28 protein-coding genes, 2 tRNA genes and 2 pseudogenes (1 of these 32 only partly in view) are annotated in these 47202 nt (G+C 53.6%); 18 read left to right on the top strand and 14 right to left on the bottom strand.

Features of this window, described 5'->3' with window-relative positions:
- Window positions 1-303: DUF3575 domain-containing protein (locus AC1EK1_RS04960; protein WP_480306993.1), on the bottom strand; the 303-nt coding region annotated here is incomplete at its 3' end.
- Between the two features lie 397 nt (window positions 304-700).
- Here AC1EK1_RS04960 and AC1EK1_RS04955 point away from each other — a divergent pair.
- From AC1EK1_RS04955 to AC1EK1_RS04930, 6 genes and pseudogenes are all read left to right on the top strand, one after another.
- Window positions 701-2155 (top strand): annotated as a pseudogene (locus AC1EK1_RS04955) (MFS transporter).
- A gap of 53 nt (window positions 2156-2208) precedes the next feature.
- On the top strand, window positions 2209-3360 hold the full coding sequence (locus AC1EK1_RS04950; protein ID WP_480307256.1) for a M20 aminoacylase family protein: 1152 nt from the start codon (window positions 2209-2211) through the stop codon (window positions 3358-3360).
- A gap of 279 nt (window positions 3361-3639) precedes the next feature.
- Window positions 3640-4141 (top strand): annotated as a pseudogene (locus tag AC1EK1_RS04945) (transposase).
- 761 nt (window positions 4142-4902) lie between these two features.
- Window positions 4903-5280, top strand: a complete 378-nt coding sequence (locus AC1EK1_RS04940) for a GtrA family protein (RefSeq protein WP_480306694.1) — start codon at window positions 4903-4905, stop codon at window positions 5278-5280.
- A 15-nt stretch (window positions 5281-5295) separates the two neighbouring features.
- Entirely contained in the window at window positions 5296-6270 is a 975-nt protein-coding gene (locus tag AC1EK1_RS04935; protein ID WP_480306692.1) for a glycosyltransferase family 2 protein, read from the top strand.
- A gap of 35 nt (window positions 6271-6305) precedes the next feature.
- Window positions 6306-7724, top strand: a complete 1419-nt coding sequence (locus AC1EK1_RS04930) for a CCA tRNA nucleotidyltransferase (protein WP_480306700.1) — start codon at window positions 6306-6308, stop codon at window positions 7722-7724.
- A gap of 33 nt (window positions 7725-7757) precedes the next feature.
- On the opposite strand, the gene AC1EK1_RS04925 is transcribed toward AC1EK1_RS04930, so the two are convergent.
- Window positions 7758-8228 carry a hypothetical protein gene (locus AC1EK1_RS04925; protein WP_480306690.1) on the bottom strand — a complete coding sequence of 157 codons (471 nt, stop codon included), beginning with the start codon at window positions 8226-8228 and terminating at the stop codon, window positions 7758-7760.
- A 48-nt stretch (window positions 8229-8276) separates the two neighbouring features.
- Window positions 8277-9149, bottom strand: coding sequence for a carboxylating nicotinate-nucleotide diphosphorylase (nadC, locus tag AC1EK1_RS04920; RefSeq protein WP_480306688.1), 873 nt, complete (start codon window positions 9147-9149; stop codon window positions 8277-8279).
- 631 nt (window positions 9150-9780) lie between these two features.
- Here nadC and AC1EK1_RS04915 point away from each other — a divergent pair.
- From AC1EK1_RS04915 to AC1EK1_RS04860, 12 genes are all read left to right on the top strand, one after another.
- Window positions 9781-10953 (top strand): porin, encoded by a 1173-nt coding sequence (locus AC1EK1_RS04915; protein ID WP_480306686.1) that lies wholly within the window; start codon window positions 9781-9783, stop codon window positions 10951-10953.
- Window positions 10954-11432: 479 nt separating this feature from the next.
- Window positions 11433-14609 (top strand): SusC/RagA family TonB-linked outer membrane protein, encoded by a 3177-nt coding sequence (locus AC1EK1_RS04910; RefSeq protein ID WP_480306684.1) that lies wholly within the window; start codon window positions 11433-11435, stop codon window positions 14607-14609.
- A gap of 7 nt (window positions 14610-14616) precedes the next feature.
- On the top strand, window positions 14617-16239 hold the full coding sequence (locus AC1EK1_RS04905) for a RagB/SusD family nutrient uptake outer membrane protein (RefSeq protein ID WP_480306682.1): 1623 nt from the start codon (window positions 14617-14619) through the stop codon (window positions 16237-16239).
- Between the two features lie 14 nt (window positions 16240-16253).
- Window positions 16254-17942 (top strand): DUF5018 domain-containing protein, encoded by a 1689-nt coding sequence (locus AC1EK1_RS04900; protein ID WP_480306681.1) that lies wholly within the window; start codon window positions 16254-16256, stop codon window positions 17940-17942.
- Window positions 17943-18748: 806 nt separating this feature from the next.
- Window positions 18749-20293 carry an Mfa1 family fimbria major subunit gene (locus AC1EK1_RS04895; protein WP_480306679.1) on the top strand — a complete coding sequence of 515 codons (1545 nt, stop codon included), beginning with the start codon at window positions 18749-18751 and terminating at the stop codon, window positions 20291-20293.
- A 115-nt stretch (window positions 20294-20408) separates the two neighbouring features.
- Window positions 20409-23336 carry a fimbria major subunit gene (locus tag AC1EK1_RS04890; protein ID WP_480306678.1) on the top strand — a complete coding sequence of 976 codons (2928 nt, stop codon included), beginning with the start codon at window positions 20409-20411 and terminating at the stop codon, window positions 23334-23336.
- A gap of 9 nt (window positions 23337-23345) precedes the next feature.
- Window positions 23346-26084, top strand: coding sequence for a fimbria major subunit (locus AC1EK1_RS04885; RefSeq protein WP_480306676.1), 2739 nt, complete (start codon window positions 23346-23348; stop codon window positions 26082-26084).
- Window positions 26085-26096: 12 nt separating this feature from the next.
- On the top strand, window positions 26097-27089 hold the full coding sequence (locus AC1EK1_RS04880) for a FimB/Mfa2 family fimbrial subunit (RefSeq protein WP_480306675.1): 993 nt from the start codon (window positions 26097-26099) through the stop codon (window positions 27087-27089).
- Window positions 27090-27095: 6 nt separating this feature from the next.
- Window positions 27096-28214: a hypothetical protein gene (locus tag AC1EK1_RS04875; protein WP_480306673.1), complete on the top strand. Its 1119-nt coding sequence runs from the start codon at window positions 27096-27098 to the stop codon at window positions 28212-28214.
- A gap of 1499 nt (window positions 28215-29713) precedes the next feature.
- A complete protein-coding gene (locus tag AC1EK1_RS04870; RefSeq protein ID WP_480306672.1) occupies window positions 29714-32140 on the top strand; it encodes a family 20 glycosylhydrolase in 2427 nt (808 codons plus the stop codon).
- 211 nt (window positions 32141-32351) lie between these two features.
- Window positions 32352-32426: transfer RNA gene (locus tag AC1EK1_RS04865), tRNA-Pro, on the top strand.
- 181 nt (window positions 32427-32607) lie between these two features.
- Window positions 32608-32690, top strand: a tRNA-Leu gene (locus AC1EK1_RS04860).
- A gap of 219 nt (window positions 32691-32909) precedes the next feature.
- Here the strand turns inward: AC1EK1_RS04860 and metK are convergent.
- From metK to AC1EK1_RS04805, 11 genes are all read right to left on the bottom strand, one after another.
- Window positions 32910-34211 (bottom strand): methionine adenosyltransferase, encoded by a 1302-nt coding sequence (gene metK / locus AC1EK1_RS04855; protein ID WP_480306670.1) that lies wholly within the window; start codon window positions 34209-34211, stop codon window positions 32910-32912.
- A 422-nt stretch (window positions 34212-34633) separates the two neighbouring features.
- On the bottom strand, window positions 34634-36073 hold the full coding sequence (locus AC1EK1_RS04850; protein WP_480306669.1) for a C69 family dipeptidase: 1440 nt from the start codon (window positions 36071-36073) through the stop codon (window positions 34634-34636).
- Window positions 36074-36213: 140 nt separating this feature from the next.
- Window positions 36214-36834 (bottom strand): GNAT family N-acetyltransferase, encoded by a 621-nt coding sequence (locus AC1EK1_RS04845; protein WP_480306667.1) that lies wholly within the window; start codon window positions 36832-36834, stop codon window positions 36214-36216.
- A complete protein-coding gene (locus AC1EK1_RS04840; RefSeq protein ID WP_480306666.1) occupies window positions 36827-37741 on the bottom strand; it encodes a DUF2156 domain-containing protein in 915 nt (304 codons plus the stop codon). Before AC1EK1_RS04840 ends, AC1EK1_RS04845 begins: the two co-directional genes overlap by 8 nt.
- A gap of 119 nt (window positions 37742-37860) precedes the next feature.
- The gene (locus tag AC1EK1_RS04835) at window positions 37861-39063 is read right to left on the bottom strand and encodes a hypothetical protein (RefSeq protein ID WP_480306665.1); all 1203 of its coding nucleotides are present in this window, start codon (window positions 39061-39063) and stop codon (window positions 37861-37863) included.
- Window positions 38976-40007, bottom strand: coding sequence for a DNA cytosine methyltransferase (locus tag AC1EK1_RS04830; protein ID WP_480306664.1), 1032 nt, complete (start codon window positions 40005-40007; stop codon window positions 38976-38978). Before AC1EK1_RS04830 ends, AC1EK1_RS04835 begins: the two co-directional genes overlap by 88 nt.
- 437 nt (window positions 40008-40444) lie before the next feature.
- On the bottom strand, window positions 40445-42679 hold the full coding sequence (locus tag AC1EK1_RS04825; protein ID WP_480306662.1) for a hypothetical protein: 2235 nt from the start codon (window positions 42677-42679) through the stop codon (window positions 40445-40447).
- A gap of 19 nt (window positions 42680-42698) precedes the next feature.
- Window positions 42699-44093, bottom strand: coding sequence for a BT_3987 domain-containing protein (locus AC1EK1_RS04820; protein ID WP_480306660.1), 1395 nt, complete (start codon window positions 44091-44093; stop codon window positions 42699-42701).
- Between the two features lie 13 nt (window positions 44094-44106).
- Window positions 44107-45276 (bottom strand): DUF1735 and LamG domain-containing protein, encoded by a 1170-nt coding sequence (locus AC1EK1_RS04815; RefSeq protein ID WP_480306659.1) that lies wholly within the window; start codon window positions 45274-45276, stop codon window positions 44107-44109.
- Window positions 45277-45283: 7 nt separating this feature from the next.
- The gene (locus tag AC1EK1_RS04810) at window positions 45284-46327 is read right to left on the bottom strand and encodes a glycoside hydrolase family 18 (protein ID WP_480306657.1); all 1044 of its coding nucleotides are present in this window, start codon (window positions 46325-46327) and stop codon (window positions 45284-45286) included.
- Window position 46328: 1 nt separating this feature from the next.
- Window positions 46329-47202, bottom strand: the 3' portion of a protein-coding gene (locus AC1EK1_RS04805; RefSeq protein WP_480306656.1) for a SusD/RagB family nutrient-binding outer membrane lipoprotein. 725 nt of this gene lie beyond the right edge of the window; the window shows 874 of its 1599 coding nt (coding positions 726-1599); its start codon lies beyond the right edge, outside the window; the stop codon is at window positions 46329-46331.

Below are 47202 nucleotides of genomic sequence, written 5' to 3'. Positions count from 1 at the left end.
GCCATAGTGCCCGTGCAGACCGATGAAAGTGCCGTTGAACACCTCACAAAACCAGTAGCGCAGCTCCGGCTGTACCAGCCAGTGACGCACCTCGAGAGGCTTCTCGTACTTCCATAGGTTGCCACCACCGTACAGGTCCAGAGTCAACTTGGGACCCATCGCCACCTCGAGAGAGGCATTTGGCGATCCCATGACCCCCCAATGCAGGGCGTTTGTCTTCAGCGCAACACGCTGACCTTGAGCGCAGACCACAGTCACCAGTACCAGCGACAGTGCCAAGGCTATTCTTTTCAATTCTTTCATATTTTATATGCCTGTTTTTTTCGTATTCCAACATAGCACCTAAATAGATACCGATGACAAAGGTAGCATAAATTTGTAATATCAAACAAATGATAAATAGGGAGGTGTGTGAGAATAAATAAAATTGAGCTTGCACAACGGCCGATGAAATCGGGCTTCTGGGGGTTGTGGGCTATTTTGGTTAATTAAGAAATTGTGTACAAAAAGTGTGGTTGTGCGTTGCTTTTCTATTGCGGTTTGAAAAAAGTTCGCTCCATATATATAATGAGACTGTTGCGCTTAAGTCTGCGCCACATCCCGCAACTCTCCCATTGAGCTCTTATTGGGTAAATCGGAGAAAAAGCGTACTTTAGCCATCAGAAAGCGAGCTAATGCGCTTTCTCCTATTATATATAGTATGCAACAGACTTCCCCTACAACCTACCACGGCAACGACCGAGTCCTCTTTGGATTCATCTTTGGCTTGCTCTCCTTCTGGCTCTTTGCCATGACGCTCCTCAATATTCATGTGGATATGAATAAGGAGCTGGGACTATCCATCTCAACGCTTAGCTTTGCCGTGTCGGTCACCTCACTGGTGAGTGGACTCTTCATCGTGGTCTTCGGAGGCTTGGCGGACCGTCTCGGACGTGTCAAGCTCATTCGCTGGGGCTTCTACGCAGCTATCCTAGGAGCTCTACTGATTGCGCTGACGCCTGCTCAGAGCGTCCTGACAGCACCTATCCTTATCGTAGGTAGAGCCTTGCAAGGCGTCTCAGGAGCCTGCATCATGCCTGCCTCGCTAGCACTTCTCAACGTCTATTGGTCTGGCAAGGGGCGACAGCGTGCAGTCAGTCTCTAGAGTATGGGATCCTGGGGAGGCTCGAGCTTTGCGGCACTCTTCGGAGGCTTTATGATTAGCACCTTGGGATGGCGCGCCATCTTCTACGTTTGCGCCTTATTTGCGCTAGCAGGCCTACTGCTCATCAAGGGACTTCCCGAGAGCCGTGCCGAGCAACAAGAGTCAAAGCGATTTGACATCTTCGGCTTCGTCGCCTTCTTCATAGGTATCTTGTCGTTACAGCTATTCATCGCCAATGCGCCTATCTGGGGCTGGCTCAGTGTATCCTCCCTTGCTACCATCTCGGTATCGGTCATTGCGATCGTTGTCTTCATCAAGGTTGAGCTGGGACGTGAGGGAGCCTTTATGAACCTTGCCCTCTTTCGCAATAAGACCTTCACAGGAGCGACCATCTCAAACCTGATTCTCAACGCCACTGCGGGCGTTCTCGTCGTGTCGCTCAGCGTACTACAGCAAGGCGGTCTCATTGATTCCGCCACGGCTGGCTACCTGACCATCGGCTACGCTGTCTCCATCCTGCTCTTCATCCGTGTGGGGGAGAAGCTCCTCCAGCGCTTTGGTCCTCGCAAGCCGATGATCTGGGGCTGTATGCTGATCATCGTCTCAGTCCTCCTAATGTCTCAGACACAGCTCATCACAGGCATCTATATGATCCTGACAGGTGTGGCGTACGTCCTCTTTGGCACGGGGCTAGCTTTCTATGCGACACCCTCTACCGATGCAGCGCTCTCGAGCTTGCAACGAGACCTCTCGGGACAAGGCTCCGGCATCTACAAGATGGCCTCGTCTCTTGGCGCAGCCTTCGGACTAGCCATCTCACAAGCCATCTACAATGGCATCCAAGTATCGGGACAGCCTATCGAACTCCTGGGCAATTTCATCAACTTCGTGGGCCAGCAGGGCAATCTCAACTTCCGTCATGCAGCAATGGTGACGATGACCTTCAATATCGTCCTGCTCCTCCTCGCTATCCTCTCCATCGCCTTGACAATACCTAAGCAAAAGAAGTAGCCTAAGGCGTAGAGACAACTAATATATAGACACATATATAGACACACATGACTATGAAATCTAAGATAAGTGAAGCCATCTGCCGAGATATGGAGCAGTGGTTTGAGAGCTTTCACCAAGCTCCTGAGACAGCAATGCAAGAGTACGACACCTCCCGCATCATCGCCGAGAGGCTACGAGACTTTGGATACGAAGTGACTGAGGGTATCGGTAAGCTCGGCATCGTAGCTACGATGCAGCGTGGCGAGGGGACACGCTCCCTGGGGATCCGCGCAGAGTTTGATGCACTAGCTATACAGGAGAAAAACGACCTACCCTACCGCAGTCGCATCCCAGGGCACGCACACCTCTGTGGACACGATGGACATACGACGATGCTCCTCGGCGCTGCCAAGCAATTGGCCGAGAGTGGTCACTTCAATGGCAAACTTACGCTCATCTTCCAGCCCGGCGAAGAGACCATGCAGGGCGGTGCAGCGATGGTCGCCGATGGGCTCTTCGAGCGCTTCCCCGTAGACGCTGTCTATGCGATGCACAATCTGCCTGGTCTACCCCTCGGCACGCTACACTTCTGCGCAGGCGAGATGATGTCTGCCGTGGATAACTGGGAGATCAAGCTCATGGGACGTGGCTCTCACGGCTCAATGCCCGAGCTTAGTATCGACCCCGTCGTCGCAGGCGCCTCGCTCGTCTTAGCTCTGCAAAGCATCGTCTCACGCAATGTCTCCCCCTGGCATCACAGCGTAGTGACTATCGGTGCCTTCCTCGCTGGGGATACGGGAAATACGATCCCCGACAGTGCTACCCTCAGGCTCTCTATACGCAATATGGAGCCTAAGACACGCGTCCAGGTACTGGAGCGGATCCGCACCATCACACAGCACCAAGCCGAGAGCTATGGCTGTGCCTATGAGATCACTGAGGGGCAGCCTGGAGCTGTCCTGATCAATAGTGAGGAGGAGACACGCTACGCCGCCGAGGTGGCCCGCAAGACCTTTGGCGAGGAGCGAGTCGTCTACCCCAGCGCACGCTATATGAGTAGTGAGGACTTTGCTTTCATGCTTCAGAAGCAGCGGGGTTGCTACCTAATGATAGGTAATGGCGAAACCCCGATGGTGCACAACCCTAAGTTTATCTTCAACAAGCAACTTCTCCCGATCGGAGCCTCCTATTGGGTCGCCTTAGCCGAAGACTACCTCCGCTAGTAGTGCTCACTCAAAGGACAGAACTGGCGCATCGTTCCGATGAGGTCATCGACGGCACTATCAAGGAAATTGAGCAATTTCCTCGGGAGAAATTGAGATCAACGGAGATGTAAGAGTAGCTACAGAGCGAGCTATGACGCTGTATAACAATACTCTAACAGCATATTCCTCGACAGTTGTCAAATGCGACTGTTGCACGTCTAATCGGACTAATGTGTTGCATATCTCGCTGATTATTAGTGTCTTTGTGTTATATTAGACAGTCTTCTAGTTATCTCTATGAGCAAGATGAAACAGACCAAAGCCCCCTCCTTTGCTGACATTGCTGTTATTGATAGACGCAACAAGATGAGAAATCCCTTTTTGAGTCAAATCAATCAGCTGGTTGACTGGCGTCCCATCTCCAACTTGCTCAACAAACATTGCCTCAAGCAGGCGACCACACCGATGGGCGCTCCCAGCTATCCACCTCTCTTACTCTTCAATACTTCTAGAAACATGGTATGGGCTTTCCGACAGAGAGGTCGAAGAGCGCATCAACGACTCCATCTCGTGGAGTGACTTCCTAGAGCTAGACCTCACAAAAGCTGCTCCAGACCATAGTACGATATTTGCTTCTCTTCTGCGTAGGGAGTCCTTTTTTGATCTGCTTTGCGACCCCTGGCGGGGTCGTGGAAAGAGGGGCGGTGATTGCAGCCCCGGGGTCATCGGGGCTTTGCCCCTCGACACCCGGGCTATGAAGGAGGCACCCCTTGCGGGGTGCTGCGGTCCAAAACATTGACCCATTGGAGGACTCAATAAAATGAGACAAATGGTGAATCCCAAAACGAAAAATAGGTGCGATAAAAAGGGTCTGCCGACCCCGCCAGGGGTCGTGCTTTCATAGCCGGGTGGTCGAGGAGGGGCAAAGCCCCGACGATGACCCCCGGGAAAGGCGAATTTTCCCCAATCCTACGACCCCGCCGGGGGTCGCAAAACAGATCGGTAAAACCGGGTGAAAAAGAGGCGGTTTTTGGGCCAGAAAAGACCTTTTGGGGGACATTGATAATCAGGTGCTTATAAGGAGCGTTGAGTTTCACGGATAGACGCGAAACTTTTCACGGATAGAAGCGAAAGTTTTCACGGATAGAAGAAATGCCTTAGACGGATAGAAGAAAATTTGATCCCGTATTGCCGTCCCGATTTGGTCGATCTGTTTTGCGACCCTTGGCGGGGTCGGGGGAAGAGGGGGTCGGAGATTGGTGACCCGGGATCATCGGGGCTCCGCCCCTCGATACCCGGGCTATGAAGGAGGCACCCCTTGCGGGGTGCTGCAGACCTGACTTTGCCGTCCCGACTTTACCGACCCTAGCTTTGGCACCCCGACTTTGCCGACCTGGCTTTGGCAACTCTTTGGGTCTATCTGCTTGGCGACCCACGGGAGGGGCCATTGTGCACACGGGCTTGCCCTTATTCAGTTTGGGTAGCGTGATAAGAATAGGTAAGTTTGCGTACCTCTATGGATCCCTAAAGGCCCTTCGGCCGGATGACCGACAGATATAAATGTATTCGACCCCGACACAGCTCATAAAGTACGGTGCCGTGGGTGTCCTAAACACCCTCCTTACGGCAGTGACCATCTATATATGCCAGCAGTTGCTCCGCATGGATCCGATCCTGAGTAATATTATTGGCTACGCTGTGGGCTTGCTCAATAGCTTTGCACTCAATAGCCGGTGGACTTTTCGTACCACTATTGGGTGGCGTCGATTGCCCGGTTTTTTGCTCACCTTTGGGGTCTGCTACGCTCTCCAGCTGGTCGCACTGTTGATCATGCGTCGCCACAGCACCATCCCGCCCTATCCACAGCAATTGGTGGCAATGGCCCTCTATACGGGGCTCAATTTCCTGATGAATAAATACCTTGTCTTCCGGAAATAAACCATCGCACCGCCCATGTCCACGCTCACTGTCATCCTACCCTGCTACAACGAAGCACCCGTCCTCGGTGCGACGTACCACCGTCTGCGCACTGTCCTAGAGACCATGCATCGTGACGAGGGAGTGGAGGGGTACCTGCTCTTTGTCAACGACGGTAGTACAGATGAGACGGCAGGTCTCCTGAACCGTCTTTCCCGGCAAGACTCTACCACCCAAGTCCTACACCTGAGCCGCAACTTTGGTCATCAGGCCGCCCTCTCCGCCGGAATAGCTGTCTGCCGTACCGACTACGCCGTCGTGATGGATGCCGACCTCCAAGATCCTCCCGAGGTGATCCCCGATATGTGGCGACTCATGCAACAACATGGGGTGGATGTCGTGTATGGGGTCCGAAAGGAGCGAAAGGGGGACTCGGTTTTCAAAAAAGCGACCGCCAAACTCTTTTACCGGCTACTCCGCCGGCTCAGCGACTACCCCATCCCCACGGATACCGGTGACTTTAGGCTCATGCACCGCCGAGTCTTGGAAGCTTTTCATCAACTGCCGGAGCGCAACAAGTATATACGAGGGCTCATCAGTTGGATGGGATTCACGCAGATGCCCTACCACTACACCCGCTGCCCGCGTGAGGCCGGCACGACCAAGTACAGTCTCACTCGGATGGTCACCCTGGCACTCACGGCCATGCAGTACTTTTCGCACAAACCTCTGCGACTGGCTATGTCGCTTGGCTACAGCTCCGTACTTTTGGCAATGCTCTTGGGCTTGTGGGTCTTTTTGGGAAAGATCTTGGGCTTCACACATCCCGAGGCGGGATGGTCCTCCATCATCATCGTGATCACCTTTTTTGCCGGCATACAGCTCATCTGCCTGGGTGTCCTCAGTAGCTACGTCGCCGCTATATTCGACGAGGCCAAGCAACGCCCCGAGTACATCATAGCCCAGGCCATCAATATCGACGAAAACAAAGACAAAACGCAACAACAGTGACTGACCAAGAGATACTACAACCCCAGGTGGCCCTGATGCTCGAGCAGGCACTGGGTACCCACCTCCTACAGACCATCGCAGAGGCCGCAGACGGGCTCGGGCAGGAAGTCCGCATCGTTGGTGGCACCGTGCGAGACCTCATCCTCAATCGTCCTCTCGGTGACTACGACTTTGTCACCCGGGGGAGTGGCCCCGATCTTGCGGCCGCTATTGCTGAAAAACTAGGCAAGCGTGCTCACCTCACCATCTTCCGAAACTTTGGCACCGCCAGCATACACTACAATGGTGTGGAGCTGGAGTTTGTGGGAGCACGGCGCGAAAGCTACCACCCCGACAGCCGTAAGCCGATCGTGGAGGATGGTACCTTTGCCGAAGACGAAGCACGCCGAGACTTTACCATCAACGCCCTCTCCATCACCCTCAATGGCCCTATGGTCGGCACACTGCACGACCCATTTGGCGGGATTGAGGACCTGAACGAACGAATCATCCGAACTCCACTCGACCCCGACATCACCTTCTCCGACGACCCTCTGCGGATGATGCGTGCCGTGAGGTTTGCCGCTCAGCTGGACTTCCGGATAGCCGACGAAACCAAAGAGTCGATCCGCCGAAATGCCCACCGACTCTCCATTGTCAGCATGGAGCGGATCAGTGTCGAATTCACCAAGATCATCGATGCCCCGCTCCCCTCCATCGGGCTCGCACTCATGGACGAGTGCCGGCTGATGGACCAATACCTACCCGAGCTGTCCGCACTCAAGCAGACCGAAACAAAGGAGGGTATCGGGCACAAAAACAACTTTGTCCACACGATTATAGTAGTCGACAACGTCGCCAAACGATCCACCAAGACCGAACTAAGACTGGCGGCACTCTTTCACGACATCGGCAAGCCCATCACCAAGCAATTTACCAAGGGCGCCGGCTGGAGCTTTCACAACCACGACTACGTCGGCTACAAGCTCCTGCCCAAGATCTTTAGGCGAATCAAACTACCGCTTGACGAACGTCTCACCTACATACGCAAGCTCGTGCGTCTCCACATGCGCCCTGCACAACTGGCGGACGAAGGGGTCACCGACTCCGCTATACGACGGTTGCTCTTTGAGGCCGGTGACGATATTGATGACCTGATGCTCCTCTGCGAGAGTGACCTGACCAGCAAAAACCCACAGAAGGTCCGAAAGTACTTGGACAACTTTGCACTCGTGAGGCAGAAGCTGAAGGAGATCGAAGAAAAGGACCGCATCCGAAACTTCCAGCCCCCCATCAACGGTGATGAGATCATGCAGATCTACGCCCTAAAGCCTTGTGCGGCAGTGGGAGAGATCAAGGAGGCTATCAAGGACGCTATACTCGATGGCGCAATCCCCAACGAACGGGAGGCCGCCTACGATTACATGCTCGCTTGGGCAAAAGAGCACTTTGGCTTTAGCCCCCAATCGGAGTAAACCCCTCCATCGGGGTGGGGTATGCCGAGTGGCTTAGTGGTGGGTGGTGCGTGAAAACTGCAGGTGCCACTCCGCCTGCTGTCGACCGGTGGCCGGACCACTCTCGGAGCCGAAGCGGAGGTAGAGTGGGCAGAGCTGTTGGATCCTGAAAGTCTGCTTGTTGGAGCCGAAGAGAGGTGCGCCTGCACTCGGGGTGATCTCAAGCCGATCCTTGGAGAGGGTGTAGGTACCTATCGTGGTGGCTCGGGTACCGGATTGGTCGGCGGCAGCGGTGACACGATGGTCTCGGGTGAAAGTCCAGTAGGAGAGTCCGGCGGATTGGATCTCGCTAGCGGTGTACACTTTGGGGCTCCCATCCGGTGCCGGTCCCTGTAGTTTGTCGAGTACCCAGGTGTCCACGATGGAGGCATTGGCTCCGGGTTTGTTGCAGTCGCTGACCCCACTGACGCAGGCGGAAAGGAGTAGGGCGAGTGGGAGGAGTAGGTGTGCTGTGGCGTGTCTCATGTTTTTTTTGAGGAAAAAGTGGTTGGGGAAAATTCGGGCGGCTGAGGCTTACCTTTTGTCCTCTTTGTGCCCGATATTCATGCTCATGTCGAGTGCTGTGACCGAGTGGGTGAGTGCGCCTACGCTGATGTAGTCGATGCCACATGCGACCAAGGAGCGGATCCGGTCGGGGGTGATGTTGCCGGAGGCCTCGGTGCGTGCCCGCCCGGCGATGAGGCGGACTGCCTCTGCTACCTCGTTGTCGGGCATATTGTCCAGCATGATGAGGTCTGCCCCGGCACCGACTGCCTCTCGGACTTGGTCCAGGTTCTCCGTCTCGACCTCTATCTTGATCGACAAGGGGAGGTGACGGCGTGCCGCCTCCACTGCCGGGGTGATGCCACCGGCCATCCGGATGTGGTTGTCCTTGATGAGGCACATGTCGTAGAGCCCGTGGCGGTGGTTGGATCCCCCTCCGTGACGCACGGCGAGTTTGTCCGTGAAGCGGTGGCCGGGGGCGGTCTTTCGGGTGTCGAGTATCTTGGTGTGGGAGCCGACGCATAGGGTCACCAGTCGGTGTGTGGCGGTGGCGATGCCGCTCATCCTTTGGAGGAAGTTGAGCATCGTCCGTTCGGCGGCCAGCAGGATGCGGTATGGGCCGGTGATGGTGATGAGGTCTTGCCCTCGGGTGATGGGTGCTCCCTCATCGGCGAGTGGGACAAAGGTGCAGTCGCCCTCTGTGTCGATGGCCTCTAGGACCATGCGTGCCACCTCTGTGCCGGATAGGATGCCGTCTGCTTTGGCGGTAATGTAGGCTGTACAGGTGGCTTGTGCCGGTATGATAGCGCAGGTGGTGAGGTCTCTGTCCACACCGTCCTCCTCCAGTGCCAGGTGGATCAGGTCGCAGAGGAGCTTTTGGTCGTGGTGTGTCGGGTTGGTCATGTTGGTCCTGTTGATTATGGTGCGATCCGGGAGCGACAGAGTGTTCGGCTGTCGTCTCCTCGGCACAAAGTTAGTTTTTTGCACGCTATCCCCCAACTCAGCTTTCGACGTTGATTCGTTGTCCTTGGGGAGAGTAGGGGAGGGTATGTTGGCCCAAGGCTCCTCCTTCTCCTTGTCCTTTTGTCCTGTCGGGTGTGTGTCTCTCGCTTGGAGAGTGGTCTAAATCTCCTCAGCATAGGGGGAAAAGTCCTCTCTCTGTACTTCCAAACTATTTTTCCTGGTCGAAAAACAATAAACCACACAGTGATTTATTCAAATCACACAGTGGTTTGTTCAAATCACTTAGTGATTTATTGAAATCACATAGTGATTTTATCTTTTTCTTGGGAGATGAGCATCTTTTTCTCCGATCTGGCTGTTTTTTTCTTCCCCAAAAAGATGTTTATCAAAACTCTTGAAGCCACTAAGAAGTACCCGACCCGACCCCAATAGCTCCCCACGGGAAGAGGAGAGGATCGGGGAAAAGAGGGGGTAATGGGCGAATTTGGTACCTTTGTCGCTTTAGAATCGGCCCCCTCGGTTTTTTAGGGGCAGGACAAGCACACCTTATTTATATTAGGAATACAAGACAATGAATACAACCAAGCTCAGTCTAATGTTGGTTTTGGCATGGATGGCATCCGGTCTTTTGGCTCAGGCGCAAAAGGAGGAGACGCGACTCTTTGGGCGGCTCCTTGTGGATGGTGCCTTTTGGGATCGTGGTGCCGATGGCATGGCGCAGGGGGAGGTGTCACATGGTGTGCTGCTCCGAGATGTGCGACTGGGTGCCACCTCTGCCCATGGTCCGTGGAGGGCCAAGGTGGAGGCCGCTTTGACACACAATCGGCTGTCGCTTACGGATGTCTTTGTCTCCTACGATTTTGCCAAAAACCACAGTCTGAGGTTTGGCAATGCTTTGGTCCCATTTGGCCTACTCTCGATGTATGGGACACTGAACAAGGACTACATGGAGGATCCGCTCCCCAATGTCTTCCAACCCTATAGGCGCATCGGTATCACACACACGTACCACACCTCAGCTCTGTGGCTGCAGTATGGGCTCTTTGCGGATCGCATGGCTCTGCGTGGACCGGCGACGGGAGGCGTGGAGCCGGGCTGGATGGCCGGTGGTCGCCTGGTATGGCGCCCGATCGTGAGTGATGGCCTGAGTCTGCACGGTGGCGTGAGTGGGCTCTACGTCCGCCCGGAGTTGACCCCCGATCGCAATGCCCGGCAAGTAGCCTACCACAGTACCTACCTGACTGCTGTGGACGGTCGGAAAGCTCTCTCGCTCCTCCTGCCGGATGCTCAGCACGAGGCCAAGGGAACGGCCGAAGCACTCGTCCTGTACAAAAACCTTAAGCTCACCTCGCAGCTCTACTACTCAAATGTCTGGCGAAAAGACCACAAGTGCTACGCCACACACGGACTGTACGTCATAGGTGCGGCGCAGATCTTCAATCCCGGAAACTACGTCTACAACCGTGCCAAGTCCGGGGCAAACCTCCCCGGACCCAACAGTCTGGAGCTGACACTCGGGTATGGGTACCTCAATCTGCGTGACAAAAGGGGGCAAGAGTCGCCCCTTGTGGGTATGGAGCAGGTCGGAGTCATGCAGGACTTCACACTGGGGCTGAGCTACTACTGCACCAAGCAAGTCGCCATACGGGCCAACTACCACCACTTCCTGATCGACGCCGGAGCCACTGCCACCGCTCTCCGTCACCAAAATGTCCTACAAGCCCGGCTCCAGTACAGGTTCTAGTCCTCACGGGGAAGGCATTTCACCCGATCCCCTCCCCGACAAAAAGAAAGACCGGCACACCTCCGATACCGCAGGATCCACCTCGGTGTAGGCATGGCGACCTCTCGACCGACGACAGACCTCTCGGCGAGAGAGGCCTGCCGGTACACTCGATCGGCCTCGGTAGATAATCAAGCATAGTGACATAGGTAATGCTTTATTAGAAAATATGTGTTAGTGAAACCCCTGCTTTGTATGCTGTTTCGTGTAAATAGTCGTGATGTGTATGCCATTCAGTAAAATAATACCGAACTATCGGGGTAAATAATATATAATATTTTGTATATTTACCACCGATACAGCATGGGACCACCACTCTACCGGTCGATAGGCGACAGTGGCACAATCTCCGATAGGGGTGTGGTGGCACCGTGGGTGTTTTAGGTACAGACCGCACTAATGAGATCACATTTACTTTTATCTATTCGCAAAACAACAGTATGGAAGACAACAAACCCCGGAAAAGATCTTTTTTGTCCAAGAGGTACACGGCGCTACTGGCAGGGTTCTGTCTTTGGTTCGCCTGTCTCTGCACCACGTATGGTCAGGTACGAGTGACGGGCCTGGTGACCGATGGTTCGACCCGGGAGCCGCTGGCAGGGGTGACCGTACAGGTGGTAGGGACGAAGCAGGGCGCCATCACCGACATGGATGGTCGCTACGCGGTAGAGGTCCCCACACCGGATGGGGTCCTAAACTTTTCGTTCATCGGTTTTAGGAGCCAAAAGATCCGACTCAACGGTCGCCAAGTGCTGAACGTACAGATGACCGAAGACAATGCCCTCCTGAGCGAAGTGGTGGTGGTCGGCTACGGCACCCAAAAGCGAGCCAGCATCACCGGCGCTGTCTCCTCCATCAAGAGTGACGAGCTGATGAAAGCACCACAGGTGGGGCTGTCGAATGTGCTCGCCGGACGTGTCTCCGGTGTCACCATGCTGCAACGATCGGGGCGACCGGGCGGTGATGACGCCCATCTGCTGGTGCGCGGAGAGGGAGCCAAAGTGATTGTCGATGGGATCGAGCGGTCGTTCAACGAGATTGACCCCAACGAGATCGCCTCCATCTCAATCCTCAAGGATGCCACTTCGGCATCTATATATGGACTAAACGCCTCGGCGGTCATCCTGGTGACGACCAAAAAAGGACAAGAGGGAAAGCTCAATATCAGCTACAATGGCAGCTACGGCATCAGTCAAAACGCCAACAAGATTGCCTGGCTGGATGGACCGAGCTATGCCAAGTACCATAACCTCGCCACCGAACTGGATGGAGGGACCCCTATCTTTTCGGAAAAGATGATCTACAAGATGAGGAAAGGACTGGATGGCTGGGGCAACACCGACTGGTACGGAAAGGTGTTTGGCCTCGGACAAAACATGACCCACAACATCAATGCCTCCGGTGGGACCGACAAGATACAGTACTTTGCCTCACTGGGTGTTTTTGACCAAAAAGGAAATGTGGAGGGATTCAACTACAACCGGTACAACCTCCGGAGCAATGTCACCTCCCAGATCACAGATCGCCTCTCCCTGCAGCTCAATATCGCCGGACGACTGGACCAGCACTCCGCACCCAAATACTCGGCCAACCCCGGTGACAAGCTAAACATCCCAAAGCAAGCCGTCTGGGCGGTACCCTACCTGCCGATGCGGATGACGGATCCCACAGACGGACAGGAGTACTATGTCAGCACCCCCACTGCCTCGACACCGGTCTCACCTTTTGCGTCGATACGGGACTCGGGCTATACCACCTCTAGGATTGCCTCCTTTCAGAGCAACTTTATGCTCAAGTATGAGCTCCCCTGGATCGAGGGGCTGGCGGTCAAGTTCAGTGGCGCATACGACCGCTACTTCGGGTTCAACAAATCACTCCAAACACCCATAAAGACCCTTTTGGCCACGATCCCCAAGCCGGGTGCCGAGGCCATCAAGTACACACCACACTTGGACGCATCAGGCAATACCACACTCTCCGAGAGTGGTTCCGAGTCCGTTCGCTTCATCACTCAGACCGAGATCAACTACCGCCAAAGTTTTGGCAAGCACCATGTGACTGCCCTGGGACTCTTGGAGACAAGAGACAACACCAATCATTGGCTGGCAAATAGTGGGACGGGGCTGGACTTTCCGGAGCTGGACGAGCTGAACAAGGTGACCAACACGACCGGAAAGGGCGAAAAAGCCGAGCCCTACATCGGTGGCACGAGCGGACACCAGAGGATGATGGGCCTCGTGGCGAGGGTCAACTACGACTACGACAACCGCTACCTGCTCGAGCTCTCCTTGCGTCGCGATGGTAGCTACCTTTTTGCCAACTCAGGCAAGACTCGCTGGATCAACCTCCCCGCTGTGTCGGCCGGCTGGCGGATCGACCGCGAGAGCTGGTTCGACTGCCCCGCGATCAACCTACTCAAGCTACGCGGTGGTATCGGAAAGATAGCCACCTCCAATGTACGGGCCTTCTCGTACCTGAACCTCATGAATCTCTCCCCCAAGTCTGTGGTCATAGGCGACACGCCCAAAAGCTCCATGCGGGCCGGTACTTTGGGTAACCCCAACCTCAGCTGGGCCAAGACCATTACCTACAACGCCGGTGTGGAACTCAATGCCTGGGATGGACTTTTGGGGCTGGAGCTGGACCTCTTTTACAAGTACCAGTATGACCTGATCGGTAGTGTGAACGGTGCCTATCCTCCCTCAATGGGCGGTTACATGCACGAGCTGGCCAACCTCAACAAGGTGGACTACCGCGGTATGGACTTCACCCTGTCGCACAACAATAAGGTCGGTGACTTCCGATACGGTGTCAAGCTGATCGGGACACTCGCACTGAGGCGATGGCTCTACTATGCGGGCGAGCCCGACAACACCCCTGCGTACAAGAGGATCACCGGCTCCGAAGTCGGTGCCAGACTTGGGTTTACCTCGCTCGGGCTTTTCCAGAACCCCAGAGAGATCGCCCATTCAGCCACGATACCGGGCAAGGCTGTCCTCCCCGGATACATCAAGTACAAGGACCTCAATGGTGATGGCAAGATCACCACTCAGCAGGATCGGAGCTTCGTCGCCAAGCCCGAGTATCCGAGGTTCCAAGGCTCGGTCAACCTCTATGCAGAGTGGAGAGGACTCGACTTTGACCTACTGCTTCTTGGTGCTTTCGGACGATCTGTGGCACTTGCCGGGATGGCAGATGGCGGAGCCTTGCCGGACAACTACCTAGGCTACCACACCTCCTACACACAGCCATTCAGCCATGGCGGAAACTCTCCGCGCTTCTTGGTGGAAAACTCCTGGACCCCGGAAAACCGCAACGCCGACTTCCCGAGGCTGACAGTCACCCCCATCAGCACCAACAACGCCTATGCCTCCGACTACTGGTACCGAAACGGTGACTATGTCCGCATCAAGTCCTGTCAGATCGGCTACGCCATACCGACAGACCTGACCAACCTGCTGGGGATCAAAAAGCTGAGAATCTATCTGGATGGATCCAATCTTTTCACCTTTAGCCAGCTGATGAAATACAACATCGATCCCGAGCAGCCCGCAGTCAACAACGGCTACTATCCTCAGCAACGCACCATTTCACTAGGCCTTAACCTTTCGCTCTAAACAAGATATGAAACAGTCATCAACTACCACAATAGCACTCCTACTGGGGCTTTTCCTAGGGCTCTCCGCCTGCTCAGGTTGGATGGATCTCACCCCGTCGGACAACCCCACCGACAAGATGGTGTGGACCAAGGCTGAGTACGTGGATCTGTATGTCAATGGCTTTTACCCCTACATTCACGACTACGGGCAGTTTGGATCGGCTCAGTTTGCCGGCAATCTCACCGAAAGCCTGACCGACACCTACAAGTACGGCTCCTCTGCCATCAACCCCAAGGCCGGGCAAGCCAATATCTACGTCACCAATCCCTCCGCCATCACCTCGGCCGGTGCCCTCTATGGCATTTGGGACAACGCCTACCTGAGGATCCGAGAGCTCAATCAATTCTTGGCCTCCATGCGGCAGTACTCCGCCTTCCCCGCTGAGCGCAATGCCCTGTGGGAGGCACAGGTCCGCTTCTTCAGAGCCTTTATCTACGACCAGCTGGCCAGGCGGTACGGTGGAGTCATCCTCTATACCTCACTGGATCAGATGAAAAAAGAGACCCCACGTGCCACCGAAAAAGAGGTATGGGATCTGGTCGAGGCCGATCTGGACTTTGCGATCCAAAACCTACCCGAGGAGTGGCCCTCCGCTCAGGACAAAGGGCGGATCACCAAGACCATGGCGGCCGCCTACAAGTCTCGAGCCATGCTTTTTGCCCAGAGATGGCAGTCTGCATACGATGCGGCAGACTACGTCATTGCCTCCGGCAAGTATGGCCTCATGGATAGCTATGCCGATGCTTGGAGAGGCGCAAACAAGGAGGCCATCCTCGAGTACAGGTACGACCTAAACGGCCCCACTCACCTATTTGACCAAGACCACGCACCCAAGTGCGATGGCTATGAGCTGGGAGCACTGGGCACCCCCACTCAGGAGATGGTGGAGGAGTACGAGCTCGCAGATGGCTCTCGCATGGACTGGACCCCCTACCACAAAGCCAATGCCAACCGCCCCCCCTACGAAAAACTCGAACCACGATTCCACGCCACGGTCATCTATCCCGGATCCACCTGGAAAGGCAAAAAGATGGACAACTCCGTAGGTGGACAAAACGGTAGCTACATCGAGTACAAGTCTCGACCATTCAGCTACGGAGAGACGACCACAGGCTACTTCCTGAAAAAACTGGTCAACGAAAAACACCTGGACCTCAACGGTGTCAAGAGCACACAGCCATGGGTGGAGATCCGCTACGCCGAAGTCCTGCTCAACAAAGCTGAGGCCGCCATACACCTCTCCAGAGCCTCCGAAGCACGAGCACTCATCAACCAAGTCCGAGCCAGGGTACAGCTCCCACCCATCACCTCCTCCGACCGCCAGCTCCTCGAGGACTACCGACACGAGCGCAAAGTAGAGCTCGCCTACGAGGGACACCTCTTCTGGGATATGCGCCGATGGAGACTGGCGCACATCAAGTACGACCACTACCGCTGCCACGGATTCAGGATCGAGGGCGACCGATACACCTATGTGGATGTCGACCAGGCGGACCGAAAGTTCCCCGAGCGCCTATACCTCCTACCTATACCTAGCAGTGAGCTAAAAAGGAACGACCTCGTCAAGCAAAACCCTCTCTGGAACTAATGAAGACACAGCACATGATGAATACATACCAATCCACAGTCTCTGCCCTGCTCCTCGCACTCACCCTCTTCACAGCGGGGTGCAAACAGCCGGAGGCAACCACACCCACAGGCGAGAAGTACGGCATCACCTCACTGTCGGCCACCTTCCCCGGTGACGACAGCTCCGAAAACCTATTCGCCGCCGAGATCGATCACGAAAAAGGTACTATAGCAGTTGTCTTTCCCTACAACTACCCACGCAACACCTACCAAGTGCTGCCCCAGTCTGCCCTCTCCAAAGTAAAAGTGGCAGCCGAGCTAGACAACAACGCTACCATAGCCCCCGCACTCGGCATAATGGACCTCACCAAAGAGCAGACCCTGACCGTCACCAACGCATTCAACGAAAAAAAGCAGTACACCATCATCGGTGTCATCCGCAAGAGCAGTGAGGCAGAGATCAAGGAGTTTGCCATCACCGAGCCGGCACTCACCGGGATCATCGATGCAGGGACCAAGACGATTACCCTGATCCACAGTGGCACAATCGGCAAGGCAAAGGCGACCGTCACCGTCTCCCACGGTGCCACCCTGAGCCCCGACCCCAACACCACACCCATAGACTTTGACTCCGATCCGGAAATAACCGTCACCGCCCAAAACGGGGTCGACAAAACCGTCTACAAGGTAACCAAGTGCCTACCCAAAAAGGTAAAAGCAGGCATCCGACAAGGCAGTGCCAAGCTACTCTGGACCAAAAAGCTCAAGGACGACTTGGGCATCAATGTGTTTGACCTCACCGGAGGTATCGCCTACTCAGGAGGCAAGCTGATCCTCAATACCCGCAACCAACCAAGCCTCATCCTCAATGCCCGCACCGGTGACAAGGAGGGAGCCATCGAGACCATGGCCACAATCACAGGAGGGGTGACCAACTTCTACACCACCTCCGACGACTCCGGACATATCCTCATCTGCAACCTCTCCCCCAATGCCGGCACATTCAAGATCTGGATGCTAAAAAACAGCACCGACACACCGCGGCTCCTGATCGACTGGGGCGGAAGTGGCACCAACAAGCTGGGACGAAAGTTTTCGGTCATAGGCGATATTACGAAAGACGCTGTCATTACGGCACCCGTCTACGAGAGCGACTGCAAGTTCCAGCGCTGGCAGATCAAGGATGGGCGATTGCTCTCCACCACCCCCACGGAGGTCATGGTCAGTGCCGTCACATCCCAGTGGCGCTTCAATTGCGACATCATAGCCTCCGATCCTGCCAACCCCACCTCCGACTACTTCGTTGCCGCCTACTCATTCACCGATCCCGTCAAGCTACTTTGGATCGATGGTGCGACCCACGCAATCAAGGCGGCAGGCCCCGTCATTGGCAAGCCCAATATTATTGTCAATGCAGTGGACTGCACGATGTTCAATGGCAAGAGGTACGTCACCACCAGCTCCATCACCAGTGGCGCACTATCCGAGACACAGGACGACATTGTCTACCTGCACGATGCCACCACGGTCGATGGCTTCACCGGCCCTATCTGGAGAAGTGATGCCGGAAAATATGGAGGCAAGGACAACACGCAAAACAACGCTAACGGCACAGGAGATGTGTTGCTACAGCCATCAGAGGACGGCTACTACCTCTACCTCTTCTTCATGTTCACCAATGGCCAAGTAGGTTGTGTACAGTTTGACTGCATAGACCTATAGACCACACACCGATCAACCCGAGAGGGGGGCAAAAGTCACTTTTGCCCCCCTCTCTTTTTTTGCTTTTTCAGGCCCGATTGCGGGCTGATCGTTTTCTTCTGTCCGTCTAAGTGATTGCTTCTATCCGTGAAAAGGGTTGCTTCTATCCGTGAAAAGTTTCGCTTCTATCCGTGAAACTCAATGCTCTTTATAAGTGTTTGATTATCAACGCCCCCACGAGGAGTCTTTTTGGGACCCGATTTGCCGATCTGTTTTGTGACCCCTAGCGGGGTCGTAGGGTGGTGGGGGCCGTCTTTTTCCGGGGGTCATCGTCGGGGCTTTCGCCCCTCCTCGACCGCCCGGCTATGAAAGCGCGACCCCTAGCGGGGTCGGCAGCCCCGGACTGTCTTCCCTGATTTTGCCGCCCCCTTTTGTGACCCCTAGCGGGGTCGTGAGGTGGGGCATTTCCAACCGGTGTCCGCCCATTGAACGGGAAACATCGGGTCCAGCACCCCGCTAGGGGTGCCTCCTTCATAGCCCGGGTGTCGAGGGGCGTAGCCCCGAAGACCCCGGGACCGCAGTCGCCCCGAAAAAACACGACCCCGCCAGGGGTCGCAAAACCGATCGGCAAAACCGATCAACAATATCGCCTTGGCAAAATGGCAGGGAAAATCCGGCATCGGCATCGGATTTTTCATGATTTTCCACCGAAACGAACAACTACTATTTCAAAACATGTAAAATTTTTGTTACCTTTGCCCCGATAAGGGTGCATTGTGATACATACTGAATAATATCTTTTTTTACAATTAAATCAACTAACAGTGATGACAAAAAAACTAACTCGCGCATTGCTAGCTTTTGCCCTCGTAGGAGGTCTGTCAGCGTGCAATAAAGAAAATGTCAATGGGACCCCTGAGGTTGTCCCATCTACCGGCAACACCTATATGTCTGTTGCTGTATCTACTGCCCTACCCGCTGAGGGTCCCCTGAAGGCAGAGGATACTAACCACAACCCTATGGGTGAGTACGGCGGTCGTGACCAGATCAACGACCTCACCGTCTATGTGGTCTCTGTCTCCAACGGTAAGGTGGAGAAGCAGGAGTTTACGGGCCTCACCCCGGTTTCAGGGAAACCCAACGTGTACCTCACCAAGGCATGGAAGGTGGATGCCGGTATGAAGGAGGTCTATGTCCTCGCCAACCTCAACGGCACACCCATCAAGACCGCTCTCGACAATGCGGCCGCTATCGGTAAGACTGCCTTTGAGACTGCTTATGCCGACTCCTACGACATGACCGATGCCAGTGGTGTCCTCGGTACCTATGCCAAACTCGATGGTGGCAAAGATATCATCGGAATGAACGGCAAGACTGCCGCTCAGGTGGAGGTCAAGGGTGGTGTGGATCAGGCTACGGCAGAGGCCGGTACTAAAAACTGCGCCAAGATCAACGTCCGTCGTCTCGTCGCTCAGGCGGTTGTGACCAAGGATGCGGCCAACGACCTGACCATCAAGGGTACCCGCAACGGTGCCACGGTCACCATCGCCACTCTCTCTGACCTGAAGTGGGATGTGATGCAGTTTGAGAAAAAGACCTACCTCGATCCTATGACATCTGAGAACGGTCAGGAAGCTACCAAGGTGAAGTACTGCAAGACTCCTTCTTTCGAATTCATCCCCGCTAGCCTCAATGCATTCACTACTGATGCCGCCGGCAAATACTTCTATCGCGCCATGACCGGTATCGCGCTGGGAGACTTCACTCGCAATGCAAGCAATCCCGATAATGTCACGAGCATCGTGGGCAATACGATGAAGTTCATCACCGAGACCACCCACCAGTACGGTGGTAAGCCGGTTGCCGAGGGTGGTGTGGCTCCTGAGACCGGCTACCGCAAGGGCAATACCGCCTATGCCATCATCTCTGCCCAGATCACTCCTAGCAACGACACATGGGCTACCGGTCAGGAGACCGGATACGCTGCCGGAAGCGACCTCTTTTATGGTCTGAACGACGGTAAGTTCTACAAAGACAAGGCTGCTGCCAAGGCTGCCAACCTGAACAACGACAAGAACGTCCTCACCTACAAGGGTGGCCTCTGCTACTACGTGACTTGGCTCAACCCCAACGAGGTCGCAAAGCCACTCACCTCTCCGGTGCTCCGCAACAACATCTACCACGTGAATATCAAGGCCTTCAAGAAAGTGGGCTACACCGGCAACCCCCTCACACCGGGTACCGAAAACCCAAAAGACCCGAACGACAATACTCCTGACCCCTCCGAGCTGCTCTCTGTATCTGAGACCTATATGGCTGTAGAGGCTACGGTGGTAAACTGGGGCGTACACTCGGTAGACCTAGAGCTCTAAAGCTGACCAAGACAAAGTCCCAGGGGTGCTTTTGAATCAAAACCCCGAAGGCAGGAGGTGCTTGACCGCACCTCCTGTCACTAGTATAAATAGAGATCAATAGAAGAAATAAGATATGACCATCAATGACCGATTGATCAAGCGTCTCTCCGTCGTACTCCTACTGTCGGGGCTGCTCCTCCCGCTTGCGGGCTGCAAAAAGGAGTTGCCGGTCCCGGAGGATACCGGTCGGAGTGGCTACACTATAGAGCAGGAGGGGACCACCTATATGTCACTCTCTCTGAGGGCTACCTCTGCGGCCACCACCTCTGATCTGCCGGAGGTGGACAAGAGTGCCGGCAACTACACCGCCACTTGGCAGGGAGATGATGTTATCGAGAACTTTGCCATCTACATTGTTTCCGAGGGCGACAATACGGTGCAGTGCATCTCTGGTCGCCCGGATGATACCAATATCGTGAGGCGTTGGGATCCCGAAAAGCAGGAGCTACTGCTCACGCCCTTCAAGACCAAACCACTGAGCAAGAAGATCTTTGCCTTTTTCAACATCCCCGAGCAGTACCGCCGGTACCTAGAGGAAAAGAAGACGGATAAGCGAGCTTTCCTAGAGCGGATCGCCGAGCCGATCCCCTACATGGGAGAGCCGGGCATCACCTACGATGGGGATGCCCCCCGGCTGGAAGCGTTCCGCCCCGACAGCCATATCGCCACGAAGAAGATAGCAACCGACACTATCCCTAACCTGGAATCATTTTCCGATAAAGGAAGGTCGGGGTATCCGGAGAGTAAGGTGCCACGACGCTACCTTGACTTCCCCAATGCATTCTTTGATACTGAAAGAATGTCCTCGATTAAGCCTGGCCCTCTCCCATTTATCAAGCGCAAGGATCGGATCCTCTCCTCCGGTGTGCGGGACAATTACCTGCCGGAGGACTATGTCACGGCCGACGAGGTGATGAGTGATGAGCGCAACGTGGTGAAGATCTACACCCGCCGGGCCTTGGCACAAGCTGTGGTGACAGCCGAGGCGGCACTCGTGAATGAGCCTATCCACGAGCTGGAGGGCATGGTGATCAAGGGAGTGAGCTTTCAGGTCTTCAACTTTGAGCCTACCTTTTTCCCCATCGCCAAGACGGAGAAAGAGGGCGACCTACCGGGCAATCGCAACACCCGCACCCCCCTCTATGACCAAACCAATAATAGCTCGCTGATCAACTTCTCCACCTACCGACCAACGCTATGGGATGAGACGTTTAGTATGGATGCACTGGTACGGGATCGCTTCTTCCGCTCAGCACACTTTGTCTATGGAGAGGGGCCTGCCGAGCTCGATCCCTCCGATAAGGACTATGCTCAGAAAATCTTGCGGGAGATAGAGTATAGCGACAAACGAGAAATTGATGGGACGTTACCAGTTGACGAGCGGAGTAGACCCATTCCCCTCACGCACACCACCACATTCTGGGGCAGCTGCTACGTGACCGAGAGTACCCACGCATGGGCCGAGGATGGCTCCAGTGGCTACAACACCTCCAATACTCCATTCTTTGCGGTCGTCGCCTCCTTTGATATGCGGAGCCTCCCCTGGGCGTCCAAATCGGAAGGGATTGTGGCTGAGAAAAACAATAATAAGCAGGCTGACTTTGAAAAACTGGTAAAGGATCTCAAAGATCAATTGCAAAAAGCCAAGGACGATCTAGCTGCCATACCCGAGGCCGGTGGCGGTGGTATGAGTGAGGCGGACGCCGATGCTGTTTTCGAGGCCTATGTGCAGTGGTGGAAGAACCATCTCCGTAATCCAAATGGGGCGAAGCGCTTTTTTAACAGCATCTCAAAGCAAAGGGATGCGTTTGTTAAGACAAAGGCGCTAGACGAGGCGGGATATCTGAATAAGATTAAGCGAGATAGGAGCACACTACGCACACAGGATTTTAAGGGCGGTCTAGAATTAGCTGACAAAGGCTACCGCAACAAAAAGTATCCCGAAAACAAGAGAGTCGGCAGCCCAACAGAACTAGATGCTACGGATCTAGATGTTGAGCAAAAAGAATTTAAGAAGACGCTCGAAGCGGATAGGAAGCTGAGAGCGGGTGACCCCAATGCCGATAAGCGCGCTCAGCTATCGAATCTGATAAAGGATCTTGAGAAGCAAATTGAGAAAGAAAAGAAAGAATTCTTTAGATCCGATGGGTGGTACCCCAGTGAAAGTAATAGTAGAGAGCTCTTCACCCCCTCTATGTATGAGCAGGGGATCACTCGCATCTACTACTCTCAGGTAAATAAGAAGTTCTACCTCAATTACCACGAGATACCTGTGGACAAACGTGATGGCAATGCGACACACACCCTCAGTGCCAATGATTCTTGGGTACGTGAGCTGAAGGCCAAGCTGCCCAACGGCAAGGACTTCCCAACCCATGCCAATGGCGTCTCACTAACTAACGCTGTACTGGCACCGGACACCCCGGGCTTGATGGAGAAGCTGAGCAAGCTACTCAATGGGCAACTCAAGGAGACCGACCTCTCTATTGCAGAGCGGCACTCGATGGACTTTTACCTCTACGGTCGTATCGCTCCGGGACTGAAGGAGTACTTCTATGGAGCCAATTTTAACCGCACCGATCCGGTAGATATCCACAGTGGCTATGTGGAGTGGTACACCGCCCAAAAGAGAGACAAAGTGGTGAGCTACCCCTGCTACATCCGCAACCGCGTAGAGGACCAAAATTCCATCCGTGGTGCGCGCCTGATGATGGTCTACTACGCTTGGCTCAACCCCAATACCAAGAGCGCTGATACCTGGTGTGCCTCACCTGTCTTACGAAATAACATCTACCATATGCATATTGCCGGCTTCACCAAGATGGGGCTGTCGGCTATCCCCTTTGTGCCGAGGGAGGATAAGCTCTTCCACACCCCCTTTGACCCCGATGAGGAGGTGCCACTCGAAGGTATGCCCCTGAACTCGGCCACTGCAACCGGCTCAGCCCGCAACGCCAGCCTGATGGGCACCGGCTCGTCCAGCTTTAGGATGACATTCTGATCAGAGATAATGATGATGACTAAGATATACAGATCCAAAATATTCAGCCTATTGATGGTGTCCCTGCTCCTCGTAGGTGCCGGTGGCTGTCGGAAGGAGACGTTCGTGACGGTTACCCCCGATCCGGCACAGAGCGGTGTGACCCCCTCATACGGTACCACCTACATGTCCCTGAGCCTACGTATGGGAGGCAATACCGGTGATGTGGAGGATAGCTCGGGCGAAAACTACCTCAGCAATTGGTCCGGTGATGACGACTTCACCACCTTTGCCGTCTACGTCCTCTCCGATGACCGTGACGAGGTACACTACATTGGTGGCGATATTGCAGGCAGTGCCGATATCCTCGACTTTAATAATGGAAAGTTGATGCTGAAGCCTTGGAGGACCTCTCCCGGGGAAAAGACCATTTATGCTTTCCTTAATCCCCCCGATCAGTATGTCACTTGGCTAGGTGAAAAACTCAGCAATAAGAGTGACTTCTTGGAGCGCATTGCGGAGCCTATTCCCTTCCAGGGGGAAAGCGGTATCACCTATACTACTCAGCCGGAGATGTATGCCTTCCGCCCTGATCCCAATATCGCCAGGAAAGTGCTCGCTCAGCCCCACAAAGAAGTGGCTCCGGTGCCTTCATTCAAAACGTATCCGGCCGAGTTGTATAAAAATGAAGATACGCCACTGAGCGTGTACCTTGATAATGTTAAGCCGGATGAAAAGGTACCTCCCTTTCTTAACTACCGTGACCATATGATGTGCTCCGGTCTTAGTAAAGAGAATACGGTAGAGGCCAATGTCACTGAGACACAGGTGACGAATTCGCGGACCAATCTCGTCACCATGAGTGTCCGCCGTGTATTAGCCCAGGCAGTGGTAACAGCAGACAACAGCATACTGAATACCGGGATAAAGGGCGACCCGGAGAAGTCGCAAATGAAGCTGAGAGGGCTCTACTATCAGGTGCTCAACTTTGAGCCTACCTTCTACCCCGTTGCCCAGACAACGGACGACAACTGGTACGGCAACAAAAATACCAAGACCCCTTCATCAGGCAATTTGAACCCCGATAACTTCATTAACTTCTCTACCTACGAGACGAAAACACGTAATTACCCCGACTTCTCAGCAAGCACTCTGATAAGTGATAACTACTTCAGATCGATGCTCTTCCCCAAGAAAGAAGAGATCATGAAGGAAAATAAGTTGATGATACCGGAGCTATTGCGCCGTCTGGAACTGGTCGAAGGAGGTTTTGAAGATTATATCGTTACAGATTTCACATATAATAAGCCGTATCCTACCACACTATGGGGTAGCTGCTACGTGACCGAGACCACCCACAAGTGGGGCGATAGTACCGATAGCGAATACCGCAAGGGCAATACCCCCTTCTTTGCCATCATTGCCGCCTTTGATATCGCAAGCCTTCCTTGGTCCAACGCCACCTCTGACGGCATCGCATCTGACATAGCCAAGAGACAGCTTCTTTATGACCAGACCGTCGCTCAGTGGAATGCAGAGATCGCACAAAAGAAGCAGCAGCTCAAGACTGTTCAAGAAACGCTGAAACCACTACAAGAGGAAGTGGAAAAGTTGGAGAATGAATGGGTAGTTCTCGTTACACCATACTTGAATAATCAAAAGCCTCGAATAGACAGACTTAATAGGATCTTAAAGTGTCGCGAACAGTACAAAAATGGCGAACTCGATAGCAAGAAGTTCGAGGGTCGTGTTGCAAGTGATCTAAATACGATATCCAGATATATTAGCAAAGACAAGACGAACGAGCAGAGAAAGAAGGCAGAAGCTAAATGGGCTGAACTAAGAGAGGCTGATAAAAAAGTCGATGCAAACGAGAACAAAAAGGAAGCCGGTAGAATCAACAAAGAGATTAAAGAGCTAGAAAAAAACGTCAAGGACACCTATAACAGGTTATTGGGGAAGAAGAGTTGGTTCAAAGATAACTACACTCAAAAGCTTTATGAGCTGGGCGCCAACCGTATCTACTACTCACTCGATGAGCAGAAGTTCTACCTCGACTACCACGTCATCCCGGTGCGGTATCGTGGCGGTGGGCACAACCTACAGATGAGTGATGCGTGGCTTACCCCACTAATAGAGAAAAGAAATCAAGCTATTCGTAAAGGCGCAACCGCCACCGATCTACCGGAGCCAACGCAGGAGTTGCTTGCTCTATTTAACGATGTACTGAATGGCACCAAGCAGGCGGAGACACTTACGCAGGAGCAGCAAAACGCAATGAACTACTACCTGTATGGCAGGGTCAAGCCGGAGCTGGCCAGATCTTTCGGAGCTGCTGATGAAAATCAAGCTCTAGACCTCCACCTCGGCTATGTCACATGGTACACTGCGACGAATAGGGATAAGGTGGTTAACTACGAGGTACTGATCAGAAAAAGGAAGGACAAATCTATAGAAGATGGACGTCTGCTGATGGTGTACTACGCTTGGGTGAACCCCAGTACCAAAAACAGGACCACCTGGTACTCAGCCCCCGTGTTGCGCAACAATATCTACCACGTACACATCACCGGCTTTGTGCGGATGGGGCTCTCGGGGATTCCTTTTGTGAAGACCCCCACTGACGCCCGCTACTCCTACCTCCATCACCTGGATCCGGACGAAAAAGTGCCGAGTAATGATGAGCACCTACCGGTAAAGGATACCTCCATGACCATCCAAGTGAACAACGTAGGGTGGGGCATACATAGCTACGAACATAAGTTCTAATAAACATTAGATATGACTAAGAGAATACTAAATACAGCACTGACCCTCCTTCCGCTCCTCTTGATGGGAGGGTGTCACTCATCGGTATATGAGCAACTAGATGGTTGTGCACGAGATCTGGAGGTCTCCCTCTACAGCCAGACAGAGTGTGCCACTCAACGCAGCTACCCGGCTGAGATCAAGTCCGTCCTCCTTGTCGCCTACAACGAAAAGGGGGAGGTAGTGGCCACCCAGACATACGAGGGTGCCCTCTCGGAACAGACCAAAGTAAAGATGAGGATCCCATCCTCTGAGTCGATCCGTGTGGCGGCATGGTCGGGGCTGGACAAGGATTGCTTTGAGGTGACCCCCATGGTACCGGCCAAGGAGCTATTTGCGAAGCTACGCACCGACATCAACCTCAAGGGGCGTGTCGTCTACCGTGGTGTGAGCCAGCAGGTGCCCCTGAAGCCCCTCAACCGTCTGGGCACTCCGGAGGTGACCCCCGTGGAGGTCAATATGACCGAACTGACCAACAGAGTCACGGTACACATCACCGGCCTGGAGGAGCCCGAGAAGGTTTCGCTCACCGTCTCTTCCGCCAATGACCGATACAGTGGCGATGGCAGGATGCTCACCACTGCACAGGACAACCCCTACAAGTACGTAGCGGAGATTGTCCGCAAGCCCAATACCTACGTTGGCCCTCCCGAGCCGGGCTGTGAGGCAGAGCATAATGGAGAGCTGATCGCCACCTTTACCACCCTAGGCCTGGAGAGCGGTCACAATAGCTTTGTCACCATCTCCAAGGAGGGTGCGCAGCAACCCCTCCAACAAAACCTCATCGCCCTCATCCTCTCGGCTGCTCGCAAGGGTGCGGACATCAATATGCGATGCGACCGCGACTTCACAGTCGACCTGAAGGTGAAGCGTTGCCCCAACTGCGACGAGGGCTACCAGGTGGCTTGGATCAAGGTCAACAACTGGCTGGTGCATAGCGTGGACACTGACCTAAATCTACTCTGATACTCAATGAGCGCAGAGAGATTGTCGTACCCAAGGGATAACGAGGATCTGACCAAAAGGTCCTACGTGCGACACCCTCTGTGGCAATACTATAGGGCAAGCCTTTGGTTTTGCCTCCTCTCTCTCCTCTCCGTGGGATGTAGAGACCGTCTATACAGCGACCCCTATCCTGACCCCGGTCAGGGTAAGGTCGCTGTCGTTTTTGAGCACCCCCACCTTGCCCTGCCGGAGGGTACCGAGCGGTACTTTGGTGGGCTCTCCTCCTTGCGTTTGGTGGCGGTCGACCTCCGAGGCAAGGTGGTCTACAATCGTCTCCTCCGCTACGAGGGCGCAGACCGAGAGCTACACCCCGACCGTCTCACTTGTACCGACCCGGTCATTTTCGATGAGGGAACGTATGAGTTTTTCTTCATCGCCAATGAACGATACATAGGACTTGACACGCATGCGCTGTCGCAGATCTCCGGCAAGCGTGCCCTCCTACGACTGACCCACCTTCTCTCCCCGACGCGCCAGTCGGACCGGCCTCTCCGTATCCCCTTGGTGGGGCGTCTCCTGCGACAACTACCCCGAGCGAGGGAGTCGCACAAGCTCATCCTCATCACCCCCGAGCTTATCCCCACCACCTCCCTGCTGGAGATCCACACCCTGCCAAGTGATGATGGAGAGACCCCCTGGGTGCGATCCGTGGAGATTGCCTACCCCGTCGATCGACTTGAGGCCGGCCTTTTTGGCTACCCCTACTCAAGGGAGGCAGACCGTCGGCGAGAGCTACACTACTACCCCCTCACACCCCTTGACAAATTGGGGCAACTCTACTGCGTCGGACTGCCCGAGGTGAGGAGCTATGCTCCGGAGAATAGTCGCTGGACCGGTCCGGAGGGCAGTGGCATCGTCCACCTACGCATACAGCTTGTCACGGGTGAGACCAAGTATCTCCCCCTGATGATCGTGCCACCTAACCGCCAGCCAAGCAGCTATGCCGACTACCTCCGTCTGGCAGGTGAGAAGGCCCCCCTCGGTCCCGGTGGGCTGGTGGAGCGTTTTAGCATCCCGCGCGGCAGACTCTACAGGTACGAATTGACCAAAGACGCCACCCTGAGAGCCATCGTTACCGAAAAGTGACCCCCAGAGAGGGGTCGGTAGCCCCAGACCGCCTGACCGAATTTACCGACCCTTTTTGCGACCTCTAGCGGGGTCGTAGTGTGGCTGGTGGCTACCTTTTTCCGGGGGACATCGTCGGGGCCTTGCCCCTCCTCGACCACCCGGCTCTGAAAGCGCGACCCCTTGCGGGGTCGACATACCCGGACTGTCTACTCGGCTTTTGCCGACCCCTTTTGCCGATCTGTTTTGCGACCCCTGGCGGGGTCGTGAGGTGGCGAGTGATCCTCGTTTCCGGGGGTCATCGTCGGGGCTTTCGCCCCTCCTCGACCGCCCAGCTATGAAAGAGCGACCCCTTGCGGGGTCGGCAGATCCGGACATCTGCCCCATCACTTGGACAAACCAAGGGTCGCAAAACAGGTCAGCCGGTTTGGGTCGGTAGCACCCCGCCAGGGGTGCCTCCTTCATAGCCCGGGTGTCGAGGGGCGGAGCCCCGAAGACCCCGGGTCTGCAAGCTCCGAAATAAAAAACGACCCCGCCAGGGGTCGCAAAGCAGGTCGGCAAAAGGGGTCGCCAAAAACGGGATTGTTTTTTCCCTACTATCCGTCTAAGCGATTTCTTCTATCCGTGAAAAGGTTCGCTTCTATCCGTGAAAAAGATTGCTTCTATCCGTGAAACTCAAGGGTCTTTGTAACTATCTGACTATCAGAACCACCAAAGGTAGCCTTTTTTGATCCGAAAAATCACCCCTTTTGCCGACCCCTTTTGCCGATCTGTTTTGCGACCCCTGGCGGGGTCGTGAGGTGGCGGGTGACCGTCTTTTCCCGGGGGTCATTGTCGGGGCTTTCGCCCCTCCTCAACCACCCGGCTATGAAAGCGCGACCCCTTGCGGGGTCGACATACCCGGACTGTCTACTCGGCTTTTGCCGATCTCTTTTGTCGATCTGTTTTGCGACCCCTTGCGGGGTCGTGAGGTGGTGGGGGTGACTGCTTTTTCCAGGGGTCATCGTCGGGGCTTTCGCCCCTCCTCGACCACCCGGCTATGAAAGAGCGACCCCTTTCGGGGTCGGCATACCCGGACATCTGCCCCGTCACTTGGACAAACTAAGGGTCGCAAGGTGGGTCGGCAAAATTGGGTCGCAAAATCAATCGCCAATATCGCCTTGGCAAAAACAGGTCAGCGAAGTTGGGTCGTCAGCACCCCGCTAGGGGTGCCTCTTTCATAGCCCGGGTGTCGAGGGGCAAAGCCCCGAAGACCCCGGGACCGCAAGCCCCGCCCCCTTCCCTACGACCCCGCCAGGGGTCGCAAGGCAGATCGGCCAAATTTTTGGGGGAGACAAGGCTTATTTTGGCACCTGAATATTGCGATGGCAGCCTCCCACAAAAAAACATAGTTGCTTTTCTTCTTCTTCTGACAAGCTACCGTTTGGTCATCATTGCGGGTGAATCTTTTGTCTAGATTATATTGAGTATCTTTGTGGTAGGATATTTTATTACACATTTATTATCTCATAACAAATAGCATGAACTTCCTGAAGACATCTACCCTCGTCCTCAGCCTTATGGTTGTGGCACTGACGGGCTGTGCTCAGCATGCCGCTGAGCCGAAGCCGTACAACGAAGGCATCAACGTGGTGCCCCAGCCGGTCGAGCTCCAACAGACCCAAGAGGGCAAGCTCTCCCTTACCAAAAAGACGGTCATCGTCGGTGCCGGTGAGGAACTGCAGAGTATTGCTCGCTTTTTTGCCAACAAACTCAATACCTCTACCGGTCTCGGTATCTCTGTGGCTGAGCAGGCTGAGCCCTCCAAGGAGGTCATTTCGCTGACCCTCGTGGGTACGGACGTGGTGCCACAGGAGGAGGGGTATACTCTGGATGTGACTCCTGATCGTGGGGTGCAGATCCAGGCGAGCACACCCCGAGGTGCTTTTTGGGCGATGCAGACCCTCATGCAGCTCTTGCCTGCAGAGGTGGAGAGCCCCAAGGTGGTGCCCGGTATGGACTGGAGTCTCCCCTTTGTCTCGATCAAGGACTACCCAAGGTTTGCCTATCGTGGACAGCATATCGATGTGGGTCGTCACTTCATGGATGTGAATGAGATCAAAAAGACCATCGACCTGCTCTCTATGCTGAAGATCAATAAGCTCCACTTTCACCTCGTGGAGGATCAGGGCTGGAGAATCGAGATCAAGAAGTACCCCAAGCTGACCGCAGAGGGTGCCACTCGTGTCGAGGGTGATGGCTCTACGTATGGCCCCTACTTCTACACGCAAGAGGAGATCAAGGACATTGTGGCGTATGCCGATGAGCGCTATGTAGAGGTGATCCCAGAGATCGAGCTGCCCGGCCACTCCGATGCCGCTGTCACCGCCTATCCCGAGCTGGGTTGCCACGGTGCTGAGTACCCCTATGAGGTGCGCAATATATGGGGAATCTCTACCGAGATTTACTGCGCCGGCAATGATGAGGTCTTTACGTTCCTGAAGGATGTGATCGATGAGGTCCTGCCGCTATTTCACACTGACTACTTCCACATCGGAGGTGATGAGGCGTGGAAGGCGAACTGGAAGGCCTGTCCTAAGTGCCAAAAGCGCATGAAGGACAACAACCTCAAGAGTGAGGAAGAGCTCCAGAGCTGGTTCATCCACCAGATCGAGGAGTACCTAGTATCCAAGGGCAAAAAGATGATTGGCTGGGAGGAGATCCTACAAGGTGGTCTGGCTCCATCAGCTATCGTGATGTCTTGGACCGGAGAGGATGGCGGTATCAAGTCTGCCAATATGGGTCACGATGTGATCATGACCCCCTCCTGGCGAGGAATGTACCTCGATCACTACCAAGGTGACCCCAATGTGGAGCCACTGGCTATCGGAGGCTATGCCCCTCTGAGCAAGGTCTATGCCTACGACCCGATCCCCGAGGCAATTGATGCCGACAAGCGTCACCATGTACTGGGTGTGCAGGTCAACCTGTGGTCCGAGTACTTCTACACAGCAGAGCAGTACGAGTATATGTCTCAGCCACGTGTGGCCGCACTCTCCGAGATCGCATGGACCCCGCTGGAGCGCAAGGACTATGACGACTTTTTGCGTAGGCTCAACAACCTCCGCGTCCGCTACGACCTACACGACTACATCTACTATATCCCTCAACCTGAGCAGGGAGACAACAAGAGTATCGACCATGTGGCGTTTGTAGGGGATTCTGTAGTGATCCCATTCAGCACGGTTGATCCGGTCTACAAGATCATCTATACCACCGATGGCAGTGAACCAACCCTCAAGGCGGCCAACGAATACAGCGAGCCCCTTGTTTTCAAGGAGGATGCGACCCTGAAGATTCGCTCCGTACTGATCAGTGGCAAGATGAGTCCTGTACGTGAGATCAAGGTCCTCAAGCAGGAGTATGCTCCTGCTGTGGCAGAGGAGAGTGACGAGCTGGAGAGTGGTGTCAAGGTCTTGAGAGCGGATCGCAAATTCGCAGACTCTGATGAGCTGTTGGCTACTCCCGAGACTGACTTCATGGTCTCCAAGGTGTCCGGTGGATCTGATCTCCAAAACTCCGCAATCGCCGCTACCAAGCCCCCTATGTATGTCAAGCAAACTCAGGATCACCTGATGGACAACATCCTGTGGTCCGGCCTGATCTACAGTGGCTATATCAATATCCCGGAGGATGGTGTCTACCGCTTTAGCACCACCAACAATCGCCTCTGGATCGATGATCAACTGCTGATCGACAATGAGGGCGCGATCAAGAAATGGCCTACCCGCCAAGACAAGACTATTGCACTCGCCAAGGGCCTTCACAAGATACAGTGGACCTATATCGTAGAGGTGCACGAGGGCTGGCCAAGTGCCTGGAGTGATGTCCGCATACAGTGGGCACGCTTTGACAAGGGTGAGGGCCTCTCCTATGTCCCCGACAGTGCTTTCTTTACGCAGAAGTAACCGGTGTAGATACTAGGCGACTGCTCGCCTAGGCACAAAATATTGAGCACCTCCGAGGAAGACAAGGTCTCCCTCGGGGGTGCTTGCTTTTACCGGATCCGGGCTGAGATCGTCGGGGGGCACCCGTGTTGAGAGGAAAGTTGGTGGAGAAGAAAAAATTGCGTACCTTTGCACCACGTTAGGCGTAAGTAATGATGCCAAACGATACGCTCGGGGTGTAGCGCAGTCCGGTTAGCGCACCTGCTTTGGGAGCAGGGGGTCCCAGGTTCGAATCCTGGTACCCCGACGAAGATGACAAATGGCTGACGATAGCAGAGCTTATAGAGGTGCTATCACAGCCATTTGTCTTTTATTTGCCGGTCTGCATGGGGGTGTGGAGGGGCTCCTTGGTGAAATGGAGAGTGGTGTTTGGTTGGGACGACTATTTTTTGTACCTTTGCGGTGCATTTCCCGAGATGGGATGAATCGCGACTGTGGCGTAATTGGTAGCCGCGCTAGACTTAGGATCTAGTGGTTAATAGCCGTAAGGGTTCGAGTCCCTTCAGTCGCACACACGTTTTGTGTTCATAGATTGTAAGTTTTTGGTTTTTGGCGCTCTAAGTCTCAGATTAGTTGACTTAGGGCGTATTTTTTTGTGCCAATCGCAAGGCTTTTTCCCTGCTGCAAGGGCACCTACTTTTGGAGCTGAGTGCTAAAAGCTCAGGCAGGAGTGGCGATCGTTTGGTCATCACTCCTGCCCGGTCTTTATTCGTCGGATAGGGAAAGTCCCTTATAGGCCAAAGTAGGATCGTATGCGGTCCACCAAGGTCAATTCCTCCCAGGTGAATAGATCAACATTCAGCGTGATCGGATCAATGTATCTATCGGAGAAGTGCTTTTGTAGCGTCCTTGGGGTGCGTCCCATGTGACCGTAGGCTGAGGTCTCTTGGTAGATAGGGTTTTTCAGTCTGAGGGAGCTGATGATGTTGTAGGGAGTGAGGCTGTAGATCTCGGATATGGCCTTGGCGATTTCGCTATCGCTGAGGGGGATATTGCTTCGTCCGTAGGTGTTGACGAATACACTTACAGGCTCGGCAACACCGATGGCGTAGGCCACCTGGATCAAGAGCTCATCGGCCACGCCTGCTGCTACCATATTTTTGGCGACATAGCGTGCGGCGTATGCGGCGGATCGATCTACTTTGCTCGGATCCTTGCCACTGAATGCCCCGCCACCGTGGCTAGCACGTCCTCCGTAGGTGTCGACGATGATTTTGCGACCGGTTAGACCAGTGTCGCCGGCTGGCCCGCCGATCACAAATTTCCCAGTGGGGTTGGTCAGCAACATCGGAGTTGTATCAAAAAGGGCTTGTACCTCCGGCGAGTATTTTTCGATTGCTCTTGGTAGGACAATCTCTTGGAGGTCTCGGTGTATTTTTTCTTGCATCATCCGATCTGCTTCGTCCTGTGAGCGTCCATTGGTTGGTCGGACAAAGTCGTCGTGCTGTACGCTCAGCACGATGGTGTGTACCCGCTTTGGGGTCCGGTCTGCATTGTACTCCAGGGTCACTTGGCTCTTGGCATCCGGTCGGAGGTAGGGCATCAGCTCCGGCTCCTCTTTCCGGATCTGGGAGATGACTTGGAGTAGTGTGTGCGACAGCTCTACGGGCAGTGGCATGTAGTTGTCGCTCTCTGCTGTGGCGTAACCAAACATCATGCCTTGGTCTCCGGCACCTTGTTCGCGTGCCTCTTTGCGCACCACACCGCGATTGATATCCGGGCTTTGCTCGTGGATGGCGGACAGGACACCGCACGACTGTGCGTCAAATAAGTATTCACTTTTGTTGTAGCCGATGTCCTGGATCACCTGTCGTGCCACGTCCGGTATGTCCACGTATGCCGTGGAGTTTACTTCACCTGCCACGACCACTTGTCCGGTGGTTACGAGTGTCTCACAGGCTACTTTTGCCTCCGGGTCTTGTGCCAAAAAGTGATCTAGGATCGCATCTGATATCTGATCAGCCACCTTGTCCGGATGCCCATCGCTTACGGACTCAGAGGTAAAGAGATAGCTCTTGTCGTAGGTATTCATGGTTCAAAAAAAATGGTTTGTACCACCTTGGCTCGACGTCATGAGTGTGCAAAAAAAACACCACTCATAGGACGCAATACGTGCCTTGAGCAGTGACTGTCGAATGTTGAATCAAATGTAGCCTCCTTGTTTCCCCTATCCGCCAAGCGATGTGTGGATCTGAGTGGGGAGGCGCAGTTTTAGCATTCTTTTTTGTCGTGGTTGCAAGCGGGCACAAATCTATCCACGTCACCTCGGTGGGAGGTTGGTTTGTATGTTACTGCAAAGGTACCTATATTTCTTTGGCTTGCAAAACGTGTCTCTTTTTTATACGGCCCACAGTAGTTGCCACGATCCGCATAATGGGTCTTTTTTTCCCCCTATACTCCACAAAAAAAGCTCACCGGATAGTGAGCTTTTTTTGTGTATACGGGTGACGAAGATCATGCACCGTGAAAGAGATACTCTTGCTCCGTGTCGATTGTCAGTTGTGTAAAAAGGTCCTCGATGAGTTGGTCGGTCACCTCGAGTGCATGGTGGAGCACATCGTCCGAAAACTCCTGCAACACTCGATCGGTGGCGAAGTGTTGGTCGTCGCAGAGTTGTAGGTAGAGTCGTTCCATCTCCCTTTGCCGTTGGTCGATTTCCGCTTCCAGTTTTGCGTAGCGCTTTTGGATGATCGGGGCATACTTGTTGTAGTTGATCATGCCGAGTGCCTGCACCTTCCTAAACTTCCAGTATGCCGAGTCGTTTGCCGAGTGGCTGCCACCCTTTTGGTAGGCTTCGGGCACGCTTTTGATTCCCTGATACATGGGCAAAAAGACACCTAGTGCGGCCATCCCAAAGCAGAAATAGTTCACGCAACCGATAGCCATCGGTAGCTCGGGGCGTACATTGAGGATGTGAGTCTGTGTGGTACGAAATATGGATACCGGTCGATAGGGCTCGTGTGGATTGCTGTGGAGATAGGGGTCGTGCTCCGTGCCGTTGTAGTGAAAGCGAAAGAGACGACGCATCATAGGGAGATCGATCTTTGCTTCGGCTTGGGCAAATACGGGGAAGTCATTTTTGGTGACTACTTGCTTGGTATGGGGGTTGAGGATTCCCTGCAAGCCCCATACACGTGGGTAGTTGTAGGTAGTGTCCAGCTTTTCGTCACGGATGTATGCCTTGTGAAAGTCAAAGTCACCCGTCGTCGGATCCCATAGTCCGTGTTGCTTGGCAAAGTCCATTAGGTCTTCCGAGGCCAGGTAGTTCTCCTTGTCCTTGGGGTCGTACTGCCGGTATCGGCTTTGGTTGCCCGTGACGAAGTAGCTGTCCTCCGGCAGTCGGCAGGCGAGCCAGCGGTGTCCGGAGGCCGTCTCCAGATACCACACCTCATCCTCATCCACAAATCCTACGCCAAATCCCTCGGACACCCCATACTCACCGATCAGTTGTCCCAGACGCTCCACCCCCTCACGTGCAGAGGAGATAAAGGGCAGGACGATGTTGAAGACACTGTTTTCGGCGATACGGTCGGGCTCCATCGGGTCTGCTTGGAGTGCTTGTGCGTTACTGAATATACTCTCTGTGGCACTCATTCCCACCCCTTGGGTATTAAATCCTGCGCTACCCCATGTGCCGGGCATGCTGTGTGGTGCCAGGGCAAAGTAGCCATGTGCCTGCTCGGGCAGAGGACAGCCAAAGTGGCTGTCGATGGCTCGGAAAGTATTGCCGGGAAAGGTGCCGGCTCGGTGGATCTCTATGTTTTTGGCCTCGAGCGATGTCCAGTCTTCCGACCGTGCGACGAAGCGGGAGCCATCGGCACTCATCTCGCTACCGACGAGTATGGTGGTGCACTCAGAGTTGGGACGTGTGGGGAGTTGTTTTTTCTGTGTCATGATTGATACCTGTTGCTTTATGGAGACCTCTTGAGAAAGGTCTCTCTTTGTGGATAAGCATTACTTTTTCTGACCCAAGGTACCCAAAAAGTACCAAAAGGGGAATAGATAAAAGTAGGTATTTTTGGAAAAAAACGGGCCTAGGTCAGCGGTTGGACGAGTGCCGGTGTCTGTGTCCTGTGGATGAGGGGGTAGAGCATCCAGCCGGCAGGAGGGGAGAGTAGGGTATTGCCATACGAGTCCGTATGGGTAGGGTAGTCGGGGTTAGCCGGGGGCAAGGACTCCAAGTACCCTTTGGCCACCTGGCCCGGGCAGAGGAGCGGGAGGGCAGAGCCGACCGGCTCGTGGGTGTAGATGGGGGTCTCTGCCGGCCCAAACCCCACTCCGGCATAGTAGCCCTTTAGTGCCACAGAGGAGGGGATGAGTGTCAGTCCACAGTACCCCATTTGGCGCAGTTGGTCGGCCTCGTACCTGAGTAGTCCCCCCATGATCCCCTCGCCTCGCCTACTCTCCAGCGTGCAGACGCAGTAGAGGTAGGCATATAGGTCCTCAGAGCTGATCTCCAAGTAGTCTGCCACAAGGAGGTAGGCCAGCAGGGTACTTCCCTCCTCGTCCAAGCAAAGGCGCATGGCCTCTGGTGCTTGAGCCCCCCAGTGGTCGACTTGGAGCTCGTAGTAGGCCAGGTACTCGGCCCCAAAGGCTTGAGACAAAAGCGAGAGCAATGGCCTGCGCCACTCCTCGCTGTAGGGGATACTAGTCATTGTACGACAGGACCACCGTATGCTTGGTCAGGATCTCCACCGGCTTGTACGACAGCTTGGCTTGGCGCAGACCATCGATCCCCAGATCCTCCTCGCGGTTGACGTAGCGATACTGCTCCGGTATCCGGCGGGCAAACTCCCGATTGATCATCGCAAAGGCCCCATCGTAGTCCACATCTGCCTTCTCGATACAGACATCGTAGGTGTCGGCATTGATCTCCATACCTAGCGAAAAAGCAATCACCTCTCCATCCACACGTAGGCACCCCCCCATCATCCCGATACGGTCGTACTCCGACAATGCCCGATAGACCATCCGCTTCTCGTCCACCACATCCTGACCTTGCTCACTTTGTCCGAACCAGACCTTCTCCAAGCTCAGGCACTCCTCCACATTGCTACTGTCGATCTCCTCGTATTGCCAAGAAGGGTAGGCCCGCTCAAACTTATTGACATGATTGCGCTTGCTCTGCAGTTTTTTGCCCGAGAGGGTGCAGAGTTTTTCCCGAAGGTAGATGTAGTCGGAGTAGTCGCGCGATGATAGGACATGCAGTTGGTCCGGGTAGGTATGGTGCAGGAGCTCCAAGCCATCATCCACCACCCCCATGATCGTGAGCGAGTGCCCATACGACTTTTGCATATCTTCGTCCATATCCTGCAGAGTCGCCATCAGATCCCCCCCACCGATCGGCATCAGGTAAGCAGTGCGCGCCGCCTCAGGGCTCCTAAAGCGGACAATCATCATCCCTCTGTGGTAGGCGATCTCCGTACAGTAGTAGGGGCTCCAATTGTATAGGTTGGCAAAAGAATAGTCACAGTTGCGATAAGGGTTGATAGCCGCATACTGCTTGATGCGTTCCCGGTCATCCGGAGACACGGGGTGAAAGTCTATGGGGTGCGTCAACATCGGGTCAAAATCATGCGATAGGCCGTCATTCTTGCGATCAGCCTATTGATAGTCGTAGTGTTTCTTGCACAAAGGTACCAAATTCGCCCCTTACCCTCCTTTTCCCCTGCAATGTGTTCTTATTGTTTCTTGATAAATGCCTCGTAGCTTTCGTAGCCATCCGATTGGAAACTGAGGGAGTACACTGGAGTATTGCTATCGGTCTTTCCCCCATCCAAAGACAAGCGACGTATCATCACACTGTCTATACCATATTTATTGAGCATCTCCATCGTCACAAGCTCACCCTCTTTTAAGCAGAGCATATCGCGGAGCAACCACTTACCCAAGTCTTGGTTAGGATTTGACATGAGTGCCTTATCGTTTTGTTGACAAACTTTGGCACTTAGAGTCTGTCCCGTAGGTAGTTTTAGCAAAAATGGGGTCTGTCTATTAGGAAAAAAATTGGGGTAAGCATAGTGTACAGCTATTGGAATAGGAATATATACCTCATTTGGATCACGAGGTCTCCCCTTGGCATTCCATTGGTTCAATCCACTTCTGGGGGGTACATACTTACTATCCCCCTTTTGAGAGTAGAGAGGTAGGATTACGTAGTCAATCCCTCGCCTCTGTGGCCTGTCTACTTGGGCATCCCTATTCTTAGTTTCATCGGTCTCAAGCAATAATTGTTCTAGCAAGGCAAAAGGATCCTCCAAAATATCAACAGACAGGGTGACACAATCTTCGGGAATAACAAACTTCATCATTAGTACCGACTTACTGCTGTTGAACGAATACTCATTCAGTCCGTCTGAGAAGGTCAGACCGCTACGTGTACTCCTCACAGCCCCTATCTCGTCTATAAGAATAGGATCATACGGACAGTTGAATAATTCTAGTCTTCCGTCATGGCGTCCGACAATATGATAGATACTTTCGGTGAGATTATAGTTGCGTTTGGAAAAACTGATCCGATCGTTTCGAAACTCCGCTAATTTTTTTGCAAGGGTTACTCCACTACACTTGTCAAGCTCTCGTTTTAGCTTGTTAAACTCCGCTATCTTTTCTATCTTATACTTTCCGTTGAGAATGAAAGTCTTGATGCCTATCCCGATGTCGCCTATCCTTGCATCATAGGCAGTACAAAGGCGTGCATCATTGATAGCTTGGTAGTACTTGCAGAATAAGTTTTCCACAAGTCGGTAATCTATATAGGGAGTTGAACTGAGAGAGAAAAGTCTGGAGAGTTTGCTTACAACCGTAAGCATTTGGAGGTACTTGCTGTTCTCCCTCCACTTCTGGATGAAGTCTCCTTCAAAAGAGATGCTATTGATTGACATATCCTAGTCACTAAAGGAACAACCACTGAGTTACCGGCCTGTTTGTACTTAGCCGCCATTGATAGATCATTAGGAAATTGGAATTCGTGAGGAAAACCCTGAAAATTGAGGCACTCCTTGGGAGATAGCTTGCGAATGCCCTTGTCCGTCAGCATAAGGGGAACATTATGGCCCCCTGTTCCCATATTTGCAGTAAGTGTGGGGCAAACATTTTTCTTGTTCTCCCTTACATATTTGCGACGCCACTGATACAGTGTGTTCCTAGATGTGATATCATCTTTCAACACCTCATAGTGCTTCATCCTCTCTGCTGTATAGTAGAGGTTGTCTGTCGCTGTTCCCTCATCAATACAGTCGTGTATGGTAGATACTAGTTCGATCTTATCAGGGAAAGCGAAGTCGGCATGATTGGGTAACTGAGAGGGGTCTATAGCCACTATGAATATGCGCTCTCTATTCTGAGGCACATTGGCATACTCCATGGCATTGAGTACCTTTGAATATACAGTATAGCCCAATTCATTTAGTGTCCTCCGTATTATATCAAAGGTTCTGCCTTTGTCATGCGATTGGAGGTTTTTTACATTTTCCAAAAGTAGGACTTTGGGCTTGTGGACTTTTGCAATCTCTGCCACATCAAAAAACAAGGTCCCACGAGTGTCATCAAACCCCCTTTGATATCCAGCAACAGAAAAGGCTTGGCATGGAAAACCAGCACATAGTACATCAAAGTGCTTCGGAATACTTGCTTTGGTAGTCTCCTTAGTGATGTCTCCATGAGGTAAATCTCCAAAGTTGTGGTAATAGGTCCTCCTCGCATCATTGTCCCACTCGCTGGAAAACACACAACGACCACCGACAGTCTCCATGGCTAATCTAAAGCCTCCAATGCCAGCAAATAAATCAATGAATGTAAAGTGGGTATCCGCCCTTGGTGAAAACATGTGTTATTAAACTAGAGACAAGCAAACACTTCCTTTTATCCACAAAAGTAGATATAAAAATTGACTTTTGAACACCAAGATATGCCCTCCACAGAGGAAAGGGGGAAAAATTATTCGTATCAGAGCAAACAAGAAGAGGGGCACAGATAGTACTTTTCTCCGTGTCCTTTGCTTGTATGTTTGGCCTAACTTATTGCCGTTCATCGCAAATGCCTAGGCGATTTTGAGGTCAAAAAAAACACTTTTTGGGAGGTGTTGATAATCAGATACTTATGTGGACCCTTGAGTTTCACGGATAGAAGCGATCTTTTTCACGGATAGAAGGGATTGCTTAGACGGATAGAAGGAAAATAGGTGGTCCGTATCGGGAGCAAAAAAGGAGTGGAGCACCATCGGTACTCCACTCCTTTTTGCTTCGTGTGGATGTGTAGTCTGACTTATTGCAGTTTGTCGCAGATGAAGAGGGTGACCGTGGCGTTGCTCTTGGTCCCATAGCTCAGCTTGATCCATACGTTTGTCCCATCATTTTTGAGAACTTCGAGTGAGCGAACGGGGTACTGTTGCATCATGGACTCTTTGTTCCAAACACCGAGGACTGTGATCCGTACATTTTGTTTGACTCCCACCGTCCGGTCGGTGAATCCAAAAAGGCTCACCTGGATCTTTGGTCTGGAAAATATGCGGAAGCCAAACTGTGTTGAAGACTTCAGGAAGCTAGCTCTGCTAAGGTCAAGTGGTCGCTCGCCTTGGTAGAAGTAGCGCACTGTGTTGTCTGCCAGGAAGTCGGCGTATTCGCCACCGGCTGAGGCACCCGGCTGTACGGTCACGTTGATCGCTAGCTCTTGATTCTTGCTGTCCGTCAGGATGATATTGGCGACGTGCTGGTTGTCATCCGGTGTGGCGCTGATGCGGATCTTGTCTCCTACAAGGGTCGCTGTGACGCTTGGGTCACTGGATGTTACTCTGTAGCCACCTGCTCCGGAGAGGATGGTTACCTCCTCCTCTACTTTGGTTCCTTTTTGACCGGACAGGGTCACTCGGCTCTTGGAGACTTTCAGCTCGGAGCGGACCACCTCTTTGGCACGCTTGACGTTGACGTAGATTCGGCTGTTTTGGTCGTAGCGGTCTTCTACGGTGACGATGGCGGTGTAGTCTTGTGCTCCGGACTTGGCCACTATGGAGATGGTGTTGCCGGTCAGAGTGGCAGTCACTTTGTCGGGTGTGTCGGACTCGACAGTGTAGCCTCCGCCTCCGCTGAGGATCTTCACTGTCTTCGTGATCTCTTCGCCTTCGTTCTCGCCTTGAATGTTGAGGTTTTGTTCACTGATCTCCAGTGGCTTCAAGAACCCTTCGACGGTGATGTTGACGATCATCTTTTGGTCATTGGCATCGGTGACAATGATGTTGGCATCGTACCTCTGAGGGATGGTCGTGGCGGTTACCTGGATATCTCCCTCTACCTCCTTGACTTGTATGGTCTCTCTGGAGGAGACGAAGGTAAATGGTCCTTTCCCGGAGTTGACCTTGATAGTCTCCTTGATGGTCTCCGGCTCATCCTTTGTCGGGGTGAAGGTGAGGGAGGTTTTTGCCAGCTCGAGAGACTCAGGCATGGCGCTGAGGTCTTTGTCGACGATATACCCGTAGTTGATCTTTCCGGTGCTGTCCGTGTATTTGTAGACGATGTATGCTGTGGTGCCGTCTGCCTTTAGGATCTCCAGGTCAACATCGGTCTCGATATTTCGTCCGGATCTGGTCCTTAGGACGAGCTTACCTTTTGTCTTGGTACCTGTGGTGTGGTCTCCTGAGAAGGAGAGGGTGTAGGCATCGCCCCACTGGTTGCCACCGTAGAGGTAGCTGTTGCGACCGTGTTTGTTGTTGTTGCCCCAAAAGTTGATTTGCTCTCCATTGTAGGAGTAGTAGCGTGGGGTCTGCTTGAGGATCTCCTCTACGACATCCGGTGTGAAGGGGTTGTCGGTAATTTCGCCCTTGACTTTGAGGACTGTGACTTTGTCGGACTGGTCCTTGACGGTGATGTTGGCCGTAAAGTCGGCTTGGTCGTAGTTGAGACTCAGGATGACCTTTTTCCCGGTTGGGTCCATCGCCACGATCACTCGATCGTTGTCGCTTTCGCAGCTGTATCCTCCGTTGCCATCGAGGACCTCTACCTCGATACGCTTTTTGGACTTGGGTAGGCCGGGTAGGTTGAGCTCGTGAGTGCTGAGCTTGATCTCATCGACGCGGTAGACGGTGACCGGGACCTTGATGTACTTCCCGCTCTTGTCGGAGAGGATGACGTCGGTGCGTCCGAGGCGTAGTCCCTCCAGCATTATCTTCCTGTTGACACGTTGAGGTTGCCTCGCAGCTCGAGTCGAGCTCCCTCCCTCCGGCATTGTCTTCTTGTCGACTAGCTTGACACGGACTACTGTGGTGTCCACTGCAAAGGCGCTGTACTCGCCTGCTCCTTTGGCAATGTTGAGCTCCTGGATGGAGCTCTCGCCAATCTTGACGGAGATTAGCTTTTCGGTGGTAGCCAGGTCGGAGGGCTTCCACTCGTTTATTTCCGGTTCGGATGGGGTGTTGCCGGTACTACCGGACTTGCCACAGGCTACGGTGAGTAGGGCTATTGTGGCGACTATCCCGATCCGAGTCATTATGCTATTTGTTGGTTTCATTTTGGTATGTGTGCTAGGGTTACCAGTCTTTTTTGTACCTCGTGCCGTCGTAGACCAATTCGTCGTTGAAGAGGTAGCGTGCGATGTCTCGCATGGCCATGATTTGTCGTCCGGCATTGTGTCTATTGGGGTCCATCGCAAAGATCATGTGTGCGCCACAGCCTTTTTGGAGGATCTGCCTGAGCTCTCCGGAGGAGGCGTAGTATCCGCGGTTGAACTCCTGCGAGTAGAGTCCCCATCCTTTTCGAGACAGTCCGGGATAATAGCCGTCCAAGTCTGCCCCTCTATTGTAATCGTGGAGTGCGTAGTCGATGTACTCACCGGGTTGCTTGCCGTCGATGCTGATGAGCGGTGCCATACGCCCATAGACGTAGGCGACGACCATCTTTTGGGGCATTGCTTGCTTGAGCTCGTAGCAGAGTCGAGAAGCGGCTGCACTGGATGGGTAGACAAAGCCCGGGGTATTGGTGGCGGCACCGTAGTTGGAGTACTCGTCGTCGAGGAAGACTCCGTCCAGGCTGTAGGCGTCGCAGAGTGCGCTCACCTCTTGTGCAAAGTCTCTGGCCGCTTCGTTACCGAGGTTGGCCACACCGGCGCGGTCGTGGTTTCCGAGGATGCCGAGGATCACCTTGATCCCTCTGTCCTGAAGGGGCTTGAGGTACTTCTCTCTGTGATCGAGCAGTGCTTGTACGTTTTCGTTGTTGTAGACGTAGGCTCTTCCGGTGGCTTCGTTGTAGTTGATATTTGCCGAGAATAGGATGACCGCATCGATCAGTTGCTTGCCACAGTTTTTGAGCGTGAATGGGAGGTTGTTGAGGGGGTTGGTGTCATTGACCTCCATGCAGCTGAAGATCTTGACCCCGGTGGGCTTATTTGTCCCCGGATAGCCCGACAGGTCTCTCACAAAGACGGGGATAAACTGTGTCTGCCCCTTTTGCTCCTTGTAGGTCAGTGGCACGACATAGATTGTCTCGACGAGCAATCCCTCGACATGTGTGAGGCTGACGTGGTGTGACAGCTCGGCCTCGGTGGCCCGAGTACCCTCCGATGCGAGGATGGTCACCCCCTCAGAGGGAAATGCGGCGTAGTCGGTCCCGTGCTTTTGGTTGTAGTCGCTCAGTGCTTGTGCGTCATAGGTGAGGGAGCCAAGTGTGGCGGTCGTACCCTGTTGAGTGGTCTTGAATGTGAGGGTCAGCTCACTTTTTTGGCTGAGCTCAAGTGGTGTCTCCGGGCGATTGCCTCGGAAGGGCTCTGGGCTATAGGTGGGTAGCTTTTCCAGGTCGGATGAGGTCGGTACTTGGTACCTGCTCTCATCGATAGCCGGCAGGTTGATCTCCTCTCTGGCGCAACCGGTGGTAAGTGCCAGAGGAATAAGTGCCAGTAGGGATAGCGTATAGTATAGGTTGTGTTTCATGACTTGTTGTGGATTACTTGGTGGGTAGCTCAACTGCTTTCCAGACAATCGGATTCATCGCCTGTAGGTCATTGCCATTGGCGGTGTGGTCCTTGACAATTTTGCCCTCTGCCTCATCAAACTTCCAATAAGCTATGAGGCCGTCTGCGTCGGGAGCGACGGAGTAGAAGTGGTTTTTGGCATTGATCTCCTCGGGGGTGAGTACACGATTCCATACACGTGCCTCGGAGATTTCGCCCTCTAGATATCGCCCATCGTCGTACGACTTGCCGATGAAGAAGTCATAGGTATTGCCCCAGTCAAACCTATTGGCATTGATTTCTTGGTCGCCTACGCCCTTGTCTACACCATTGATGTAAACTCGGACGGACCCGGACCCAAATTCATCAGTCTTGGTGAATGTCAGCGCAATGTGTGTCCACTCTCCGGTAGGTACCACCCAGTCTCTATTGGTGGCGTTGTTTCGAGGTCCGGCGAATTGGATCTGATTGTCGGGTAGCCCGGCATCTCCGATACGGATCAGGCCACCACCCTCAACACCCATGATGGTGCTGATGAGCTTGCCAAACTTGTCTACCCGCACAAGTGCCTCAGCTGTGAAGTCACCCCCTAGCTCAAGGGCACTGAGCTTGCCTTTGCCGACATGTTGGAGGTAGTTTTTGTTGATGTTTCCAACGGTGTTGATCAGTGCGGCTCCGCGGAAGACGAAGTATCTGCTGGATCGGCTCTTGAGTACCTTGATCGTACTCTCGGCGATAGATAGGGGCAGTACATATACTTGGTCTAGGTCTAGCTCGGAGAGGTTTTGGAAAGTGACGAACACGTCACTGCCGGTTACACTGCCGATGGGGATGACGGACTTGGGGTTCTCGATCTGGTAATACTTCTCCTCCAGCAACAGTGCTCCGGGCTCATTGGCTTCTTCCTTGAAGGTGGCTAATAGCTCCGGGTTTGCCACGTAGCTGACTGAGACAACTTCCGAGGCGGGTTGTGCCATGGCTGTCTTGATGACTCCCACCTTTTCGTTTTCTCCCCGTAGAAAGATCTGGTCTATGGGGTTTTGCGAAGAGAAGGTTTTGTTTTCAAAAGTCTCAAAGTCTACCGAGGTGCACGATACGAAGAGTGCCGACAGGAGGCTGAGAGTCGGGGCGATGATCGCTCCTTTTATGGTGTGTCTTTTCATTATCGTCTTATTTGTGAGGGTTGGTTTTCTCTATCAGTGTGCGACAAATATCGTACACTCTTTCGGAGCTGTAGTAGTCCGGAGTGATGTTTTGGATCCCAACGGCTTGAGCTCGGCGCCCATTGTAGTCATAGGGGGCCCACTCCGCAAGTCCTCTGCCGGCTAGGGCTCCATTGGCGAAATAGCCTTTTTCCTTGTGCGCATCAGTGTCGTAAGTGCCGGATGCCACGATACCCACTTTGTCGCTCGGGACCCCCTGCGTGCATGCCTGATTTAGCTTGAAAGTAAAGTCGTCCTTGCTTCTGGCGGCCAGTGCCGATACGAGTACCATCTGACAACGGTCAAAGAAGGTTTTGTCGGAGACATTTTGGGGATTGCCCATGAATGCCACGTGCATTGACGAATTGCGACGCGCCCAATCAGAGACGATCCCAAAGAATAGCGACTCTTCATTGTTGTACCGCGCTAGTTCATCGGCCTGTAGGTGGATCTTTGACTTGCCCATGTATCGTACACAGATACCATCCATGTGGTACTTTTGGTTGAGACTCAGAGCATACTGCAGAGAGTCTAGCAAGAAGTCTTGGAAGGTTGTCTCGTAGGGAGCCTCCTCTGTGGCTGCTTCCTGCTTGCCTTTGTACACAGCCTTGAAGCTGTCAAAGTCAATGTCGTAGATGAATCGGGTACCCTTTTCCTCACGGACGGACTTCATCTCAGCCATCTGCCAGCCCTGTATCAGGTTGGGGTACTGCAGGCTCACGATATCCATACTGTCTGGCAACACTGTCATGTGGTGGGCTCTGGAGTAGGGTGTCACAGCACTGTTGTCGTACCATCCATAGACTAGGGTGTGGGATTCCTTTTTGTACCGGCGCAGTGACTCCAGATACTTGGCGTAGAGTCCAGGGTTTTGCGTCTGTATGGTTGGCTGATTGAGCCGCAGGGACTCCGGTGTAGTCCAGTTATTGGTACAGCCACTCATGGATAGTGCGAGTGTCGCCAATAGAGTTGGGATACCGGTGGTGTGTAGTATTTTTTGTAGTGTGTTCATATTACTTCGTCTTTGCGTCCCACCATAGTTTTGTAGTCATATTATCACTGCCCTTGAGGTAGTCGTTGACGGCTTGGTTCACGTACTTACCGTTTTCCTTCTTGTACTCCTCTTGTGGATAGGGCATGCGTCGCGGTCCAGCAAAAGAGTCAACCATGCCGTTGCTCTTGTTGCCCGTTTGGGTAGAGGGTATCCGGTGTGGGTATCCGGTCCGTCTAAAGTCCGCCCATGCCTCATTGCCAAGCATCCAGTTGGCGATCCACTTTTGGATGATGATCCTCTCTTGCTTCTTCTCCGTGGTGGCGTTTTCGTCCCACTTCACGGTGATGTCCGAGAGAGGTCTGCTGTAGCTATTGATATCAGCCGGGTCCTTGTAGGTTGCCGGGATGTTCTCATCGTTGTTGAGGTACTCCTCCACGCCGTCCACTTTGTACTGGTCGAATGAGAGACGTATACCGGTATTGTATAGGTTCTCAGGAGTGTCACCCATGTCGAAGCCAAACACCGCTGCCGCCTCGGCTCTCAAAAACGCCACCTCGCTCGCATTCATCCAAGTGATAGGATCCGTCTCCCTCACCAGGATGCCCGAGTACTTCCTGCCCGTAGAAACGAGGTTGGGGATGACGATCCCCCTTCGGAGGCCGACATACTCCTGCCCCTCCCACTCCGATGGTACGAAGTAGGCTTCTCTTCTGGGGTCTTTGTAGCCGTTCATGTAGGTCGTGATATCTGCTGCTGCATGAGAGTCTCCTCCGGTCAAGCAACCGGTAGGGGTATTGTACCTGGAGGCAATATAGTAGGGGTTTCGGATGGTTCCAAAGTACTTCCAGGTTGCGTTTTCCGAGTTGGAGGTGATCAGCCCCACCGGGGACTTC

Source organism: Porphyromonas sp. C0026D3 (assembly GCF_056590775.1).
Note: the sequence above shows the minus strand (reverse complement) of the source record. Positions and strands in the feature narration are given on the sequence as shown.

Excerpts from the sequence above, each read along its gene's own strand:
- AC1EK1_RS04950 (WP_480307256.1), top strand. The coding sequence starts at position 2,209 with ATGAAATCTAAGATAAGTGAAGCCATCTGCCGAGATATGGAGCAGTGG.
- AC1EK1_RS04940 (WP_480306694.1), top strand. The coding sequence starts at position 4,903 with ATGTATTCGACCCCGACACAGCTCATAAAGTACGGTGCCGTGGGTGTC.
- AC1EK1_RS04935 (WP_480306692.1), top strand. The coding sequence starts at position 5,296 with ATGTCCACGCTCACTGTCATCCTACCCTGCTACAACGAAGCACCCGTC.
- AC1EK1_RS04930 (WP_480306700.1), top strand. The coding sequence starts at position 6,306 with ATGCTCGAGCAGGCACTGGGTACCCACCTCCTACAGACCATCGCAGAG.
- AC1EK1_RS04925 (WP_480306690.1), bottom strand. The coding sequence starts at position 8,228 with ATGAGACACGCCACAGCACACCTACTCCTCCCACTCGCCCTACTCCTT.
- nadC (WP_480306688.1), bottom strand. The coding sequence starts at position 9,149 with ATGACCAACCCGACACACCACGACCAAAAGCTCCTCTGCGACCTGATC.
- AC1EK1_RS04915 (WP_480306686.1), top strand. The coding sequence starts at position 9,781 with ATGAATACAACCAAGCTCAGTCTAATGTTGGTTTTGGCATGGATGGCA.
- AC1EK1_RS04910 (WP_480306684.1), top strand. The coding sequence starts at position 11,433 with ATGGAAGACAACAAACCCCGGAAAAGATCTTTTTTGTCCAAGAGGTAC.
- AC1EK1_RS04905 (WP_480306682.1), top strand. The coding sequence starts at position 14,617 with ATGAAACAGTCATCAACTACCACAATAGCACTCCTACTGGGGCTTTTC.
- AC1EK1_RS04900 (WP_480306681.1), top strand. The coding sequence starts at position 16,254 with ATGATGAATACATACCAATCCACAGTCTCTGCCCTGCTCCTCGCACTC.
- AC1EK1_RS04895 (WP_480306679.1), top strand. The coding sequence starts at position 18,749 with ATGACAAAAAAACTAACTCGCGCATTGCTAGCTTTTGCCCTCGTAGGA.
- AC1EK1_RS04890 (WP_480306678.1), top strand. The coding sequence starts at position 20,409 with ATGACCATCAATGACCGATTGATCAAGCGTCTCTCCGTCGTACTCCTA.
- AC1EK1_RS04885 (WP_480306676.1), top strand. The coding sequence starts at position 23,346 with ATGATGATGACTAAGATATACAGATCCAAAATATTCAGCCTATTGATG.
- AC1EK1_RS04880 (WP_480306675.1), top strand. The coding sequence starts at position 26,097 with ATGACTAAGAGAATACTAAATACAGCACTGACCCTCCTTCCGCTCCTC.
- AC1EK1_RS04875 (WP_480306673.1), top strand. The coding sequence starts at position 27,096 with ATGAGCGCAGAGAGATTGTCGTACCCAAGGGATAACGAGGATCTGACC.
- AC1EK1_RS04870 (WP_480306672.1), top strand. The coding sequence starts at position 29,714 with ATGAACTTCCTGAAGACATCTACCCTCGTCCTCAGCCTTATGGTTGTG.
- metK (WP_480306670.1), bottom strand. The coding sequence starts at position 34,211 with ATGAATACCTACGACAAGAGCTATCTCTTTACCTCTGAGTCCGTAAGC.
- AC1EK1_RS04850 (WP_480306669.1), bottom strand. The coding sequence starts at position 36,073 with ATGACACAGAAAAAACAACTCCCCACACGTCCCAACTCTGAGTGCACC.
- AC1EK1_RS04845 (WP_480306667.1), bottom strand. The coding sequence starts at position 36,834 with ATGACTAGTATCCCCTACAGCGAGGAGTGGCGCAGGCCATTGCTCTCG.
- AC1EK1_RS04840 (WP_480306666.1), bottom strand. The coding sequence starts at position 37,741 with ATGTTGACGCACCCCATAGACTTTCACCCCGTGTCTCCGGATGACCGG.
- AC1EK1_RS04835 (WP_480306665.1), bottom strand. The coding sequence starts at position 39,063 with ATGTCAATCAATAGCATCTCTTTTGAAGGAGACTTCATCCAGAAGTGG.
- AC1EK1_RS04830 (WP_480306664.1), bottom strand. The coding sequence starts at position 40,007 with ATGTTTTCACCAAGGGCGGATACCCACTTTACATTCATTGATTTATTT.
- AC1EK1_RS04825 (WP_480306662.1), bottom strand. The coding sequence starts at position 42,679 with ATGAAACCAACAAATAGCATAATGACTCGGATCGGGATAGTCGCCACA.
- AC1EK1_RS04820 (WP_480306660.1), bottom strand. The coding sequence starts at position 44,093 with ATGAAACACAACCTATACTATACGCTATCCCTACTGGCACTTATTCCT.
- AC1EK1_RS04815 (WP_480306659.1), bottom strand. The coding sequence starts at position 45,276 with ATGAAAAGACACACCATAAAAGGAGCGATCATCGCCCCGACTCTCAGC.
- AC1EK1_RS04810 (WP_480306657.1), bottom strand. The coding sequence starts at position 46,327 with ATGAACACACTACAAAAAATACTACACACCACCGGTATCCCAACTCTA.